Source organism: Stenotrophomonas sp. YJH_SMC_32 (assembly GCF_059369975.1).
Genome location: NZ_JCAFTE010000003.1, coordinates 1 through 56,145, shown reverse-complemented (window position 1 = coordinate 56,145; position 56,145 = coordinate 1). Strand labels below are relative to the sequence as shown.

Sequence of the window (56,145 nt, the reverse complement as noted above, 5' to 3'; positions counted from 1 at the left end):
CAGCATGCCGTACTGGCCCGGGTGCAGGCCGTAGCCCCAGGCATCGTTGCCGCGGCTGCGGCCTTCGCCGCCGACCACGCCGTTGTTGTCCAGATCCAGGCCGCTGGGCACACCGGTGTTGACCGGCGCCAGGTAGCGGTAGGCAAAGTGCAGCGGCTTGCCGCCGCCGGGCTGGGCGACTTCCAGGTAGCGCTTCTGGAACAGGTCGGCGGCGCGATGGGCATCGTCGAAATCGAATTCGTTCAGCAGTACCAGGTCCGGGCGCACCTGCTGCAGCACGGCGGCGATCTTGCGTGCGTGCTCGCTGTCGCCCTCCAGTTCCTTGATCAGGCCACCGGCATCATCGGAGTACAGCGAAGTGTTGTAGGTGGCCAGGCGCAGCGCAGTGGACGGCTTCTCAGTCATCGCGGGGGACGTGGCAAAGGCGGGGGCGGTGGCGCCGCAGAGCAGGGCCAGGGCGAGGATCAGGGGTTTGGCGTTCATCCCCCTATTCTGCACCCGGCCCGGTGTCAGCGGTTTGTCAGCGCCCGTCCAGTTCGTTGTCGAAATCGTGCCAGCGGCGGCCGTCGTAGGCCTCAAGGGGATGGAAGCGGCGCTTGTAGTCCATCTTCTGGTGCCCGCGGATCCAGTAGCCCAGGTACACGTGCGGCAACCCCTCGCGGCGCGCCCACTCGATCTGTTGGAGGATCGCGAAGGTACCCAGCCCGCGCGCGGCGTGGTCCGGGTCGAAGAACGTGTAGACCGCCGACAGGCCATGCTCGGTGACGTCGGTCACCGCCACCCCCAGCAACTGGCTGGGCTGGCCGTCGTGGCCGGGCAGGCGCATCTCCATGAAGCGGGTGTGCGACCAGCTGCCGATCAGGAACTGCTCGAACTCGTGCGGGCCATGGTCGTCCATGCCGCCATTGGCGTGGCGGTGGGTGAGGTAGCGGTGATACAGCGCGAACAGGTCGTCACGGGCGGTGGCGGCGGTGATCCGCACCTCCAGGTCGTCATTGCGGGCGGCACAGCGGCGCTGGCTGCGGTCCGGGGCGAAGCGGGCCACCGGGATGCGCACCGCCACGCAGGCCTGGCAGTGCGCGCAGTGCGGCCGGTAGACCAGATCACCGCTGCGGCGGAAGCCCCAGCTCAGTGCCAGCGGGTACAGGCCACCCAGCCGGCGATCGTGCGGATCCAGCACCAGGTCGCGCGCCACCCGGTCGGACCAGTACCCGCAGGGGTGCTCGCCGGTCTGGAAAAGCCGCAGTTCGTCGTCTCTATCGCCGTGTAGTGCCATGGGCACAGCATAGCCCCAGCCCGTCGCAGTGGCGGCGACTGTCCGGCGGATGAATGGAACCGGCCACGGCGTCAACCGATGTCGCGCCCGGGCGTTGTTGTCACTCGAGGGTGAAGTGATCACCCCGACGCAATTCCCATTCCCAGGAGTGACCCCATGATCCGTACCCCCCTGCTGCTGGCCCTGCTGCTCGGCACTTCCGCCTCCGGCATCGCGCTGGCGGCCGACACCCCGGCCACGTCGGCGCAGCGCCCGGCCAAGCTGGACACCAATGGCGACGGCGTGATCGACCGCAGCGAGGCGGCTGCCAACCCGCGCCTGGCCGCGAAGTTCGACGAGCTGGACAGGAACAAGGACGGCAAGCTCTCGCGCGATGAGATGCCGCGCTGGCAGCATGGCCGCCGTGGCCACGGCGGTGAGCGCTGGGCCAGGCTGGACCTCAACAAGGACGGCCGCATCAGCCGCGACGAGGCCAAGGCCGACCCGCGCCTGGCCGCGCGCTTCGACCAGCTCGACCTCAACAAGGACGGTTACCTGGACAAGGCTGACCGCGAGCTGCGCATGAAGCAGCATCGTGATGCCTGGTTTGCTGCCGCCGACACCAACAAGGATGGCCAGCTGAGCAAGGCCGAGTTCGACGCGGCCAAGGGCCCGATGCACGGTGGCCCGCGCCAAGGCGGTCCGCGCGACGGCGGTGCACCGAAGTCGCAGCGCTGATTCATCGCGCGCTGACCGACCACGACGCCGGCGTACTGCCGGCGTCGTGCGTTGAGGCCCTAGCGGCCGCTGGAATGGGCCATGGCATACAGCACGACGCCCAGCACCACGATGTTCATGGCGATGATCCCGGTACGCCCATACAGCGATTCATACACCCAGTTGGTGCCGGTGCGCCCACGCCGCGACGAATCGCGCGCGATCAGCGGCGCCATGATCTGCTGCAGCGGTCCCAGGCACTGGTAGTTCACCAGACCCATGCCGAGCACCAGCACCAGCAGATGCACCCACGTCGGGGTCTGCAGCAGTACCACCGCCAGCACTGCCAGGCAGCAGGCCATGGCTGTCCAGGTGTTCATGCGCACAAAGCGCCAGACCCGCGCGCGTTCGGCATCGGTCTTGGCATAGGACAGCAGGAATCGACCGCCCAGGTAGCTGCCGATCACGCCGCCGGCAACGCCACCAGCGAACGCGCCCCAAGTGCTTGCCGGAATCATGTGCAGGTAGCCCAGGGTGGCGGTGACCGAGCCCATGGCTGTACCCCCGGCCACGCTGGCCCCGCCCAGGCCCAGCTTGCTGCTGCCCACGCCGACGCCGGCGCTCAGCAGGATCGCGGCACTGGCGGTGCCGGGTGCGGCCACCAGCACCATCGACACCACGGCGGTGGCGAAGGCGGCGCTCGGCGCGCTGCTGCGCGCGAACTCACCGAAGCGCTGCAGCAGGCCGTCGCGCACCAGCGCGCGGGCGCGCGACAGGCGCTTGCGCACGGCGGCGTCGCTGAGCCCGAGCAGTTCGGCCACCTGCTGCGAGCGCTGGCCTTCGCGGTAGTACAGCAACAGGACTTCGCGGCTGTCGGCGGGCAGGGTGGAGATGATGTCCTCGGCGGCGATTTCTTCCTCCACCCGTTGCAGGCGATCGGCTGCGCCCGGGGACGGATCGGCGGCCATCCCCATCGCCACCTCGGCCGCCTCGCCGGTCAGTGGACGGCCACGCTGGGCGCGCAGCCAGTCGCGGGCCAGGTTGCGGGTGATCTGCCGCAGCCACGGCAGGAAGCTGGTCGCGCTGCGCAGCTGGTGCAGCTGCTGCCAGCCCTTCACAAAGGCCTCCTGGGCGATGTCCTCGCTGGCCTGGCGGTCCCGGGTGATGGCCAGCGCGATGGCGGTGACCGTGTTCTGGCAGGCCAGCACGATGCGGCCGTAGGCGTGCTGGCAACCGCTGGCGGCGGCGGGCAGTTCGCGTTCCAGGGTCTGGTCGATCGATGCGGTGAACGTCGTCATGGCGGCGGCTCTCCTGCGGGGATTGTGTCCCATGACGGAGCCGCGCGCGAAGTGTGACCAGCATCTGTGCGGTAGTGCCGGCCGCTGGCCGGCATCCTCATGACAAAAAGGGGACGGAGGGGATTAAGTCGTTTGTGCCACAAACGACTTAATCCCCTCCGTCCCCTTTTTCACCCGCGAGTCATTTCGAGGGCTGGATGCGGACCCGGACTGCTTCCTCTTCCGGCGCGGCCTGCGGGGCCGGTTGCGCCTGCTGCGGCTGGGCCTGCGGGGCGGGCACCGGGGCGCCGCGATGGCGCAGGCCGATCACCAGCGCCACGCCAGCGATCACCACCAGCAGCGCGATGCGGATGCGCCAGGCCCAGCTGCGGCCGCCGCTGCCCGGTTCCGGCGCGTCGCGGAAGGCGAATTCGGCGGTGGGGTGGTCGCGGCGGGTAGTGTCGAGCAGGCGCGCCTCGCGCAGGATTTCGCGCGCGCGTGGCTGGTCGTCGGCACGCACGATCCATACCGCCGGGTAGGCGTTGGCGTTGCCCAGGTCGGTATAACTGAACTGGCCGCGGCGACGGGTCTTGTACGAGCGCCCGTTGGTCACCTTGACGTCGATCCCATGCCCGCGCAGGAGCTCGGCCACGCCTTCGACGGTTTCCACGCGCTGGCTGCTGAAGATCTGGCGCATGGGTTACTCCTTGGCCGGCACGGCGGCGGCCGCAGCCTGGTCGGGAACCACGCGGATCAGGCCTTCCTGCGCAGTGCTGGCCACCAGCACGCCGTTGCGGGTGAAGAACTGGCCGCGGGCCAGGCCGCGCGAATCCTGCGCGCTGGGGCTGTCCAGCGAGTACAGCAGCCAGTCGTCGGCGCGGAACGGGCGGTGGAACCAGATTGCGTGGTCGAGCGAGGCCATCTGCACGTGCGGGTGGTAGTAGCTGATGCCGTGCGGGAAGGTCGCCGTGCCCAGCAGGTGGAAGTCGGAGGCATAGGCCAGCAGCGCCTGGTGCAGCTCCGGGGCATCGCCGACCGGCTCGCTCAGGCGCATCCACACCTGGTGGTAGGGCGGGCGCTTGGGCGGGTTCAACTCGTCGCGCGGGTAGACGTGGCGGAACTCGAACGGGCCGCCACGCGACAGCCAGCGCTGCACCTTGATCGGCAGCCGCTCCAGCACTTCGGCCGGCAGCGGCCGGTTCGGTTCGATGTCTTCCGGCTGCGGCACTTCAGGCATCTTGTGCTGGTGCTCGGCGCCGGTCTCGGCCTGCTGGAACGAGGCCGCGCAGAAGAAGATCACCTTGCCGTGCTGGATCGCGGTGACCCGTCGCACCGAGAAGCTGCCGCCGTCGCGGGTGCGGTCCACGTCGTAGACGATCGGGTGGTCGATGTTGCCGGCGCGCAGGAAGTAGGCGTGCAGCGAGTGCACGTGGCGGCCGTTGTCGACCGTGGCCTGCGCCGCAGCCAGGGCCTGGCCCAGCACCTGCCCACCGAACACGTACTTGGTGCCGATGTCGCGGCTCTGCCCGCGGAACAGGTTGTCCTCCAGCCGCTCCAGCGTGAGCAGGTCGATCAGCTCGGAGACGACGGGTTCGGGCGTGTCGTTCAAGGGGGCGGCCACAGCAGTGAAAGAGGGCCTGATTATACCGGTCAGGGGTCAGATCCCTTTCGCCCGGCGAAAGGGATCTGACCCTGGGCGGGGCAACCGCTACTTGCCCAGGCGCGCCGCCAGGGCCTGCAGGGCGTTCTGTGCGTCCGGGGCGAACCAGGCCTCGACGAAACGGTCCAGCTGGATCAGGTCCGGGTGCAGCGCTTCGTGCAGGTCGGCGCGAGCGATGGCGCGGGTCAGCAGCATCGGCTGCCGAGGCTGCTTGAGCAGGTTCTGCAGCCAGGCCACGGCGCGGGCCACCACCAGGTCACCCTCAGCCAGCTCGTCGACCAGGCCGATCTGCAGCGCCTGTTCGGCCGGCACCAGCGAGCCGGTGGTCAGCAGCACGCCGGCGCGGTGCACGCCCACCGCACGGCGCAGCAGGCGCTGGATGCCCTCCGGCGCGATCAGGCCCACCTGCACCTCGTTCAGGCCGATGGCATACGGCCGCGACGGATCGGCGCTGCGCGCCATTACCCGGTAGTCGCAGCACAGGGCCAGCACGCAGCCGCCGGCCGGCGCGTGGCCGGTGATCGCTGCGACCACCGGGATGCGGCTCTCGGCCAGTGTGCGCACGGCGCCAAAGAAAGCGTTCCAGGTGTCCAGCAGCTTGTGCTTGTCATCGCCATGCGAGAGCAGGTGCGGCACGTCCATTCCACCGGTGAAGATGCGCTCGCTGCCCGACAGCACGATGCCGTGCGCGTCTTCGGCCATGGCCAGTTCGATGGCATGGATCAACTGCCGGCACAGATCGGTGTCCAGTGCATTGACCGGCGGCCGCGCCAGGCGCAGTTCGCGGATGGGGCCGTGGTTGATCACCTCGATGAGCGTCGTCATGCTGCGGTCTCGTTGCGAAGAAGGAACCTGGGCGATGATAACCAAACCATTCGTTGGCGTACTGTGGGTGCTGTGTGCGGCCGCAGCATCGGCTTCGGCTGCGGAATCACGCTGCGTCACGGTGGAGCAGGGCTGGGCGCGGTTGCCACCGAATCTGGCGATGCCGATGACTGCCGGCTATGGCGTGATACACAACGGCTGCAGCAGGGCGGTGGTGATCACCGGTGCGACCAGCAGTAGTTTCGGCGACGTGTCGCTGCACGAGACCACGATCGTCGATGGCGTCAGCCGGATGCGCGCGATCGAGCGCCTGCCGCTGGCAGCCGGCGCGCGTGCCGAACTCAAGCCTGGTGGCCTGCACCTGATGCTGATGCAGGGGCGGGGCGCGCTGAAGGAAGGCCAGGCGCTGCCGCTGCAGTTGCAGCTGGAAGGTGGTGGTGAAGCGAGCGCGACGTTGACGGTGCGCAAGGCTGCGCCGTAACGCGTCGCCCGTTCCGCCGGGTATGGCCCGGCGCTACCGGTGATGATCCGGCGGTCATGCCTGGGTAGCGCCGGGCCATGCCCGGCGGGATGCTACGACCAGTCGTACGAGAACAGCACCGTGCGGCTCACCGGCTCATACAGCATCACGATCGCGTCGGCGCCGGTGGCGCACCAGTTGTAGCCGGCGACTTCGGCGACGGCGAAGAACTTGTGGCCATCGCGGCGGATGATCGCCAGTTCGGCATCATCTGGAGCATGCCGGTCGTTGGCGGCGTCGGTGAATTCCAGGGTGAAGGCGGCAGGAATATCGGCCGTTTCGATCCAGTTGCCACAGGAAATCTGTCCCCCCAGCGTATCCAGATAAGCGCGCTCGCTGGCCTCACCCTTGCCGTAGCGCGAGTAGCAGGCGAGGCGGCCATGCATGGCGTGGTAGTCGCGGGCCTTGGCGTAGCTGTCGCGCATCTGCGCAATGTGTTCCTGCGCGTCCTTGTCCTGTACTGCATCGCCGATGAAATAGCCCTCGTTGCCGAGGAAGCGCATCTGGTTGCCGGCGGTCAGCTCGAAGGAGATCCAGTTGGTGGCGGTGAAATCGTTGTGGTGTTCTTCGGTGGTTTCGCCGATGCAGCCGTCGTACGGCTCGATCGGGCACAGCATCGTCGCCACCTGGCCGGCCAGTTCCGGGCGCAGCACACCGAGGTCGATCTTCAGCAGCGGCAGCAGGTGCTGGCCGAGCCAGGCCTGGTCGGCGGGGAAGACGTCGGTGGGGAAGGGGACCATGCCGGGCAGCAGGTCGCTCAGTTCAGTCTGGTGGATCATGTCAGTCCTTTGAATTGGATCGGTAGTGCCGGCCGCTGGCCGGCATGCGCGAAGCGTCTGGAGGTTGCCGGCCAGCGGCCGGCACTACCTTCAGGTGGAAGCGTTGCGGATCGCCTCAGGCAGCGGCGCGCTCTTGCCGGTCTGGGTATCCATCCAGACCACCACCACGTTGCCATCCGAGTACAGCTTCGACGCGTCCTGCTGGTCGACGATGCGGTGGCCGATGGTCACGCTGCTGTTGCCCAGGCGCTCGACGAACAATTCGACCACGATGTCGTTGGGCCACACGATCGGCAGCCGGTAATTGACGTTGGTCGCGGCCACGACCGGGGCGATGCGGTCGGTCATCGACACGCCGTCCACGCCCAGCATCCAGCGCACGCGCGCTTCTTCCAGGTAGGAAATGTACTTGGCGTTGTTGACGTGGCCCATGCTGTCCATGTCACGCCAGCGCACGCTGATCGGGATGCGGGCCAGGATCTTGTGTTCGCTGCTCATCAGGCGTCCTTCTTCTTCGACGTGCTCTTGCTGGCCTTGCCGGTGCTCTTGGCGGCCACGGCCTTCTTCGCCACCTTGGCCGGCTTCTCGGGCTTCATCTTGCGCGGGGGGCGGGCGTCGGGCTTGTTGGCCACGGCGGCCGGCTGCTCGGGGCGCGCGCTGGTGGAGGGCAGCATGCGGGCCAGGAACTGGCCGGTGTACGACTGCGGGCAGGCCGCCACGTCTTCCGGCGTGCCGGTGACCAGGATGGTGCCGCCGCGGTGGCCACCCTCCGGACCCAGATCGACGATCCAGTCGGCGGTCTTGATCACGTCCAGGTTGTGCTCGATCACCACCACCGTGTTGCCTTCGTCGCGCAGCTTGTGCAGCACGCCCAGCAGCGCTTCGATGTCGTGGAAGTGCAGGCCGGTGGTCGGCTCGTCGAGGATGTACAGGGTGCGGCCGGTATCGCGGCGCGACAGCTCCTTGGACAGCTTCACGCGCTGCGCTTCACCACCGGACAGCGTGGTCGCGCTCTGGCCCAGCTTGATGTAGCTCAGGCCGACGTCGACCAGTGTTTCCAGCTTGCGTGCGATCGACGGCACCGGCTCGAACAGCTTCAGCGCATCCTCGACGGTCATTTCCAGCACGTCGTTGATGTTGAAACCCTTGTACAGGATCTCCAGCGTCTCGCGGTTGTAGCGCTTGCCATGGCAGACATCGCACGGCACGTACACGTCCGGCAGGAAGTGCATCTCGACCTTGATCAGGCCATCGCCCTGGCAGGCCTCGCAGCGGCCACCACGCACGTTGAAGCTGAAGCGGCCCGGCGAGTAGCCGCGTGCACGCGCTTCGGGCACCTGTGCGAACAGTTCGCGCAGGGGAGTGAACAGGCCGGTGTAGGTGGCCGGGTTCGAACGTGGGGTGCGGCCGATCGGCGACTGGTCGATGTCCACCACCTTGTCGAACAGGTCCAGACCATCGATCTCCTTGTACGGGGCGATCGGGTGCGAGGAACCGTTGATCTCGTTGGCGGCCAGCGAGAACAGGGTGTCGTTGATCAGGGTCGACTTGCCGGAGCCGGACACGCCGGTCACGCATGTCAGCAGGCCCGACGGAATCGCCAGGTCCACGCCCTTGAGGTTGTTGCCGCTGGCCCCGCGCAGGTGCAGGGTCATCTTCGGGTTCGGCTTGTGCCGGCGCGCCGGGATCTCGATCGCGCGCTTGCCCGACAGGTACTGGCCGGTCAGCGAGCGCGGTGCCTCCAGGATGTCCTGCAGGGTGCCCTGGCCGACGATCTCGCCGCCATGCACGCCTGCGCCCGGGCCGATGTCCAGAACGTAGTCGGCCAGGCGGATCGCGTCCTCGTCATGCTCGACCACGATCACCGTGTTGCCGAGGTCGCGCAGGCGGGTGAGGGTGCCCAGCAGGCGTTCGTTGTCGCGCTGGTGCAGGCCGATCGACGGTTCGTCGAGCACGTACATCACGCCGACCAGGCCGGCACCGATCTGGCTGGCCAGGCGGATGCGCTGCGCCTCGCCACCGGACAGGGTGTCGGCCTTGCGCTCCAGGGTCAGGTAATCCAGGCCCACGTCGACCAGGAAGCCGAGGCGTTCGCCGATTTCCTTGACGATCTTCGCCGCGATCTCGCCACGCCAGCCCGGCAGGCTCAGCTCGCTGAAGAACTTCAGCGCCTCGTCGATCGGAAGCACCACCAGCTCCGGCAGCGGGCGGTCGGCCACGAACACATTGCGTGCAGCCTTGTTCAGGCGCGCGCCATGGCATTCCGGGCAGGGTTGTTCGCTGATGTACTTGGACAGCTCTTCGCGCACCGCCGGCGATTCGGTTTCCTTGTAGCGGCGCTCGAGGTTGGGAATGATGCCCTCGAAGCGATGCTTGCGCTGGGTGCGGCCACCGGCTTCGGTGAAGTAGGTGAAGGTGATCGCTTCATCGCCGCTGCCGTACAGCACGGCCTGCTGCACCTTGTCCGGCAGCGAGTTCCAGGCCGCGTCGACATCGAACCGGTAGTGCTTGGCCAGCGAAGCGATCAGCTGGAAGTAGTAGGCGTTGCGGCGATCCCAGCCGCGCACCGCGCCGGCGGCCAGCGACAGCTCGGGGTGCACCACAACGCGCGAGGGATCGAAGAACTCGGCCATGCCCAGGCCATCGCAGCCGGGGCAGGCGCCCATCGGTGCGTTGAACGAGAACAGGCGCGGCTCCAGTTCCGGCAGCGAGTAATCGCAGACCGGGCAGGAGTATTTGGAGGAGAACAGGGTCGGCGCGGTTTCCGTGTTGTCCAGGCTCTGCACCGAGGCCATGCCATCGCCCAGCTTCAGCGCGGTCTCGAAGCTCTCGGCCAGGCGCTGCTTGATGTCCTCGCGCGGGCGGAAGCGGTCGATCACCGCCTCGATGGTGTGCTTCTGGCGCAGCGCCAGCGGCGGCACCGCGTCGATCTCATGCAGCTCGCCGTCCACGCGCACGCGCACGAAGCCCTGTGCGCGCAGCTGGTCGAACACCTGGGCATGCTCGCCCTTGCGGTCGCGGATGACCGGCGCCAGCAGCATGTAGCGCTGTTCCGGGTCCAGGGTCAGCACTTGGTCGACCATCTGGCTGACCGTCTGCGCTTCCAGCGGGTAGCCGTGGTCTGGGCAGCGCGGGGTGCCTACGCGGGCGTACAGCAGGCGCAGGTAGTCGTAGATCTCGGTGATCGTGCCGACCGTCGAACGCGGGTTGTGCGAGGTCGACTTCTGCTCGATCGAGATCGCCGGAGACAGGCCCTCGATGTGGTCCAGGTCCGGTTTTTCCATCACGCTCAGGAACTGGCGCGCATAGGCCGACAACGACTCGACATAGCGGCGCTGGCCTTCTGCATAGATGGTGTCGAACGCCAGCGAGGACTTGCCCGAGCCGGACAGGCCGGTGATCACGATCAGCTTGTCGCGGGGCAGGTCGAGGTCGAGGTTCTTCAGGTTGTGCGTCCGCGCGCCGCGGATGCGGATGAAATCCATCGCCATGGGGGATCCGGTTGTGGGGGCGTTGGCTGGGTGCCGGGCCAGCAGGGAACGGCAATCGGTCAGCCTACCGAGGTGACCAGATGGGGGCAATGGGCGACAATGCCAGCCCGGTGTCTCACCTTGTGAGACAGGCCGACAGGCAGGGGTCAGATCCCTTTTCACGGGGTGAAAAGGGATCTGACCCCGTTCCGACGCCGCCCCCTGCGGCGTTCAGGGGTTGACTTGACCCGCGCCCGACGATCTGCGTACAATCCCGCTCCTGTCCGCCCTCGATGGCGGCAGCTCAGACCACAATAACTACAGAGGAAGGCCTGGTCATGTACGCAGTACTGGTCACCGGCGGTAAGCAATACCGCGTGGCGCAGGGCGAAAAGCTCCGCATTGAAAAGCTCGAAGTCGAAGTCGGCAGCGAGATCAAGTTTGACAACATCCTGATGCTGGGTGACAGCGACGGCGTGAAGCTGGGCGATGCGCTGAAGGGCGCTGCCGTCACCGCCAAGGTCCTGTCCCAGGGTCGTGCTGACAAGGTCCGGATCATCAAGTTCCGTCGCCGCAAGCACCACATGAAGCGTCAGGGTCACCGTCAGTACTACACCGAAATCGAGATCACCGGCATCGCCGGCTAAGCATCAGGAGAAGCAGTCATGGCACATAAAAAGGGCGTAGGCTCCTCGCGCAACGGTCGCGACTCCAACCCGAAGTACCTGGGCGTCAAGATCTTCGGCGGCCAGGCCATCGAAGCCGGCAACATCATCGTGCGTCAGCGCGGCACCCAGTTCCACCCGGGTTCGGGCGTTGGCCTGGGCCGTGACCACACCCTGTTTGCCCTCGTGGACGGCAAGGTGGAGTTCTCGGTCAAGGGCGCCAAGAAGCGTCGCACCGTCAGCATCGTCTCGGCCGACGCCTGATCCAGGCATCGCCGGCACCCGTGCCCCGGCATGGGAGTGCTGCATGAAGAGCCCCGCTTCGGCGGGGCTTTTCGTTAGAGTTGAAGCAAGACCGGCTGGGCCGGGTTGCCGGCCCGCGGCCGGCATGACATTCAAGGCGGCGGCCAGCAGGCCGCGCCCATCGCAGGCATCGAAACAATGAAACTGGTAGACGAAGCAGAAATCGAAGTGTTCGCCGGCAACGGCGGCAACGGCTGCATTGGCTTCCGTCGCGAGAAGTTCATTCCGCTCGGCGGCCCGGACGGCGGCGACGGCGGTGCGGGCGGCAGCGTGTACATCCGCGCCGACGAAAACCTGAACACCCTGGTCGACTTCCGCCATGACCGCATCTTCAAGGCGCAGCGCGGCGAGAACGGCATGGGCCGCCAGGCCTATGGCAAGGGTGGCGAAGACCTGACCATCACCGTGCCGGTCGGCACCGTGATCATCAACGTTGCCACCGATGAGATCATCGGCGACCTGACCCGGCACGGCGATCGCCTGCTGGTGGCCAAGGGCGGTCGTGGCGGCCTGGGCAACATGCACTTCAAGAGCTCGACCAACCGCTCGCCGCGCCAGGCGTTGCCGGGCGAGCCGGGCGAGGAGCGCACGCTGAAGCTGGAGCTGAAGCTGCTGGCCGATGTCGGCCTGCTGGGCTTCCCCAACGCCGGCAAGAGCACCCTGATCCGCGCCGTTTCGGCGGCGACGCCGAAGGTGGCTGATTACCCGTTCACCACGCTGTACCCGAACCTGGGCGTGGTGAAGGTGGAGAACCACCGCAGCTTCGTGATCGCCGACATTCCGGGCCTGATCGAAGGTGCTGCGGACGGCGCCGGCCTGGGTGCGCAGTTCCTGCGCCACCTGCAGCGCACCCGCCTGCTGCTGCACCTGGTGGACATCTCGCCGATGGAAGGCGGCGTGGAGGGCATTTCGCCGGTGGAGCAGGTGCGTGCGATCGAGCGCGAGCTGGGGAAGCACGATCCGGAACTGCTGAAAAAGCCGCGCTGGCTGGTGCTGAACAAGGCTGACCTGATGTTCGAAGACGAGGCGCAGGCCGCGGCCGAGCAGATCGTCGCCGAGCTGGGCTGGAAGGAGCCGTGGTTCCTGGTCTCCGCACTGGGTCGCGAAGGCACCTTCCCGATCATGAGCCGGATCATGGCCTTCTTCGATCACCAGAAGGAAGAAGAGCAGGAAGCCCGCGACGCGCAATGATGGCGTTGTGGTTCCATGCGGAAAACCCGGCTTCGGCCGGGTTTTTTGTTGCCGGGGTCAGATCCCTTTTCCGCTGGAAAAGGGATCTGACCCCGGACGTGTCAAAAGTCCCGGATCGCGGGCAACAAAAAACCCGGCCGGGGCCGGGCTTTTGTCTGCAGCCCAACCCCGAAGGGCAGGGCGGCAACGCCGGATCAGGCGGCCTTGAGGGCCTTGATGCGGTCGTTCAGGCGGCTCTTGTGGCGAGCAGCCTTGTTCTTGTGGATCAGGCCACGCGCGCTGAAGCGATCCAGGATCGGCTGGGCAACGGCGAAGGCGGCTTCGGCGCCGGCGGCATCGTTGGCGTCCAGCGCCTTGATCACTTTCTTGACAGCGGTGCGCAGCATCGAGCGCTGAGCCACGTTGCGCGCGTTGCGCACGACGGTCTGCTTGGCGCGCTTCTTGGCGGACTTGATATTGGCCACGGTGGTGGTTTCCTGAAAAAATCGGTGTTATGGGAACAGCAAGCTAGCTAGTATGATGGCGTAAGAAATGCACGTCAAGTCGATTGTCAAGAGGGACGCTGAGTGAGTTCACCCAAGTTGTTGCGGGGCCTGCTGTCGTTCAGCAGCATGACCATGGTCTCGCGCGTTCTCGGACTTGTCCGGGACTTCGTGGTGACCACCACGTTCGGCACCAACGCCATCACTGATGCTTTCTGGGTCGCCTTCAGGGTACCCAATTTCCTGCGGCGTTTGTTCGCCGAGGGCTCGTTTGCCACCGCTTTCGTGCCGGTGTTCACGGAAGTGAAGGAAACCCGCAGCCACGCCGAACTGCGCGAACTGATGGCGCGCACCGCCGGCACCCTGGGCGGGGTGCTGATGCTGGTCACCGCACTGGCGCTGATCTTCGCGCCGCAGCTGGCCTCGGTCTTCTCCAGTGGCGTTGATACCGACCCGGTCAAGCAGGGCCTGCTGGTCGACCTGTTCCGCCTGACCTTCCCGTTCCTGCTGTTCGTCTCGCTGACCGCACTGGCCGGTGGTGCGCTGAACAGCTTCCAGCGCTTTGCCATGCCGGCGCTGACCCCGGTCATTCTCAACCTGTGCATGATCGCCGGCGCGCTGTGGCTGGCACCGCGGCTGGGCGGCACGCCGGAAAAGCAGATCCTGGCGCTGGGCTGGGCGGTGCTGGCCGCCGGCATCCTGCAGTTGCTGTTCCAGCTGCCCTCGCTGAAGGGCATCAACCTGCTGACCCTGCCGCGCTGGGGCTGGCGCCACCCGGGTGTGCGCAAGGTCATGACGCTGATGGTGCCGACCCTGTTTGGTTCCTCGGTGGCGCAGATCAACCTGCTGCTGGATACGGTGATCGCGGCCAAGCTGACCGACGGCTCGCAGTCGTGGCTGTCGCTGGCTGACCGCTTCCTGGAGCTGCCGCTGGGCGTGTTCGGCGTGGCGCTGGGCACGGTGATCCTGCCGGCGCTGGCCCGCCACCATGTCAGCACCGACCGCGAGGGCTTCTCGCGCTCGCTGGACTGGGGCCTGCGCATGACCCTGCTGATCTCGGTGCCGGCCATGCTGGGCCTGCTGCTGCTGGCCGAGCCGCTGATCGCGACCATCTTCCAGCACGGCCAGTTCAGCGCCTTCGACACCCGCATGACCGCGCTGTCGGTGTATGGCCTGAGCTTCGGCCTGCCGGCATTCGCCCTGCTGAAGGTGGTGCTGCCGGCCTTCTACGCCCGCCAGGACACCAAGACCCCGGTGCGCGCCGGCGTGGCGGCGCTGGTGGCCAACATGGTGTTCAACTTCGCCCTGCTGGCCGTGCTGTACCAGGTGATGGTGCCCGACGCGCTGAAGGCGCAGGGCGTGATGGCGGCCATCGGCAAGCAGCCGGGCCTGCACCTGGCACTGGGCATCGCCAGCGCGCTGTCCAGTTACCTGAACCTGGGCCTGCTCTGGTACTGGCTGGGCAAGACCGATGTCTACCAGCGCCGGCCGGGTTGGGGCGGCTATCTGCTGCGCCTGGTGCTGGCCTGTGCGGCCATGGTTGGCGTGCTGTTGGCCCTGCTGCACTGGCTGCCGGGTTTCTCCGCGATGCGTGTGTGGGAGCGGATCGGTGCCTTGGCGTTGCTGGTCGGCGGCGGCGGCGCGACCTATGCGGTGGCCATGCTGGCGATGGGCTTCCGCCCGCGCGACCTGCGCGGGCATTGATCGCGGCCCGTGGCGGCTATACTTCAGGGTTACACCATTGAAGCGGCGGCCCCGGTCGGGCCGGAACGAGAGTTGATGAGCAGGCTGTTCAGAAGCGTCGAGGGCGGGGAGCTGTTCCCCAACGGAAGCGTGGTCTGTATCGGTGCATTCGACGGCCTCCACCTGGGCCATCGTGCGCTGGTCCGCCACGCGGTCGCCCGCGCGCGCGCCTTGGGCGTGGCCGCAGTGGCCGTGGCATTCGAGCCGCTGCCGCGTGAATTCTTCGCCCAGGGCACGCCGCCGCCGCGGCTGACCCTGGCGCGCAGCAAGGTCGAGATCCTGCGCGAGCTCGGTGTCGATGCGGTCGGCCTGCTGCGCTTCGACGCGGCGATGGCGGCGATGCCGGCCGAGACCTTCGTGCGCCGGTTGCTGGTGCACCGGCTGGGCGCCCGCGAAGTCTGGATCGGGCCGGAGTTCTGCTTCGGCAACCGCCGCCGCGGTGATCTGGCACTGCTGCAGGAGATGGGCGCCGAACTGGGCTTCAGCGCCGGCGAGATTGAAGCGGTGGACCTGCATGGCGAGCGCATCTCCAGCACCCGCATCCGCCAGCTGCTGCAGGGGGGCGATTTCGCCCGCGCCAACGACCTGCTCGGTCGCCCGTATGCGATCAGCGGGCGCGTGGTGCGCGGTCGCCAGCTTGGCCGTACGCTGGGCTTCCCCACCGCCAACCTGCGCTTCCCGAAGACCCCGGCGCTGTCGGGCATCTACGCGACCTGGGTGCACGGCGTGTTCGACCAGCCGTGGCCGTCGGTGTCCAGCTTCGGCACTCGGCCGACGGTGGAGGGCGTGGAGCCGCTGCTGGAAGCCCACCTGTTCGATTTCCAGGGCGACCTGTACGGGCGCCACATCGACGTGGAGTTTGTCGCCAAGCTGCGCGACGAAGAGAAATTCAATGATCTGGCGGCACTGACCGACCAGATGCACCGCGACGCCGAACAGGCGCGCGCCCTCCTTTCCGAACATAGATTGCGAGCCACTGCGTGAGCCAGGACTACAAGACCACCCTGAACCTGCCAGCCACCGAATTCCCGATGCGCGGCGACCTGCCCAAGCGCGAGCCGGGCATTCTGGCGCAGTGGGAAGCGCAGGGGCTCTACCAGCAGCTGCGTGACAACGCCGCCGGCCGCCCGCTGTTCGTGCTGCACGACGGCCCGCCCTACGCCAACGGCCGCATCCACCTGGGCCATGCGGTCAACAAGATCCTGAAGGACATCATCGTCAAGTCGCGCTACCTGGCCGGCTTCGATGCGCCCTATGTGCCGGGCTGGGACTGCCATGGCCTGCCGATCGAGATCGCGGTCGAGAAGAAGTGGGGCAAGGTCGGCACCAAGCTCGATGCGGTTGAATTCCGGCAGAAGTGCCGCGAGTTCGCCGAAGAGCAGATCAACATCCAGCGCGTGGACTTCAAGCGCCTGGGCGTGACCGGCGATTGGGACAACCCGTACAAGACCCTGAGTTTCGACTTCGAAGCCAATGAGATCCGTGCGCTGGCCAAGGTCGTCGCCAACGGTCACCTGGTGCGTGGTGCCAAGCCGGTGTACTGGTGCTTCGACTGTGGCTCGGCACTGGCCGAGGCGGAGATCGAGTACCAGGAAAAGGAATCGCCGGCGATCGACGTGGCCTACGCCGCGCGCGATGCCCAGGCCATCGGCAAGGCGTTCGGTGTGAGCGTGCCGGCCGACGTCGAAGTGGCCGTGCCGATCTGGACCACCACCCCGTGGACGCTGCCGGCCTCGCTGGCGGTGTCGCTGGGCGCGGAAATCAAGTATGTGCTGGCCGAAGGCCCGGCCCACAACGGCAAGCGCCGTTGGCTGGTGCTGGCCGCCGCGCTGGCCGAGCGCTCGCTGCAGCGCTACGGCGTCGAGAGCGTCGTGCTGCACGGTGAAACCACCGGTGCGGCGCTGGAGAACCAGCTGCTGGCGCATCCGTTCTATCCGGAGCGCGACATCCCGCTGCTCAATGGCGACCACGTCTCCGACGAGGACGGTACCGGTGCGGTGCACACCGCCCCTGGTCACGGCCAGGAAGACTTCGTGGTCAGCCAGAAGTACGGCCTGCTGGACAAGTACAACGCCGGGCAGGTGACCCCGATCGACGGCCGTGGCGTGTACCTGGAATCGACCCCGCCGGCCGGTGAGGTGGTGCTGGCCGGCCAGCACCTGTGGAAGGCGCAGGAGGCCATCGTCGGCGTGCTGCGCGACAACGGTGCGCTGCTGGCCTTCCACCCGATCCGCCACAGCTATCCGCACTGCTGGCGCCACAAGACACCAGTGGTGTTCCGCGCCACTCCGCAGTGGTTCATCTCGATGGACAAGGCCAACCTGCGCAGCGATGCGCTGGCTGCGATCGACACTGTCGGCTGGTTCCCGACCTGGGGCAAGGCGCGCATCCAGAGCATGGTCGACGGTCGCCCGGACTGGACCATCTCGCGCCAGCGCACCTGGGGCGTACCGATCGCACTGTTCACCCATCGCCAGACCGGCGAGATCCACCCGCGCTCGGTGGAGCTGATGCAGCAGGTCGCCGACCGCGTCGAAGCCGAGGGCATCGATGTGTGGTACTCGCTGGACGCCGCCGAACTGCTCGGAGCCGAAGCGGCCGACTACGAGAAAGTCACCGACATCCTCGACGTCTGGTTCGATTCGGGCGTGACCCATGAAGGCGTGCTCGCCGCGCGTGGCTTCGGCAAGCCGGCCGACCTGTACCTGGAAGGCTCCGACCAGCACCGCGGCTGGTTCCAGTCCTCGCTGCTGACCGGCGTGGCGATCGACAAGCGCGCGCCGTACAAGCAGTGCCTCACCCACGGCTTCACCGTGGATGAGCACGGCCGCAAGATGTCCAAGTCGCTGGGCAACGGCATCGAGCCGCAGGACATCATGAACAAGCTGGGCGCGGACATCCTGCGCCTGTGGATCGCCTCGGCCGACTACAGCAACGAGATGTCGCTGTCGCAGGAAATCCTGAAGCGCAATGCTGACGCCTACCGCCGCCTGCGCAACACCGCACGCTTCCTGCTCGGCAACCTGGACGGTTTCGATCCGGCCCGGCACCTGCAACCGCTCGGGCAGATGGTCGCGCTGGACCGCTGGATCGTGCATCGCGCCTGGGAGCTGCAGGAGAAGATCAAGACGGCCTACGACGGCTACAACATGGCCGAGATCGTGCAGCTGCTGCTGAACTTCTGCAGCGTGGATCTGGGCTCGCTGTACCTGGACGTGACCAAGGACCGCCTGTACACCATGCCGACCGATTCGCACGGTCGCCGTTCGGCACAGAGCGCGATGTACCACATCGCCGAAGCGTTCACCCGCTGGGTGGCGCCGATCCTGACCTTCACCGCCGACGAGCTGTGGGGCTACCTGCCGGGCAAACGTGCCGGCCATGTGCTGTTCACCACCTGGTACGACGGCCTGGCGCCGCTGCCGGCCGGTGCCCAGCTCAACGCCGCCGATTTCGACCAGCTGCTGGCTGTGCGCGAGCAGGTGGCCAAGGTGCTCGAGCCGATGCGTGCAAACGGCGCGATCGGTGCCGCGCTGGAAGCGGAAATCACCATCGCCGCCAGCGAAGAGCAGGCCGCGAAGTGGCAGCCGCTGGCCGATGAACTGCGCTTCCTGTTCATCAGCGGCGACGTGCAGGTGCGGCCGGCGACCACCGACGAGGTGTTCGTCAGCGCCCAGCCGACCACCAAGACCAAGTGCGTGCGCTGCTGGCACCATCGCGCCGATGTCGGCAGCAACGCCGACCATCCGGAACTGTGCGGCCGCTGCGTGAGCAACATCACCGGTGCCGGTGAAGTGCGGAGCTGGTTCTGATGGCCGCGTCCCGTCCGCATCCGAACGCCCTGGTCTGGCTGCTGCTGTCGGCCGCCATCATCGGCCTGGACCAGTGGTCCAAGGCCTGGGTGCTGTCGAGCCTGCCGGAGTTCCAGCCGGTGGTGGTCATCGACGGCTTCTGGAACTGGTACCGCACCTACAACACCGGTGCGGCGTTCAGTTTCCTGAGTGACGCCGGTGGTTGGCAGAAGTACTTCTTCACCGCGCTGGCGATCGCCATCAGCGGCCTGATGGCCTGGTGGCTGCGCGGCACCGCCCGTGGCAACTGGAAGGCCGCGGTGCCGTATGCGCTGATCATCGGCGGTGCCATCGGCAACGTGATCGACCGCCAGGTGCACGGCCATGTGGTCGATTTCATCCAGTGGTACGTGGGCAGCTATACCTGGCCCTCGTTCAACATCGCCGATTCGGCCATCGTGGTGGGTGCCATCGGCATCGCCCTGTTTGGCCTGTTCGACGGCAAGTCCGCCAAAAAGGCGGATAATGCCAATCCGAAACCGTAAGCCGGCCGCTGCCGGGAGATTGAACTGATGGATGTGCTGCTCGCCAACCCGCGTGGTTTCTGTGCCGGTGTCGATCGTGCGATCGAGATCGTCAAGCGCGCGATCGAAACGCTGGGCGCGCCCATCTACGTCCGCCATGAAGTGGTGCACAACCGCTTCGTGGTCGACGACCTGAAGCAGCGCGGCGCGATCTTCGTCGAAGAGCTCGACGAGGTTCCGGACAACAACACGGTGATCTTCAGCGCGCATGGCGTCTCCCAGGCCGTGCGCCAGGAAGCCGAGCGCCGTGGCCTGAAGGTGTTCGATGCCACCTGCCCGCTGGTGACCAAGGTCCACTTCGAAGTCGCCCGCCACTGCCGTGCCGGCCGTGACGTGGTGCTGATCGGCCATGCCGGTCACCCGGAAGTGGAAGGCACCATGGGCCAGTGGAACCGCGAAGCCGGTACCGGCCAGATCTACCTGGTCGAGGATGTCGAGCAGGTTGCCACGCTGCACATCAACCAGCCGGACAACTTCGCCTACACCACCCAGACGACGCTGTCGGTGGACGATACGCGCGGCATCATCGATGCGCTGCGCGAGCGTTTCCCGGCGATGCAGGGCCCGAAGAACGACGACATCTGCTACGCCACGCAGAACCGCCAGGACGCCGTGCGCGACCTGGCCAAGCGCTGCGACCTGGTGCTGGTGGTCGGTTCGCCGAACAGCTCCAACTCGAACCGTCTGAGCGAACTGGCCCGCCGTGAAGGTGTGGAGTCGTACCTGATCGACGGTGCGCACGAGATCGACCCGGCGTGGGTGGTGGGCAAGCAGCACATCGGCGTGACCGCTGGCGCCTCGGCGCCGCAGGTACTGGTCGATGGCGTGCTGGCGCGCCTGGCCGAGCTGGGTGCAACCGGCGTGGGCGAGCTGGAAGGCGAACCGGAATCGATGGTGTTCGCGCTGCCGAAGGAACTGCGTCTGCGCCTGGTCGACTGACCGGGAAGCGCCTCATCCACGCATGGCGTGGATCTACTGAAACTGCTCTGGTGGGTGCGAACCTTGGTTCGCACGCTTTTTGTCATGCGCGGATGGCCGGCCCGCCCATGACCTTTGGCCATGGGGCAGGGCACTTTACAGGCCTAGCATCGGAGGATTCTCCGCTGTTGGATGCTGCCCGATGAAGACCCGTGCCTTGGCGATGTCGTTGCTGTTCGCGCTGGCAACCACGCCCGCGCTCGCTCAGATTTCGCCGCCTGCCGACGCCGCGGCTCCCGGCCTGCTGCGCATCGATGTGGATGCGCGCGATCTCGCTCGCCGCATCTTCAAGGTGACCGCCACCGTACCGGTCAAACCCGGTCCGATGACCCTGCTGTACCCGCAGTGGATTCCCGGCAACCATTCGCCCACCGGCCCGATCGACAAGCTGGCCGGCCTGCGCGTGACCGCCAACGGCAAGCCGTTGGCCTGGCAGCGCGACCAGTACAACGTCTATGCGTTCAAGGTAGACGTGCCCGAGGGCGTCAGCGAGATCGTCGCCCACTTCGACTTCCTGTCCTCGCAGGGCGGCAGCCAAGGCCGGGTGGTGATGACCCCGGAGATGCTCAACCTGCAGTGGAATGCCAACTCGCTGTATCCGGCCGGCGTCGATACACGCGACCTGCAGGCGCAGGCCAGCGTGATCCTACCCAAGGGCTGGTCGTTTGCCACTGCGCTGGAAACCGCGCGCCGCGACGGCGATACCGTGGTGTTCAAGCCGATCTCCTATGACCACCTGGTCGATTCGCCGTTGTTTGCCGGCGAGCACTACCAGCGCATCGATCTCGATCCGGGCGCGAAGGTGCCGGTGCACCTCAATGTGTTTGCCGACGAGGCCAAGTCGCTGAAGCCGAGCGAGGCACAGATCACCCTGCACCGCGCACTGGTGCGGCAGGCCGACAAGCTCTACGGTGCGCGCCACTACAACCACTATGAATTCCTGCTGGCGTTGACCGACCGTCTTGGTGGCATCGGCCTGGAGCATCACCGTTCCAGCGAGAACAGTGCCGACCCGGGTTACTTCACCGAGTGGGACGACAACGCCTGGATGCGCGATCTGCTACCGCACGAGTACACCCATTCCTGGAACGGCAAGTACCGGCGTGGCGCTGACCTGGCAACCGCCAACTTCAACACGCCGATGGGCGACAGCCTGCTGTGGGTCTACGAAGGTCAGACCCAGTTCTGGGGACAGGTGCTGGCGGCACGCTCGGGGCTGTGGTCGACGGCGCAGGCGCGCGACATGCTGGCCAATGTGGCCGCGACCTATGATCGCGGCCGCCCGGGCCTGGCCTGGCGCCCGTTGCAGGACACCACCAACGACCCGACCATCGCCCAGCGCCGGACGTTGCCGTACCGCAACTACCAGATGAGCGAAGACTATTACTCCGGTGGCCAGATGCTGTGGCTGGAAGTGGAGGGCAAGCTGCGCGAACTGAGCGGCAACCGCCGCAGCCTGGATGACTTCGCGCGCGCCTTCTTCGGGGTTGGCAACGGTGACTGGGACGTCAACCCCTACACCTTCGACGACGTGGTGGCGACCTTGAACGGCATCGTGCCGTACGACTGGGCGACGTTCCTGCGCGGGCGCCTGGACGGCCACGGTTCGTTGACCGGGGGGCTGGAACTGGCGGGCTGGAAGCTGGTCTACCGCGATACTCCGAACGACGCCTACAAGGCGCAGGAAAAGCGTGCCAAGGCCGCACTGCTGGCCTATTCGCTGGGCGCGACCGTGCTCGACAGCGGCGTGGTCGGCGACGTGATCTGGGACAGCCCGGCGTTCAACGCCGGTCTTGCACCCGGCATGAAGGTGATTGCGGTTGGCGGGCGCGAGTACAGCAGCCAGCGCTTGAAGGATGCGGTGGCGACGGCGGCCAAGGACAAGGCGCCGATCGTCCTGCTGGTGAAGCAGTTCGACCGCATCGAGACGATGAACATCGACTACCACGGTGGCCTGCAGTATCCGGTGCTGGAGCGTATCGCCGGCAAGCCTGACCGCCTGGCGGACCTGTGGAAGGCGCGATGAAACCGCGCGCCCGCGATGGCGTGATCCTGTTGATGGCGATCCTCGCCATCGTCGGCGCGTTCTTTCACGGTGACGGGCGCTGGCTGCATTGGCTGGCGAAGCCGGCGACCACGCTGCTGATCGCTGCCATCGCCTGGCGGGTGCGTGATCCTGCGCAGCCGTCCTACCGGCGCGCGGTGCTGGCCGGCATGCTGTTGTCGTGCCTGGGTGACATCGCGCTGATGTTGCCGATGGACGCGTTCGTACCGGGGCTGGTGGCGTTCCTGCTGGCGCACCTCTGCTACATCGTCGCCTTCCGTGAGGGCCTGCGTGCCGGGCGTGGCCTGCTCGCCGCCAGCATCCTGCTCGGTGCGTTCGCTGTACTCAATGTGCTTGGGCTGTGGCCGCACCTGCCTGCACCGATGCGTATGCCGGTGCTGGCGTACGTGGTGGTGCTGGCCTCGATGGCGATGTTGGCCTTGGCACGGCAATGGCGCAGCCCGCAGCCTGCCGTGGAAGCCCGAAGTGCGCCCTGGGCTGCCGTCGGTGCGCTGCTGTTCGTGGCCAGCGATTCGCTGCTGGCCTGGGACCGCTTCGCCGGCGGCCTGCCACTGGCCAGCCTGCTGGTGCTGTCCACCTATTACGGCGCGCAGTACGCCATCGCCCGTTCGGTGAAATAGAAAAAGGGGACGGAGGGGATTAAGTCGCAGACCGCACCAAGGCACATGCGACTTAATCCCCTCCGTCCCCTTTTTGCGTTGACTATCGTCGGTTCGCGTGGCCGGAACGCCCCTGTGCGTCGAACGAGAGTCGTGCGGACTGGCGATCGCCGGCGACCTCGTCCGGCAGCCACACCAGCCTGCCCCCCTTGCGCACGATCACATAGACGTGGCCGACGTCACCCGGCGTGGCCATCAGCGCGTTGCGCTGCGCCTGCAGCGCCTGGGCCACGCGTGGCACTGCCTCGAAATCGATGTTGGCCAGCGCCGTGCTGCTGCGGCGCAGGGTGATGGTGGGCGCGAAGCGCTGCGGATCGACCGGGTCACCCTTGCGCCACTGGCCGTGCTCGAAGTGGTAGCTGTCCACGTGCGTAGGTTGCTGCGGATCGACCAGATCCAGATTGATGCGGCCATCATCGTAGAAGTGGATGCTGTGGAACACCATCAACCGGTGCCCGGCCAGGGCTGGCATCTGTTCCAGTGCCTGGCGGGCGGCCAGCAGGTAGTCCGCATCGAACAAGCGGTTGCTGCGTTCGGGCATCGGCATCGACCGCGGTTCGGGAATCGGTGCGAGCGAAGCAGGCCGCTCGCGCGGTGGAGGCGTGGTGATCGGCGTGGTTGCGCGGTCATCCTGCACCGAATGGCCCATCGTTTCGGCAAGGGTCTGCAGTGCCCCGCCGGCAACGGCGACGCCGGCCAGCAACAGCAGCACCATCGAAAATACCAGTCGCGTCGAGGGGGGCTGCTTCATACACCCTCCAGGCGAACGTTGCCGCGATCTTCCGGGTCGTACAGCAGCGTGACCTGCTCGCGTGGAAGGTTGGCCAGCTCGATCAACGGGATGAAGCGGCGCACGTTCACCTGCTGTATGCCACCTTCGCGGTCGGTGTACTCCAGCTGGAACTCCACCTGCGGCTGCTCGTTGAGGTAGGTGCCGGTCTGGCGCAGCTTCAGCACCTTCGCATCCACGCCGATGCCGCGGTACTTCAGCGCGTCGCCGCGTGCATCGGCCTGCAGCAGGCGCCCCAGGACGCGCAGGCCCAGGGCGTAGCCGCACAACACCAGCGGGCACACCAGCAGTGGGTGGCCGAAGGACATGAACGTCCAGCCCAGGCCCTCACTCTGCAGCCGATAGGCGAGCACGTAGGCGCTGGCAACCACGACGATGCCGATGACCGCGCCGGCGCCGCGGCGCCAGAGGCTGGCGACATCAAGTTCGGGCTGGGCGCCCTCCAGCACCACATTGGGGAACGCACCCGGCGTCCGGCTCAGGCGAACCTCGATGCGCTGGCCGGCCACGAAACGCTGCAGCTGCGGTTTGCTGTCCACCACCAGCATCTGTTCATGGATCGGCGTGCCGGACAGGTTCTGGAAGCCAAGCTTCAGTCTCCACTGCGCGAAGCCGCGCACGTGCACGCCGGTCTGCTCGGCCTGTTCGATCAACGCATCACGCGGCTCACCGTCGGCCAGGATGGTGCGCACCCGATGCAGCGCGCGCGGCGGGCCCAGCAGCAGGTAGTGCAGGAAGGCGAGCAGCAACGCGAGCCACAGGGCCAGCGACAGGGCGAGCAGCAGCAGGGCCAGCCATGGCGCGCTGCGGTCGGCCAGTGGCACCGGCCACGACGTGCCGAAGTAGAGGATGCAGGGGAAGGGCAACGCGAAGAACAGCAGGAACGCGCCCCAGAACCAGAGATAGGCCTTCATGGGGTGGTGGGGGACCGATGGAACAGGGCGCGTAGGGTACTACGCTCAGCGGATCTGCAGGGTCAGCAGGAAGTAGCGGCCAAGTGGATCGTCCAGCCCCGGCATCTGGCCGCCATTGCCGACCAGGTAGTTCACCGGTTGCGTGTCGAGCACGTTGTGCACGTCCAGCGCGGCGACCAAGCGCGGCCCCAGCCGCCTTGCCAGGTGCAGGTTCCAGCGCAGCTGCCGCGGATTCATGCAATGGTTCTGCTCGCGCTGTTCCTCCGGGCATTCCGCACCGGGCAGCCAGGCACGCGTGCGCCCTACCTGGTTGCCGCGCAGGGCGATGTCCCAGTTGCTGTTCTGCCACTGCACATTGAGCACGGCGGCCATCGCTGGCGTGACATGGCCACGCAGGTCCACCGTCGCTTCATGGCCACGCTCGCGGCGCAGTTCCTGCTGCTTCAGCGCATCGAGCGAGAACAGCCACTGGCCGGTGCTGCCGGTGTCGATGTGGTACTCCCCGCGCAGAACAAGGTTGCGCGACGTGGTGCGGCCGATGTTGTCGAAGGATAGGCGCAGGTTGTGCAGGTTGCCGTCCTCGTCCAACTCCCACGTGCTTGAATTCCACACTGCGTCGGCCGGTTGCAGGGCCAGGATCTCGTTGCGCAGTTCGACGATGTTGTGGGTCAGCGACAGTGAAAACGCATCGGTCGGTGTCCAGGTCGCACCCAGGGAATGGCTGCGCGACCGCTCCGCTTTCAGCGCATCGTTCTCCACCACGTCCACGGTTACGCTGCAGCGTCCGTTGCCGTTGCTCTGCGCGCAGTTGGGCAGTGCGCTGGAGGCGGGTAGTTCGATCGCGCCGAAATAGCCCGGCGGCCGCCGTTGCTCGAACAGGCTGGGGGCCCGGTAGCCGCGCCCGGTGGCAAGCAGGAATGACCACTGCGGTGTCGGGCTCCAGCGTACGCCCACGCGGGGCGAGAAAGCCTGGTAATCGCCATCGCGGTCCCAGCGTGCTGCCAGGTCCATGCGCAGCGTGCGCGCCAATGGCAGGCCGAGTTCGGCGTAGGCACCGCCACTGCGGCGTGACAGGTGGCGTTGTTCCTGTGGCAGGCCCAGCGCCAGGTCGCCCTGGCTCAGCAGCGCGTCGGGATGCGACGTCCAGCGTTCCTGGCGCAGGTCGATGCCGGTGGCCACTTGTGCAGCACCGCCGGCCAATGGCATCAACTCGCGCTGCATGCCCCACCAGCCCTGCCACTGCTCGGTGCGCCCGCGGTTGCGGATCGACGGGAACAACTGCGCGGCGGTCTCTGCCGGCAACGAGGTGAAGCCGGGCAGGAAATCCAGCGTCTCGGCAGCGCGCAGCAGTGGTTGGGCGCGCACGGTGCCGGACGTCGTCAGGGTGACATCGCTGCGCTGTGCGCTGATGCCGGCATCCCAGCTGCGGCGGCCCTGGTCGCGGCCCATGCCGAAGGTGACGTCGGCATCGGTGGCACGTACATGCGGACGCACGTTGCCGGCTTCGCGCAGCACGCTGTTGAAGGTGAACCCATAAAGCCCGATGGCTACGGCGGTCGGGCCGAGGTCGAAGCGTTGCCGGTTGTGGCTGGCCCGCGCCTCGGCGTAGGCGTAGCGACCTTCGCCGCGCTCATGCCGATAGCGCAGGTAGGCCGAGGCGGTGTCCGAGGCCGGTTGCAGCGAACGCGGGCGTGCGCTGTCAAACCAGCAGGCACCATCGCGCCGTTTCAATGGCCCTTCGCAGCGCTTTGCCGGCCAGTAGCGTCCATCGCGGAACGCGCCGATCAGGTACTGCGAGGTTTCCGCATGCCATTCGCGGCGATCGCCGGCCACGTGGTCGATGCGATGCAGGTCGACGCCAGCGAACCAGCGGTCCCCTCCGCCGCGCACGCCACCGGTGGCCGCCTGCAGGCGATACTGGCCGGCGTCGCCGCGCCCGCTCAGGCCGGTCTGCAGCATGGCTTCAGGGCCATCGGCCTGGTCACGCAGGATGATGTTGACCACGCCGGACATCGCGTCAGCACCATAGATGGCCGACGCACCGCCACGCACCAGTTCGATGCGCTCGACGAAGCTGAGCGGGATGCCCCCCAGGTCGGTGAGCCCGCCCTGTTCCAGCGACACCATCGGATAGCGTGGCAGGCGCCGGCCATTGACCAGGAACAAGGTCGCACGCGGACCCATGCCGTCCAGGCTGGTGGTGGTGGCCGCACCCACCGGCAGGTACTGCGAATCGCCACTGCGCGAGGTGCTCATCGCCGGGTGGCCGTTCATGCCCGGCAAGTGCCGCAGCAGGTCGAACAGGCTGCCGTAACCGCTGCGCAGGATGTCATCGCGGTCGATGATGGTCACCGGCAGCGTGGTCTGCACGGAGGTGCGCGGCAGCCGGCTGCCGGTGACATGGATCGGCGCCAGCTCCACCTGCGGTGGCGTCTCGGGCACCCCGCCCGGCGACGGTACCGCGGGCATCGCACGCGTCGCGACCGGCGGGGGCGATGGCGGTGCTGGCCGGGTGCGGCGGACGACGAATCCACCGGCAGGCGTGCGCAGGATGGTCACCGGCATGCCGGCGACCAGTTCCTTCAGGGCCGTGGCCGCATCGCGTTGGCCATGGGTGCCGGCCGTGCGCAGGCCATCCAGTTCACGCGCATCGAACAGCAGGGCGATGCCACTCTGGCGCGCCCATTGCTGCAGGGCCGGTGCGAGTGGGCCTGAACCCACATGGACCTCCAGGGTGCCGGCCTGTTCGGCTGCATCGGCAGAGGGCAGCGCGGCGATGCTCAGCGCGAAGCAGAACAGGGTGCAGAGCAGCCCCTCCCGCAGCGCGCCCGGTACTGCCTTCACTGCAGGCCTCCTCAGTACGTGCGGCGCAGTTCCAGCGCGCCATCCGGTCGCGTCTGGCCAGCTACCGACCAGCCCAGTTCCAGCGCCGACAGCAGTTCCTGCGCATCGCCGGCACGGAAGGTGCCACTCACGGCCAGGCTGGCGATCTCGGGATCGGCGATCACCAGCGGCGTGCGACCGTAGCGGTTCATGCGCTCGACCACGATCGACAGCGGCGTGGCATCGAACACCAGCTGTCCCTGCAGCCAGCCTTCGGCAGCGGCATTGGACGACAGCGCCGGGCCGGGCTGGAAGCGGCCCGAGGGCAGCACCTGCAGCTGCTGGCCGGGTGCCAGGGTGTGCTGGGTTCCCCCATTGCTGACTTCCACCGCACCTTCCAGCAGTGCGACTTCGACCAGGCCGTCGTTCAGGCGCTCCACCTGGAAGGTGGTGCCGATGTCGCGGATGGTGCTGTCGCCGGCGCGCAGCTGCAGCGCCTTGCTCGACGGTGCGACCTGCAGCTGCACGCGGCCCCGTTCCAGCACCAGGTTGCGATGGCGCCAACCGAATCGGGCATGCAGCGTGGTGCCCGCATCCAGCGTGGCCACGCTGCCATCGGCCAGCGTCTGCTGCCGGGGCTGGTGGGAATCGTTGGCATAGCGCAGCGGCGTGGGGTTGCCGTCGATGGCGACCATCCAGCCGATCCCGATGGCCAGGCAGACGCCTGCGGCGGCGGCCACTGCCGGCAGCCAGCGACGCTGTGCCGGCCGTGCCGCACGTGCTGCGGCGGTGCGCAGCCACGGGTCAGCGGCCAGTTCTTCGCCCCGCTGGAACAGGGTCTCGGCCTGGATCCAGGCGCTGACATGGGCCGGGTCCTCGGCCAGCCAGTCCTCGAACCTCTCTCGCTCGCCCGGCGTGCAGTCCGGAGCCTCCAGCCGCGCCACCCAGGCGCTGGCGCGTTCAAACAGCAGGGTGTCTTCCCTGGGGCTGGCGTGACTCATCCGTTGTCCCTGTCGTTGTGCAGCGGATCCGATCCGAGTTCCTGGCGCAGGCCCTGCAGGGCGCGGGCGATATGTTTTTCCACGGTCTTGGCGGTGATTCCACAGTGCCGCGCGATCTGCGTATAGCTCATGCCGGTGATCCGGTTGAGCAGGTACACCTCGCGCGCGCGCTCGGGCAGCTTGAACAGGGCCTGCCGCAGCAGGGACAGCATCTGCCCGGACTCGGCCTGGCGCAATGGATCGGGCGACGTGCTGGAGGGCTCGTCGCCGCCATCGTGTTCGGCAAGGGACAGGTGTGGCCGCGACTGCGACGAGCGGCCACGGTCTGCCAGGCGGTTGCGGGCGATACGATACAGCAGCAACCGCAGCTCGTCGGCACTGTGTGCGCGATAGCGGATCAGCCGCTCCATGCAGTCCTGCGCGATGTCCTCGGCATCCTCCGGCCCAACGCCGCGCGTGCGCAGGAAAGCGCACAACGGCGCGCGTTCTTCCCGTACGAACGCAATGAACGCGTCCGTCGGCACGGACAGGTCCGGCGCGCGATGGATCAGAGGAGAGGGGGTGGACAGGGCTGGCCTCGGGCGTCGGTGGCGGGTGCGTCTTCGAGTTTTACGCGACGATGACCGGATGGGGAAGAGTGTGCATGGCCCCTGATTTCATTGTGAATGCATTCATGTTTCGGAGGCTGGTGCGCTGGGGGAGTTTGCGCCGCCCGGACGTTGAACTCCTGACCCGTGTGTTGCGGGTGGAGAGAGAACGCATGAAACATTCGAAGTTGAGCCTGGCCCTGGCCGGGCTGATGGGCGTCACCGCCATGGCGGCGGTTGATGACGTCATGGCAATGAATTATCACGTGCGGGACGATCGCGTCTTCCTCAGCGGCGGCGTCACCGTTGCTGACGTGGTGGCGCTGCCCGCGCTGCTGGCCAAGGCACAGGCTGAAGGCCGTCCGATCCGCGAAGTCGTGCTGCGCACATCCAATGGTGGCGCGCTGATCGCCGGCGAGTGGCTGCAGGCGGTGATCCGCACCCAGGGCCTGGACACCATCGTGTCCGGCCACTGCATCTCGTCCTGCTCGATCATGCAGTCCGGTGGCGTCAACCGTTACCTCGGCGGCGATCTGCCACTGGTCGACTCGGTGCAGATCCACGCCGCCAGCAGTGGCGGCAAGATCACCTATGCGCCGTCAGCGCGCATGACCCAGATCTACACAGGCAACTACGGCGGCGGGATGGATGCGGGCCTGTTGCACAAGGCGCTGTATGAAGTGGTTCAACCCAACGGCCTGCTGGTATTCCGCGACCCGGCGCGCACCACGGGTACGTCGGTCACCTTCGATCCGGATGGCAGCGGCAGCAAGCTGGAGTCGTTCCCGGGCCAGGACATCCGCGGCAACAACATCATCAACACGGCAGGCTATCGCGATCCGGGCGACACCCTGCATGTCACCAGCAACGTCAGCGGCGACATCAACCCGGGCTACCTGCGCACCGCACGCCAGCTGCAGGCCTTCGTCGACGACGATTTCGCGCGCTGGAACACCGACTGGGCCAGCACCTACATCAACTACGCGGTGAGCCTGTACAACGTCTCCACGGGGGGGGCGAACGGTATCGGCGCGCAGTCGTTGCAGCAGCTGCTCGCCGATCCCGACGTCCAGAATGAACTGCGCGGTCAGCTGCGGCTGGCCGATCTGGATGCCTCAACCCTGGCCAGTTCGGCGGGCGTGATCCGTGTCAGCAATGGCGCTACCTGGCGCACCGCCGAAACCACTGGCGCCGATTTCATTCTGGTGGACAACGGCACCATCGCACTGGAGGGTGGTGCGCTGCGCACCCCCGAGCTGCGCGTGATGCCGGGCAGCATCGTGGTCGGCCATGGTGATATCGCATCGGTCGGCACCGACAGCGATGCGCTGCTGGATGGCACCGGCCCGTCCTACCGCGAAGATGGCTTCAACCGCCTGCGCGTGTTCGGCACGCTGATGCCGCGTGGTGGTGATCTGGTGACCCACGGCTACGTCAACATCATGCCCGGCGGGCAGGTGCTGTTCGATGTTACCGAAACCGGTGGTACCGGCAGTGGCCGCCTGCGCGTCGGCAGCTTCTACGATGGCGGCTCCGAGGAGGGCGCGCTGGTGATCGCGCAGGGCGCACATCTGGCGCTGAACGTGGCCCAGGGCTTCTATGCCGGCACCTACCGTCGCGACCTGGTGGAAGGACCGATCTACCAGGGGGGCTTCCAGGATGCCGTGCGGCTGGGCGATGCCGGCTACAGCGCCAGCATCACGGCCGGTGAAGTGTTCCGCCCGCGCCACAATTCGCTGCTCAGCTTCAACGTCAACCAGACCGCCGACGGCCTGTGGCTGACCGCCAACCCGGGCTTCGATCAGCTGGGCCTGTTCGCCAACGGCACCTCCGGCGACGGCCTGGGGCGCGCGCTGGCCGCTGCAGCGGACCGCCAGGACAGCGGCCTGAAGTCGTTGCTCGGCGCGCTGCAGTTCAGCGACCGCGATGTGATCGCACAGCAGGCTGGCGCCCTGCGCGGTGATGCGCATGCCAGCCTGCGCCTGGCCGACAATGCACTGATCGGCAGCATCGGCAACGTGGTGCAGCAGCACCAGGCAGCGATGCGCAGTGGCGGCGATGCCGATGGCCTGGCCTCGCAGGCGGCGCAGTCGGTCTCGGCGCAGCCAGGCATGCGCCATGGCAGCCTGTTCAACCAGCTGGCCATGCATCTGGTTGAACCGGCCGGCGAGGCTGCTGGCGACAGCCGCGTGGCGGGGCGCAGCCATGGCCTGTGGGCGCGCGGTTTCGCCAGCCATGGCCGCATCGACGCCGACGGTGGTGTGGCCGGCCTGAGCCACACTGTCGGCGGCATCGTGATCGGTGCCGATACCCGCGTGGCCGATGACCGCGTGACCCTCGGCGTGAGCGTGGCCGCCGCCGACATGTCGACCAAGGCCAGCGACGGCTCCGGCTTCAGTGGCGACGTACGCGCGCTGGATGTGGGCGGCTACCTGGATGCGACCTATTCGCGGGGCTACCTGTCGGCTGCCGTGCGCTACACCGACCTGCGGCATGACACCCGCCGCAGTGTCGGCGGCATTGATGGGCTGCAGCAGCCTCTGCGCGCGAAGTACAGCAACGATGCCATCTCGGCACGGGTGGAGCATGCGTTCTCCTTCACCACTGGAAAGGGTCTGGTGATCCAGCCCCTGCTGCCGGTGGTGGACTACGCACGGACCTCGGCCACCCGTTTCAATGAAGGGCAGGGCGCCGGTGCGCTGGTGGGCCGCAGCGGCAGCCTGGAGAGCATTCGTGTGGGTGCCGGCCTGCAGCTGTTCAAGACCTTCGAAGGCAACAACGGTGAGCGCATTACCCCGCGTGCCCGCGTGGTCTGGCAGAAGGAGCTGGGCGATTCGCAGGCGCGCTACAGCACCGGCTTTGCTGCGGCCCCGGACCTGGTGTTTGGTGCCAGCAGCCAGGCCGTGGGCGAGCAGGTGCTGGCCTGGAACGTCGGCGTGACCAGTCGCGCCAGCGAGCGCCTGTCGATCATGGCCGACTACGTGGGTGAGCGCCGCGACGGGCAGATCCAGAACGGCGTGATGCTGGGCCTGGGCTACCAGTTCTAAGGGGTACTCGGTCCCGGCGATATCCGTATCGCCGGGACCATCCCATCAGGGCAGGTGCTGCGGTATGGTCGGCAGGGAATTCCAGCCAGGCCTGTCCATGCAGATCGCCGTTTTCAGTGCCCGCCCCTACGATCGTCGCTTCCTCGACGAGGCCAACCAGCGCGATGCGGCCGGGCAGGGCTTTGCATTCGTGTACTTCGATGCCGCGCTGGACGTGCATACCGCCGCACTGGCGCAGGACTGCGCCGCGGCATGCGTGTTCGTCAACGACCGCCTCGACGCGCCGGTTCTGCACGCGTTGCATGCGCTGGGCGTACGCGCCATCCTGCTGCGCTGCGCCGGCTTCAACAATGTGGACCTGGCCACCGCGAAAGCGCTGGACCTGTTCGTCGCACGGGTGCCGGCCTATTCCCCCGAAGCCGTGGCCGAGCACGCGCTGGCGCTGGTGATGACGCTCAACCGGCAGACCCATCGCGCCTACAATCGCGTGCGCGAGGGCAACTTCATGCTCGATGGCCTGCTCGGCCGCACCCTGCATGGGCGCACGGTCGGCATCGTCGGCACCGGCAAGATCGGCCTGGCCACCGCGCGCATCTTCCACGGCATGGGCTGCACCGTGCTGGGGCATGACCCGTATCCATCGCCGGCCTTCGCCGGCGTGGGCGACATGGTTGGGCTGGATGAACTGCTGGCGCGCGCCGACATCGTGTCGCTGCATTGCCCGCTGACACCCGATACCCAGCACCTGATCAACGACGCCTCGCTGGCGCGGATGAAGACCGGCGCGATGCTGGTCAACACGTCACGCGGCGCGCTTGTGGACACCCACGCGGTGATCCGCGCGCTGAAGTTGCGGCGGCTCGGCCACCTGGCCATCGACGTCTACGAGCAGGAAAGCGCGCTGTTCTTCCAGGACCTTTCCGGCGAGATCATCGACGACGAGGCCTTCCAGCGCCTGATGACCTTCCCCAACGTGCTGGTGACCGGCCACCAGGGCTTCTTCACCGTGGAGGCGCTGCAGGAGATCTCGGCAATCACGCTGGGGAACCTGCGGGATTTCGCCGAGGGGCGGGTGTGTGCGAACCGGGTGGAGACATCGCTGAGATGATTGGAAGTCATGAGGGGTGTGCGTTTTCATACCTATCATTGAGGGGCGCAGATGAAACGCTTAGTCACCTTGAAAGTTGGGCTGCTGTTTCCATTGCTGATGGCGGGCGGCTGTGCAGCGGAGGAGTCCCGAGGCGAGAAGGGGTGGGAAGGGCTAGAACGATGCGTGACAACAATCGAGACTTACGTTCAAGAGACGAGGGGATGGAAACGGGAGATGTATCGGATTGCGGAGGAGTCTTCCGGCACCGCAGATATTGGCTTCTCGGTCCAGCACGTCCATGACAGGGTTCTGCTGCCAGAAGGTGGACTGAAGTCATTTCATGTTGATCTCGACCAGCGATGTTCCAGGGTCATCCGTGAAAGCCACTATCAGTAGCTGGTAGCGGCTTGTTGGCCCATGAAGAGGGTAGATGCGCGGCCATTGACCGCATGTTGCTTGTAGTCCTACAATGCCCAGCTAGGCCGGAATAGCTCAGTTGGTAGAGCGGCGCATTCGTAATGCGTAGGTCGCAGGTTCGACTCCTGTTTCCGGCACCAGTTGCAATGAAAAGCCCCGGCCTTGGTTGGGGCTTTTTGTTTGCGCCCGCCGGTGATCCTTGGATGGCCACCTCACTGAAGGCTGCAAGCCTTCATCAACGCCTCGTCATCCCTGCATCCCGCGCCAGCCACCATGCCAGCTGCCGGAGATAACCACCCGCGGCTCCAGCCGATGCACCGATCATCAGGCGTGCAAGCACTCTGATCCCGCGCGCGGCCCGCTCCCGCACCCAAGGCAGTACCGCCACCACCTGCGCACCCAGCAACAGCATCAGCACGTCCAGCCCCAGCGCATCCACCACCGGCAACAACGGCAGCAGATCCGGATTGCAGGCCAGCACGATCACCAGTGCAGCACCCAGCACGGCCATCAGGCGGCGCCCGGCGGGCAGGGTGGTCCAGTGCAGCAGTCGGCTGATCAGGCGCACGGCATTCCTCGTGTCATCTGCGGGAATCCTCATCAGGCCCGATCGGCCGCACCGGCTGCCGCAGCACGGTTTTCAACCGCGCTGCGTCGGTCCTGCGCGGGTCGCTCAGGTAGATCTCATGATGGGGGCCGGCAAAGGTGTATCCCAGTGCGGGCATCACTTCGTCATGCAGCTGCGCCAGGACGGGTCCCTCGTCGTCGTAGGCGCCCACGTGCAAGGTCTGCAGGCTGGGGCCCTCGGCAAGGAGTTCATGGCGAAGGCTGGGCGGCGCCTCTCCCAGCTTCGCGCGCGCCTTGCTGATCGCGGCCTGCCACTGTGCAGGGCCGATGCCCTCGGGCGTGCGGATCATTACGGTCCAGGCCCACTCATCCTTGCGCCGCGCGAGGAAGCTGGCCGGGTCCTCGGCACTCCACAGCGCCTCCAGCGGTGGCACCACGTAGTCGCGCCCTTCGGCCTTCAGCGCGAACTTCAGTGCATAGCTCACCGAATACAGCCACTGCACGGCCTGCAGGTAGGCGGGGGCCGTGTTCGGGTCGCCGCGACCATCGACCATCACGTAGGGAATGGGCGGTACATCCACGCGTACGAACCTGCCGGCGGGCGGTTGATAGAGCGCCCGGTCGCGCTTCTTGAAGTCGATCTTGTCCACGGGCCTTCCTCCTGCGCCGAGCATCCCACGCCAGGCACCCGCCAGCACGCCTGAACAGGTTCATGTGACTTTGCCGAACGAGGGCGGACTGCCGGCCAGCACCTGATGCCAGGATGCCGCCCGCGGGCGTCCTGCCCGCCGCGCGTGCGCGGTGCGACAACGTGTCGCAGCCAGAATCGGGCCTTTCCTGCGCTCGATCAATGTCAATGCCTTTCTTAAATGGTGGGTGACGGCCTAAAATTGAAAGGCTGACTCGACCCCACCTCCCTGCCTGTCTTCCGGACCGGTGGGACCGGCTTTGGCTGGAACAGGCAGGGACGGGGAACGGCATTCCCTCGCAATTGGATCGACCGATGATTCCGTTGAAAACCCTTGGGCGCTGGTTGCGCCCGGGCCTGCTGCTGTCGTTGCTGGTGATGCTCACCGGCTGCGATGCCGTGGCCATCCTCAGTCCGAAGGGCCAGATCGGCCAGGATGAGAAGACCCTGCTGATCACGGCCACCGTGCTCATGCTGCTGGTCGTCATCCCGGTCATCATCATGACCCTGACGTTCGCGTGGAAGTATCGCGCCTCCAACACCAAGGCCCGTTACGAGCCGAAGTGGTCCCACTCGACGGCGATCGAGGTGGTGGTGTGGTCCATTCCCTGCATGATCGTGCTGGTGCTGGCGGTCCTGACCTGGCGTTCGTCGCACGCACTGGACCCGTACCGTCCGCTGGATTCGGACGTCAAGCCGGTCACCATCGAGGCGATCTCGCTGGACTGGAAGTGGCTGTTCATCTATCCGGAAGAGAAGGTGGCGGTCGTCAACGAAATCAAGTTCCCGGTCAACACGCCGCTGAACTTCAAGATCACGTCCGATTCGGTGATGAATGCCTTCTTCATCCCGCACCTGGGCAGCATGATCTACTCGATGGCTGCGATGGAGACCAAGCTCCACCTGATCGCCAACGAGACCGGTGAATTCCCGGGCATGTCCTCGCACTACAGCGGCGCGGGCTTCGCCAAGATGCACTTCACCGCCTACTCGGTCACCGATGCCGAGTACCGCCAGTGGCTGGACCAGGTCCGCGCCGGCGAGCAGACCCTGGACAAGGCCTCGTTCAAGGCCCTGGGTGAAGCGCGCAACGCCGAGTGGTATCCGGTCACTTACTTCGGCAAGACCGAAGAAGGCCTGTTCGACTGGGTCATCGCCAAGCACATGGGCGACAACAAGCATTACGGCATGAAGCACTCGCATGCCGGTGCCGCCGCTGCCGATGCCGCCACCCATGAAGCGCACGAGGGCCATGCCCCGAGTGACGCGCATGATTCCAAGGAATCGGGTGAAAACCTGGATGCCACCGAACACGAACACGCAGGCCATGCCGGCCACGCGGGTTCGGGAGAATGAACATGTTGGGAAAACTCTCTCTTGAGTCGATCCCCCACGATCCGATCGTGCTGACCACCCTGGTCGGCGCGGTTCTTGGTGGCCTGGGCGTCGTCGCCCTGATCACCAAGTTCAAGCTGTGGGGCTATCTGTGGAAGGAGTGGTTCACTTCGGTGGATCACAAGAAGATCGGCGTGATGTACCTCATCGTCGCCTTCGTCATGCTGCTGCGCGGTTTCTCCGACGCCATCATGATGCGTACCCAGCAGGCCATCGCCGTCGGCGGGTCCGAGGGCTATCTGCCGCCGCACCACTACGACCAGATCTTCACCGCCCACGGCGTGATCATGATCTTCTTCGTGGCGATGCCGCTGATCACCGGCCTGATGAACCTGGCCGTGCCGCTGCAGATCGGTGCGCGTGACGTTGCGTTCCCGTTCGTCAACTCGCTCAGCTTCTGGCTGTTCGTGGCGGGCGCGGTGCTGATCATGCTGTCGCTGTGGATCGGTGAGTTCGCTGCCACCGGCTGGCTGGCGTTCCCGCCGTTGTCGGGCATCGAATACAGTCCAAGCGTCGGCATGGACTATTACATCTGGGGTCTACAGGTGGCGGGTTTGGGTACCACGCTCAGTGGTATCAACTTCTTCATCACCATCCTCAAGATGCGCACCCCCAGCATGAAGCTGATGCAGATGCCGGTGTTCACCTGGACCGCCCTGGTGACCAACGTGCTGATCGTCGCGGCCTTCCCGGTGCTGACCATCACCCTGGTGCTGCTGACCCTGGACCGTTACCTGGGTACGCACTTCTTCACCAATGACGGTGGCGGCAACGCCATGCTGTACATCAACCTGATCTGGATCTGGGGTCACCCGGAGGTGTACATCCTGGTCCTGCCGGCGTTCGGTGTGTTCTCCGAAGTCATCGCGACCTTCTCGCGCAAGGCGCTGTTCGGCTACAAGGGCATGGTCTACGCCACCGCCTGCATCGGCGTGCTGTCGTTCATCGTGTGGCTGCACCACTTCTTCACCATGGGCTCGGGTGCCAACGTCAATGCCTTCTTTGGCATCACGACGATGATCATCTCGATCCCGACCGGCGTGAAGATCTTCAACTGGCTGTTCACCATGTTCCGCGGCCGTGTGCACTTCACCACCCCGGTGCTGTGGACCATCGGCTTCATGGTCACCTTCGTCATCGGCGGCATGACCGGCGTGATGCTGGCGATCCCGGCCATCGACTTCGTGCTGCACAACAGCCTGTTCCTGATCGCCCACTTCCACAACGTCATCATCGGCGGCGTGGTGTTCGGCATGTTCGCCGGCATCACCTACTGGTGGCCGAAGATGTTCGGCTTCCGCCTCAATGAGTTCTGGGGCAAGTGCGCGTTCTGGTGCTGGTTCATCGGCTTCTACGTGACCTTCATGCCGATGTACGTGCTGGGCTTCATGGGCATGACCCGTCGCCTGCAGAGCACGGTGAACCCGGCCTACGAGCCGCTGCTGCTGGTTGCCGCCTGCGGCGCGTTCATCGTCGGCGCCGGCATCCTGTGCCAGATCATCCAGGTGGCCGTGTCGATCCGCGACCGCAAGAAGACCGTCGACCTGACCGGCGACCCGTGGGATGCCCGTACGCTGGAGTGGGAAACCTCCTCGCCGCCGGCCTTCTACAACTTCGCGACGCTGCCGGAAGTCACCGAGCTGGACGATTTCTGGGAGCGCAAGCAGCGGGGTGAAGCCTGGCCGAAGCCGGCCAAGTACACCGACATCCACATGCCGCGCAACACCGGCACGGGCGTTGTCATCGGTGCCTTCAGCCTGGTGTTCGGCTTCGCGATGATCTGGCACATCTGGTGGCTGGCCATCGTCGGCTTCGTCGGCATGATCGCCACGTTCATCTACCGCACCTTCGACCAGGACGTGGACTACTGGGTCCCGGCCGCCGAGGTGGAACGCATCGAGAACGAACACCGCAAGCACCTGGAAGCCCAGGGCCTGGTGAAGTCGGAGCTGAAGGCATGAGCACCAATACCTCGACCCTGAGCCACGGGCACGCCGCGCATGCGGCGGCCCATGGCCATGACGACCACGAGCACCACGATACCGGCGGCAACACCGTCTTCGGTTTCTGGGTGTACCTGATGAGCGACTGCCTCATCTTCGCCTCGCTGTTCGCCACCTACGTGGTGCTGGCGGGCGGTACCGATGGTGGTCCCACCGCGAAGGACCTGTTCGAGCTGCCGTTCGTGGCGTGGGAAACCGCGCTGCTGCTGACCTCGTCGCTGACCTTCGGCCTGGGCATGATTGCCATGCACCGCAAGCAGATGGGCCAGATGTACCTGTGGCTGGGCATCACCTGGCTGCTGGGCTTCGGCTTCATGTGCATGGAAGTGTGGGAGTTCCAGCACCTGATCCATCAGGGCTACGGTCCGGACCGCAGTGCCTTCCTGTCGGCGTTCTTCGCCCTGGTCGGTACCCACGGCCTGCACGTCAGCGCCGGCCTGCTGTGGCTGCTGGTGATGTTCGTGCAGCTGAAGAAGTACGGCCTGACCCCGACCAACAAGACCCGCATGGCGTGCCTGAGCCTGTTCTGGCACTTCCTGGACCTGATCTGGATCGGCGTGTTCTCCGTCGTCTACCTCAATGGAGCGCTGTAATGGCACATGACAACCATGCACACGACCACGGCACCGGCGGCGAAAGCCACGGCAGCGTGAAGTCGTACCTGATCGGCTTCGTGCTGGCGGTGGTGCTGACCGTCATCCCGTTCTGGATGGTGATGTCGGGCGATTTCTCGCGCACCGTCAACGGTGTGGTGATCGCAGTCACCGCGGTGCTGCAGATGCTGGTCCACCTGGTGTTCTTCCTGCACCTGGATCGCTCTTCGGAAAGTCGCTGGAACGTCAACGCTGCGGCCTTCACCGTCGTGGTGATCGGCATCATCGTGATCGGCACCCTGTGGGTCATGCACAACATGAACGTGCACATGATGCACTGACGTCGTCGCGACGTTGCCACGCAGAAAGGCCGCCCTCGGGCGGCCTTTCTGTTGGCGGATGGATGGGGGCGGATCCCTGTCCGCAGGGCAGGGCTCTGACCCCGGGGCCCGGGTAGATCCACGCCATGCGTGGATGGAGTTGCGTGGATGGGGTCAGAGCCCATGCCTGCGGCAAGGGCTCTGACCCCGAAACCGGGGCCTCACCCCACCCGGCGCAGGAACTCTTCGGCCTCCATCGGCCGGCCCAGATGGTAGCCCTGCAGCTGGTCGCAGCCGAGCTCGCTCAGGTACTCGCGCTGCGCCTGGGTCTCCACGCCTTCGGCCACCACCTGCAGTTGCAGGGTGCGGCCCAGCGCGATGATCGACGAGACGATGGCGGCGTCCTCGTCATTGCGCTCCAGGTCGTGCACGAACGCACGGTCGATCTTCAGTTCGGTGGCTGGCATCCGCTTGAGGTAGAGCAGGCTGGAATAGCCGGTACCGAAATCATCGATGGCGATGTGCACGCCCATTGCGGTCAGGTCGCTGAGGATCGCCAAGCTGGCATCGACGTCCTTCATCGCCGTGGTTTCGGTGATCTCCAGGGTCAGCCGTGCCGGTTCGATCCGGTGCCGCTCCAGCACCTCGCGCACGCTGCCCAGCAGTGCCGGCGAGGCAAACTGCAACGGCGAGAGATTCACTGCCATGGTCCATTCCGCATGCCCGGCATCGTGCCATGCCCCCAGTTGCGCGCAGGCCCGGTCCAGTACCCAGTCACCGATCGGCAGGATAAGGCCGCTGCGTTCGGCGATCGGAATGAAGACATCCGGTGCCAGCAGCCCCAGCTCCGGGTGCTGCCAGCGCAGCAGCGCTTCGGCGCCGGTGGCCGGTGCGCCCGCGGCCGGAAATTTGGGCTGGTAATGCAGGATCAGTTCGTTGCGGGCGATGGCCTTGCGCAGGTCCTGCAGCAGGCGCAGCTGGCGATTGGCACTGAGCTGCATCGAGGGGGTGAAGAAGGTATAGCCGTTCCGCCCGGTCTCCTTGGTGTGGTACATCGCCGCATCGGCGTGCGCCATCAGCTCGCGCTCGTTGCTGGCGTCATCCGGATACAGGGCGATGCCCAGGCTGGCGCTGACCTGCAGTTCGGCCGCATCCAGCGTGAACGGCTCACCGGCGGCGGCAATGATGCGCTCGGCCACCACTACCGCATCGTCGGGAATATCGATGGCCAGCACGATCACGAACTCGTCGCCGCCGAGGCGGGCGAACGTGTCCTGCGGGCGCAGCAGGCCGCCGATGCGCTGCGCCACCGCCACCAGCAGGCGGTCGCCAAGCTGGTGGCCATAGGCATCATTGACCGCCTTGAAACCATCCAGGTCGCAGAACATCACCGCCACCGCATGATTGCGGCGCCGCGCCTTCTCGATGGCCTGCTCGATGCGGTCCTGCAGCAGCATGCGGTTGGGCAGCTGGGTCAAGGGATCATGCAATGCCGCCTGGATCAGCTTGTCGTTGGCGTGCGCCAGCGAATCGGCCAGCAGCCCGGTGCGCACGCGCATCTGCCGGTCGAACAGCGAGGCCACAAGGGCGATGCCCAGCGTGGCCACGGTGGTGACGATCACCAGCACGGCCAGCCAGCGCGTGTCGATGCCGCCACTGCCGACGGCGCCACAGAGGCTGCCTTCGGGGAAGCGCGCCGCCGCCATGCCGGTGTAATGCATGCCGACGATGGCCAGGCCCATCACCAGCGATGCGAGCACGCGCAGGAGCAGGGTGTGGCGCTGCTCGGCGCGCAGGCGGAAGGCGATCCACAGGGCGGCGCCAGCGGCACCGATGGCCACCGCGATGGAGGCGGCAAACCAGCCCGGGTGGTAGTCGATGCCGGGCTGCATGCGCATCGCAGCCATGCCCAGGTAGTGCATGGCTGCGATGCCCAGGCCCATCAGCACGGCCCCGGCCAACAGCCGGCGCCACGGCAGGGTGGGGCGCGACACCAGCCACAGCGCATAGGCGGAGGCGCCGATCGAGACCGCCAGCGAGTACAGGGTGATGCCGAGGTCGTAGCCCACCGGGATCGGCAGGTCGAAGGCGAGCATGCCGATGAAGTGCATCGACCAGATGCCCAGGCCCATCGCCGCCGCGCCTCCGGCCAGCCACCAGCGCGCCACGCGGCCCTCGGCGGTGGCCAGGCGCCCGGCCATGTCCAGCGCCGTGTACGAAGCAAGAATGGCCACCAGCAGGGAGATGATGACCAGGCTCTGACTGTAACTGCCAGTCATGTTGAATCCAGTGGGGGAGGAAGGGGGCGCCCGCAAGGCGCACGCCCGCGACCCCTATCGGCGCGGGTGGGCAGGACTTGAGCGGTCGCAGCAGCTGCGACCGGGCTCGGCTATCCTGCCACGCCTGTTCCCGTTGCTGGAAATCACCCGATGGCCAAAGCCCGCACCGCCTACGTCTGCAATGAATGCGGCGCCGAATTCAGCAAATGGCAGGGCCAGTGCACGGAGTGCAACGCCTGGAACTCGCTGTCTGAAATCGTGCTGGAGAGCGCGGCGGCGGCCAAGGCACCGGCATCGCGGCGGGCGGGTTGGGCCGGCAAGATCGATCCGCCGAAGATCACCGCGCTGAAGGACGTGGAGCAGACCGAGCATCGCCGGGTCTCCACTGGCATCGGCGAGTTCGACCGCGTGCTGGGTGGTGGCCTGGTCGAAGGTGCGGTGGTGCTGGTGGGCGGCGACCCGGGTATCGGCAAGTCGACGCTGCTGCTGCAGGCGGTGGCGAAGATGGCGGCCGAACTGCCGGTGCTGTACGTCACCGGTGAAGAGTCGCTGGCCCAGGTGGCCGGCCGCGCGCACCGCCTGGAGCTGCCACTGGACGGGGTCAACGCGCTGGCCGAGACCGGGGTCGAGTCGATCCTGCAGCATGCCTCCAGGGCTGGGCCGCGGCTGATCGTGGCCGATTCGGTGCAGACCCTGTGGACCGAGAGCCTGACCGCTGCGCCGGGTTCGGTCAGCCAGGTGCGCGAGAGTGCGGCGCGGCTGGTGCGGTTCGCCAAGGAGACCGGCACTGCCGTGTTCCTGGTCGGCCACGTGACCAAGGAGGGTGGCATCGCCGGCCCGCGCGTGCTGGAACACATGGTCGACGCGGTGCTGTACTTCGAGGGCGAGAGCGGCAGCCGCTTCCGCCTGTTGCGCGCGTTCAAGAACCGCTTCGGTGCGGTCAACGAGCTGGGTGTGTTCGCGATGGGCGACAAGGGCCTGAAGGAGGTCTCCAACCCCTCGGCGATCTTCCTCTCCGGCGGCAGCACCCACCAGCCGGGCAGCTGCGTGATGGTCACCCGCGAGGGCACACGGCCGCTGCTGGTGGAGGTACAGGCGCTGGTCGATGCATCGCCGCTGTCGAACCCGCGCCGTGTCGCGGTCGGCCTGGAGCAGAACCGCCTGGCGATGCTGCTGGCGGTGCTGCATCGCCATGGCGGCGTACTGGTCGGCGACCAGGACGTGTTCGTCAATGTGGTCGGTGGCATCCGCGTGCAGGAGACTGCCGCCGATCTGCCGGTGCTGCTGGCGGTGTTGTCGTCGCTGCAGGATCGGCCGCTGGCGGAGAAGACCATCGCCTTCGGTGAAGTGGGCCTGTCCGGCGAGATCCGCCCGGTGCCCAATGGCGAAGACCGCCTGCGCGAGGCCGCCACCCATGGTTTCAAGCGCGCCATCGTGCCCAAGGCCAATGCGCCCAAGGGCGGTTCGGTGAAAGGCATGGAGGTGATCGCGGTGGAACGCCTGTCCGAGGCCATCGACGCGGCGTGAGGCCGGCTCTACAAACGTCAATCACGGCAACGGTCAGCTTCCTTGTGCTAGTTTTTCCCGCTCGACGAAGACGCCCTCTGGCGTCTTTCCGTGCCCAGGAGTAAACGATTACATGCAGGACACCGCACTCACCGCCCCCAACGCCGAGATCCGTCGCGCCGGGGTCGATCTCAATGGATTGATGACGGTGCTGGGCAAGCACCTGTATTCCACCCCGGTGGTGGCGCTGCGTGAGCTGGTGCAGAACGCGCATGACTCGATCATCCGCCGCCGCATCGAGCAGCCCGGTGTTGACGTGCCTTCGCGCATTTCGGTGCAGGTTGATGCCGGTGCCGGCGTGCTGCGCATCACCGATACTGGGGCCGGCCTGACCCGCCAGGAGATCCACGATTACCTGGCCACCGTCGGCGTCGGCTACACCCGTGGCCTGCGCCAGGGCGGTGAGGACGATGAAGGGCTGATCGGCATGTTCGGCCTCGGCTTCCTGTCGGCCTTCGTGCTGGCGCGCCGGGTCAGTGTGCGCACCACTTCGTACCAGGCGCCGGATCTGGGCCATCTGTACGTGTCCAGCAACGCCGAGCAATACACCGTCAGCGAAGTGCCTGCACGCGCGGTCGGCACCGAGGTGGAGCTGGAGCTGCATCCGGACTTCCTGCCGCTGGCCAACGAGGCGCGCCTGCATGAGGTGCTGGGCCGCTACTGCGCGTTGCTGTCCGAGCCGATCTTCATCGGTGCTGCGGGCGAGGCGCTCAATCCCGAGCCGCCGCCGTGGCGCGGCCAGGGGGATGTCGCCGTGCATCCGGTGCAGGCGCGTCGGCAGGCGCTGCAGTTCGCCGCGCGGTTCGAGCACGATTTCGAACCGATCGTCACCGTGCCGCTGCGCGCCGATGGCAACAGCGATGCCACTGGCCTGCTGTGGGTGCAGGATGGCGCCACCTATGGCACCAGCGACAACCGCAACCTGTCGGTGTTCGTGCGTGGGATGCTGCTGGATGACGACGCGCGCGACCTGTTGCCGCCGTGGGCCGGATTCATCGGCGGAGTGATCGAATCCTCGCGGTTGACGCCCACCGCCAGCCGCGAAGACCTGCAGCGCGATGACCAGTACCGCGCGGTGCAGCATGCACTGCTGGAGGCGCTGATCGACGGCCTGGCCGACGTTGCGAAGCAGCAACCGGAAGCCTGGCGGCGCGTGCTGACCCGCCACAACGAGGCCCTGCTGGGTGCGGCACTGTGCGATGAGCGCCTGTTCGAACTGCTGATGGAGCATGTGCGGGTACCGACCTCGCAGGGCGACCTGCCGGCCAGTGCGCTGCCGGCGCGCGGTGCCGTGCATGTCATCCTCGACAACGGCGGCGGCTTTGAAGAGATGCTGTTCCGTGCGATGGGCGTACCGGTCGCGCATGGCCATCGCTACGCGGTGGTGCCGTTCCTGCGGCGCTGGGCCCAGGCCAAGGGCCTGCGCCTGGTCGAGCTCGGCACCGAGCAGGGCAACCGCGCACTGTTCCGCAGTGATGACAGCCTCGACGAGGCGCAGCTGGCGTGGCTGCGCGAACAGCTGGGCGACGGCGAGCAGCTGCTGCCCGCACGTTTCAGCCCGGAGGCGCTGCCGGTGGTGGTGGTGCCCGACCGCGAGGCCGAGCTGAAGCAGCGGCTGGAAGACGACGAGAACGACAAGCGCGTCTCGATGGCCGCGCTGCGCCTGGCGCGCCAGTTCACCGCGCGCATCGAATCGCGCGCACCGTCGCGGCTGTATCTCAATCTCGACAACCCGGCGGTGCAGGCACTGCTGCGCGCCCAGCGCGAGGGCCACCCACAGGCCGAGGCTGCGGCGCGCCTGCTGCGCTCGCTGAAAGTCATCGTCGCCGCGCAGGGCCGCCCGCTGGCACGCGCGACCGCTACGCCGGGCCCGGATCTCAATGGTGCCTTCACCGATATCGCCGGCGCCCTGCAGCAGATGCTGCGCTGAGCACCGCACCTTCTCATCCAGCCTTCGCTAGACAGGAGCAATTACCCCCATGGACATCTGGAACTGGGTCGAAAAGCTGCAGGGTGACCTGCGCCAGGCCGGCCAGGCGCAGAACGCGCACCTGCTGAACCGTCTCGCCGACGAGGTCAGTGAACTGCAGATCGACCGCGTCGATGCCCTGCTGCCCGAAGCACGCGCCTTGGGCAAGGCGCTGGACAACCCTTGGGTTGACGTCTATGTCGGCCACTGGGCGCTGCGCAACCGCGTCGGCAACCGCGTGGAAGGCGAGAGCGCACTCGGCGAAGCCGTAGCGCTGTTCGAGCGCGCGCACCGCGAGGACACCCTGGAATGCCCGCAGTCGATCTGCGTGACCCAGGACCTGGCCGCCTGCTACGGCAACATCGATGGCCCGGGCTGGGTGCCCGAGCGCATCGAGGTCTGCGACGAAACCCTTGGCCGCATCGATCCGAGCTGGGCCTGTTTCCAGTGCCTGAGCTGCGAGAAGGCCGATGCGCTGCTCGATGATGGCCGTGGCCAGGAGGCGCTGGATTACCTGCAGGTGCAGGCCGATGCCGTGGAAGCCTGTGGCAAGGAAGTGTTCGACAGCTTCCCCGAGATGCAGATCAAGATCCTGCTCGCTGTCGGCCGCGCCGACGAGGCACTGGCGCTGATCGAGAAGCGCGAGGCCGAAGTGGCAGCCTCCGGGGAGTACGAACCGGCCAACTGCACGGTGCCGCGTCGCTTGTCCAAGGCCTGGGCGCTGGCCCAGCTGGGCCGCGACGAAGAGGCGCTGCAGCAGCTGGTGCCGTGGAGCGAGCTGACCCCGAACTACTGGCGGCTGTGGGCAAACACCGCCGCAGCACTGTGCCAGCGTGATCCCGCGCGCAATACGTGGGATCTGGGCACGCGCTTCAACACCATCATCGAGCACTTCGCACGGGTCGGTTCGCACCGCCTGCTGATCGAAGTCGCGGCGCTGAGCCTGGAGCTGGCGCTGCAGCGTGGCGCGCGCTGGGTCGCACTGCGGCAGCTGGAACTGGCCCGCACCCATCTGGCGCAGCTGCGCCAGGATCGGGGTGCTGCGGCGCTGGTGGCAGGCCTGGCCGCGCGCATCGAGGCATTGCCGGACGTCGCGCCGCTGCCGGTGCCGGCGGGCGAGCTGCTGGCATGGCTGGACGCGCAGGGCGAACAGAACCAGTCGCGCGATCCCGAGCGCGAAGCGCAGTGGTTGCTGCAGGCGCATGCCGAGCTGCCCGATGACGAGTCGCTTGCCGAGATGGCTGCCTCCGCGCTGAATGCCTGCGGCGCGCAGGCCGAGGCGCGGTCGCTGCTGTGGCGGTTCGTACGCGGCCATACCCAGCACGATGGCCCCGCGGCCTACACGCTGATGCGCTGGCTGGCCGAACAGGGCGACGACGACGGACTGCGCCAGCTGGCCGATCTCTATCGCGGCAGCGTGCCGGTGTTCGCGCACTGGTGCGAGGTGCAGCGTGCACGCCGCGTGTCCGACTGGCCGGCGCTGGAGCAGGCGGCCCGATCGCTTCTGGAGCTGTCTCCGGGCTCGCACGGCGCGCGCGGCACGCTGGCGCGCATGTACATGGAAACCGGCCGTTTCAGCGAGGCCCAGGCCTGTTATGCACAGCTGGTGGAGCTGCTGGACGAGCCCAATGCCGCGCATTGGGACCACATGAGCGCAGCCAGCGCCGCGCGCGACTGGGACGCCGTGCGCCGCTCGGCGGCGGCGCTTGGCATGGAATTGTCCAGCCAGGACGGCGTGGTAGAGGAGCCGTGGGGCTGGGTGATCATCCGCAGCGAGGAGAACGGCGAACCGATGGAGTACTACGCCCGTCGCAGCGGTCCGGTGACCGCGCGCATCGTCGAGAACGCGCCGTCCAACCGCGCCCAGCAGGTGGGTGACTGGGTGGTGTTCGATGCCGCGCTGGTGCATCCGGCCCCGGAGGAGGAGGAAGCACGCGAGCATTTCATCCCGACCTATGCGCAGGTGCATGTACTGGAGCGCGGCGGTTTCGCCCGCAGCTGGATGATCGATGGCGCGCACCCGGGCGAAGAGGCCTGGAATGCCTTCGTCGAGGCGGCCGAGGCACAGGGCTGGAAGGTGTGGTCACACAGCCGGCCGGACTACACCGTCACCGACCCCGATGTGGAAGAGGGTACGCTGCCCGGCCTGCTGTTCACCGTGGCCCAGCCGCAGGACCACGCACCGCTGGCACTGCACCGCTTCCTTCAGCAGCACACCGCGACGTGGCCGCATCCGCATTGCTGGCTGCGCCTGGCTGAAGCCTGTGACCAGGATCGCCAGCCGCATCTGGACGTGATCGAGCGTTACGGATTGTAGGCCGGATATCGGGTAGTGCCGGCCGCTGGCCGGCAGCACCGGGAGATCCTGTAGTGCCGGCCAGCGGCCGGCACTACCTCAGGGAAAAATACATGCGAAAGACAGGGATGTTGATGATCGCCGGGCTGCTGCTGGCCCCCACCGTGCAGGCGTCACCCGCCTGCCAGGAACCAGAGGCGGTGGCCCGCGCCTTCTACCAGGCAACGACGGGCAACGGTGATCTGCTGGAGCCACCCCCGGCCCTGGTCAGCCCTGCCTTCGGCAAGGCACTGCGTGGAGAGCGCGCCTGCCAGCAGCGCGAAGAGGGCATCTGCACCATCGATTCGGATCCGTGGCTGGATGCGCAGGACGGTGACATCGAAACCCCGGTGCGCTACAGCTGGAAGGAGGCTTCGGCCTCCGCCGGCCAGGTCGAGATGCGCTATTCGGTGTGGAAGAAGGCCTACCTGACCCGCCTGCCGATGGTGCGCCACGGGCAGGGATGCTGGCAGGTTGATGACATCGTCACCAACAGTGGTCGTTCGGTGCGGAAGATCCTGGCCCAGCCTTGACGGTAGCGCCGGTGGGTGCCGACCGTTGGTCGGCACACCGCCTATCGCGAATGCCCGAACACCAGTTCGATCACGAACTGGCTGCCGAAGAAGGCCAGCAGCAGCAACAGCATCGCCGCCAGCGTCCAGTGCACCGCCTTCATGCCGCGCCAGCCGTAGCGCCGGCGGCCGATCAGCAGCACGCCGAACACGATCCACGACAGCACGCTCAGCACGGTCTTGTGCACCAGCTTCTGCGCCAGCAGGTCGTCGACGAACAGCACCCCGGTGACCAGGGTCAGGGTCAGCAGCGCGAAGCCGACGGTGATCACCCGGAACAGCAGTGATTCCAGGTCGGCCAGCGGCGGCAGCGCGCGCAGCCAAGGCCGGAACTCGCGGCGGCGCAGGGCGCGTTCCTGCAGCCACAGCATGATCGCCAGCAGCGCGGCGATGCTCAGCGTGGCGTAGGCCAGCAGGGCCAGCCAGGCGTGGCTGGCCAGGCGCCAGCCCAGCACCTTGCTCGGTTCGTGGCCGTAACCGTGGTAGGCCAGCAGCAGCACGGCGGCCAGCGGGAACACCACCACGCCCAACGCCGACATCCGCCCGCGCGCGCCGACCAGCGAAGTCAGCCAGGCCATGCCCAGGCCGACCAGCGACAGTGCGGCGAAGAAGTGCATGTCCGGCCCGCCGTTGGTGCGCATCGCCACCATCACGTGGTAGCCGCCGTGCAGCAGCATGGCGGGCAGGGCCGGCCACAGCCAGATGGGGGAGCCGGTCGTCTCATCGCGGCCAAGCGCGCGCACCAGCAGGGCACTGGCAGCCAGGTAGAGCAGGACGGCGATGAGAACGATTGTCATCGTTGCAGTTTCGCATACCCCCGTGATGCTGGCGACGGCCCCGTGGCCGCAGTCCGGGGAGACAGCCAGACCCGTTATACTGTCTGCCTTATTGTCCCCCGCTTTCAGACAGGTTGCGCCGCATGTTCGAGTCCCTGACCCAGCGCCTTTCCGGCACCATCGAGCGCCTGCGTGGCCGCGGCCGCCTGACCGAGGAGAACATCCGCGAGGCGACCCGCGAAGTGCGCATCGCGCTGCTCGAGGCCGACGTTGCGCTGCCGGTGGTGCAGGCGCTGATCGAGCGCATCAAGGTGCGCGCGGTCGGCCAGGAAGTGCTGAAGTCGCTGACCCCGGGCCAGGCGCTGATCAAGGTCGTGCGCGACGAGCTGACTGCGGTGATGGGCGCTGAAGCCAGCGACCTGAACCTCAATGTGCCCGCTCCGGCCATCATCCTGATGGCGGGCCTGCAGGGCGCCGGCAAGACCACCACCGTGGGCAAGCTGGCCAAGCACCTGAAGGAAAAGCGCAAGAAGAAGGTGATGGTGGTCTCGGCCGACGTCTACCGTCCGGCCGCGATCGAGCAGCTGAAAACCCTGGCCGAGCAGGTGGGCGTGCTGTTCTTCCCGTCCAGTGCCGACCAGAAGCCGGAAGCCATCGTCCGCGCAGCCATCGACGATGCACGCAAGTCGTTCGTCGACGTGCTGCTGGTCGATACCGCCGGCCGCCTGGCCATCGACGAAGCGATGATGGCCGAGATCAAGGCCCTGCACGCTGCGGTGAATCCGGCCGAAACGCTGTTCGTGGTCGACGCCATGACCGGCCAGGACGCGGCCAACACCGCCAAGGCCTTCGGCGATGCCCTGCCGCTGACCGGCGTGGTACTGACCAAGACCGACGGTGACGCCCGCGGCGGCGCCGCGCTGAGCGTGCGCTACATCACCGGCAAGCCGATCAAGTTCGTCGGTGTCAGTGAAAAGCCGGAAGGCCTGGACGTGTTCCACCCGGACCGTATCGCCAGCCGCATCCTTGACATGGGCGACGTGCTGTCGCTGGTCGAGCAGGTCGAGCAGCAGGTCGACAAGGACAAGGCCGCCAAGCTGGCCGAGAAGGTCGCCAAGGGCAAGAAATTCGACCTGAACGACATGCGTGACCAGCTCGAGCAGATGCAGAACATGGGCGGCATCGGCGGCCTGATGGACAAGCTGCCGGGCCTGGGCAACATCCCCGACCATCTGAAGCAGCAGGTCAGCCAGGGCAAGGAAGTGCCGCGCATGATCGCCATCATCGGCTCGATGACCAAGAAGGAACGGCGCAATCCGAACCTGCTCAACGGCTCGCGCCGCGCGCGCATCGCCAAGGGCTCGGGCGTGACGCCGGCCGACGTCAACAAGCTGATGAAGCAGTACATGCAGATGGAAAAGATGATGAGCAAGATGGCCGGCGGTGGCATGAAGGGCATGTTGCGCAGCATGAAGGGGATGATGGGCGCCATGGGCGGCCGCGGCATGCCGTTCCGTTGATGACGGCCCCATCCGCAATCTGATGTAGCGCCCGGGCCGACGCTCGGGCGACGCCGCGCAGGCGGCGCAACGGGCCGCCGGGCAAGCTCGACGCCAGCCCCGTCCAGCGCGCACCATGGGGGCCTGTCCGAAACGATAGGCTTCCCACGCAGATGTCCGCTGTCACTTCCCGCGCCGAGGCGTTCTGCCGGCGCTTTGGCGTTTCCGTTCCGATCCTGCTGGCACCGATGGCTGGTGCCTGCCCGGTACCGTTGTCGGCTGCGCTGGCCAACGCCGGCAGCATGGGCGCAATGGGCGCGGTGCTGTCGTCGTCGGCCGATATCGGTCGCTGGATGGATGACTTCCGCGCAGCCTCCAGCGGTCCGGCGCAGGTGAACCTGTGGGTGCCGGACCCTGTACCGGCCCGTGACGTTGCCGCCGAGGCCGCCAGCCGCGCCTTCCTGGCGCAATGGGGCCCGGAGGTGCCGGCCAGCGCCGCCGAGGCCACGCCGGCCGACTTCGAGGAACAGTTTGCCGCACTGCTGGCGGCGCGTCCTGCGGTGGCCTCGACCATCATGGGCGTGCTGTTGCCGCGCCACGTGCAGCAGTTGAAGGATGCAGGCATTGCCTGGATCGCGTGCGCGACCACCTTGTCCGAGGCGCGCGCGGCACAGGACGCCGGTGCCGATGCGGTGGTGGCGCAGGGCGCGGAGGCCGGCGGCCATCGTGGTTCCTTCGATCCGGCGATGGCCGAGCGCCAGCTGGTCGGCCTGTTCGCGCTGCTGCCGCGCCTGGCCGATCACCTGCAGATTCCGGTGATTGCCGCCGGCGGCATCGCCGATGGCCGTGGTATCGCTGCCGCACTCGCCTTGGGCGCCAGTGCGGTGCAGATCGGCACCGCCTTCCTGCGCACGCCGGAAGCGGCGATCGCTTCGGCGTGGGCCGATGGGCTGGCCGCCAGCGAACCGGAAGACACCTGGCCGACCCGCGCCTTCAGTGGTCGCCTGGGCCGTGGCCTGGCGACGCCCTATGTGCGCGCCGCTGCCGCAGAAGGCGCCCCCGCGCCGCGTCCATACCCGGTGCAGCGCGGCCTGACCGCCCCGATGCGCAGGCAGGCGGCACAGGAAAATCGTCTGGCGGCGATGCAGGCCTGGGCCGGGCAGTCGGCGTGGATGGCGCCGGCGCAGCCGGCCGCCGACGTGCTGCGCGGCATGTGGGAACAGGCGCAGGCACTGCTGCCATGATGGTGAGCTGCAACGGCCGGGCGGCGCAGGTGGAAGACCTGCTGCCGGCGCTGGTGAATTACGGCCACTTCACCTCGCTGCAGGTGCGTGGTGGTGCAGTGCAGGGGCTGGACCTGCATCTGGCGCGGCTGTCACAGGCTACGCGCGAACTGTTCGGCAGCGAACTGGACACGGTGCAGGTACAGGCATGGATGGCGCAGGCATTGCAGCAGGCATTGCAGCAGTCAGGGCAGGCCGATGCCTCGCTGCGGGTGACGGTGTACTCGCGCCGCTTCGATTTCCGCAATCCGCTGGCGGCGGTGCCGGTGGACGTGCTGGTGGCGGTTTCAGCGCCGGTGACGCTGACCGTCGCCAAGCGCGTGCGCAGCGTGGCCTGGCAGCGTGAACTACCGCAGATCAAGCATGTGGGCACCTTCGGCCTGTTCGCCGAGCGTCGCGCGGCGATGGCGGAAGGATTCGACGATGCGCTGTTTGTCACCGCCGATGGCGACGTGAGTGAAGGCAGCACCTGGAACCTGGCCGTGCACGATGGTGAACGGCTGCTCTGGCCGCAGGCGCCGGCCCTGCGCGGGACTGCCGAGGCACTGCTGAAGCAGCATTGGCCGGGGCCTCAGGCCACTCAGCCGCTGCGGCTGGCCGATCTGGCCGGCGTGAAGGCGGCTTTTGCCTGCAACGCCAGCGGCCTGTGGGCGCTGGAGGCCATTGACGGGCATGTCCTGCCCGGCTCCCAGGCGCTGGCTGAACAGGGCAGGGCGGTGCTGGCGGCGGTGGCTTGGGACAAATTGGGGTCAGATCCCTTTTGCGCCGCAAAAGGGATCTGACCCCGTGAGTTCATCCCCGGGGTTGGCCCGGCCGCGATCTGCCGCTATAATCGCCCGCTTACCTCGCCATCCTGGCGACTGGGCAATAGGAAAAACACCATGGTCAAGATTCGACTGACCCGCGGCGGCGCCAAGAAGCGTCCGTTCTACCACATCATCGTCACGGACGTGCGCAGCGCGCGCGACGGCCGCAACATCGAGCGCGTCGGCTTCTACAACCCGGTCGCCCAGGGCGCCGAGAAGCGCATCGAGCTGGACCTGGCCCGCGTTGACCATTGGGTCAAGAACGGCGCCCAGCCGACCGACAAGGTCCGCAACCTGATCAAGGAAGCGACCAAGTCCCAGGCCGCTGCGGCCTGATCCTGACGGGCCACGCTTCGGCGTGGCCCTCTTGGTTGAAGCAGATGAAAGATATCGAGCGCCGCATCCTGCTGGGCAGGGTTGTCGGCGCTTTTGGTGTGCGCGGCGAGATCAAGCTCGAGTCCTGGACCGAGCCACGTTCCGCCATTTTCCGTTACCAGCCGTGGATCGTGCGCAGCCCATCCGGCGTGGAAACCACGGTTGAAGGTGTGCGCGGCCGCGACAGCGGCAAGCACCTGGTGGCCCGTTTCCCCGGGGTCGAGGATCGCGATGTGGTCGAAGCGATGCGCGGCACCGAGATCTACGTGGCCCGCAGTGCCTTGCCGCCGCCGAAGCCCGATGAGTATTACTGGGTGGACCTGGAAGGCCTGGATGTGAAGACCACCGAGGGCGTCGCCCTGGGCCAGGTCTCGCACCTGTTCAGCACCGGCGCCAATGACGTGGTTGTGGTCCGGGGTGACCGCGAGCGGATGATTCCGTTCGTGCAGCCGGACTTCGTCAAATCGGTCGATTTCGAGGCCAACCTGATCGTGGTCGACTGGGATCCCGAGTTCTGAGTGTGAGCATGCGTTTCGACGTCATCACCCTGTTTCCCGAGTTCCTCGCCCAGTCCGCTGGACTGGGCGTGGTCGGGCGCGCGCAGGAGAAGGGACTGTTCAGCCTGCATGGCTGGAACCCCCGTGATTACGCCGAAGGCAACTACCGCCGGGTGGACGACCGTCCGTTCGGTGGTGGCCCGGGCATGGTGATGCTGATCGAGCCGCTGCAGGCCTGCCTGCAGGCGATCCGAGAGGCCGATCCCACCCCGGCGCGGGTGATCTATCTCAGTCCGCAGGGCGCGCCGTTGACCCAGGCCAAGGTGCGGGAACTGGCGGCGCTGCCGCGCATGGTCCTGCTCTGTGGCCGCTACGAGGGCATCGACGAGCGTTTCCTGGAGGCCAATGTCGACGAGGAAATCTCCCTCGGCGACTACGTGCTGTCCGGGGGCGAGCTGGGCGCGGCGGTGATCATCGACGCCGTGGCCCGCCTGCAGGACGGTGCCCTGAACGATGCGGAGTCGGCGGCGCAGGACAGCTTCGAGGGCGACCTCGGCCTGCTCGACTGCCCGCATTACAGCCAGCCGGCCCAGCACCCGCTGGGGGACGTGCCGGAGGTGCTGCGCTCGGGCAACCACGCGGCCATCGCCGCCTGGCGCCGCCAGCAGTCGCTGCTCCGGACCGCCCAGCGGCGCCCGGACCTGCTGGATGAACAGGCACTGGGCAAGGCCGACCGCAAACTGCTGGAGCAGGGCCGCCAGGCCCGGAACCAGAAGGCCAGCCCCTAGCGCAGGGCTGGCTTTATCGGCTATCATGGCCAATTCCCGCCAGCCCCGGTTGGCGTGCGCAGTACCCAAAACAAACGTGCAGCACAGTCCGGTGACTGCATGAGCCCACGTTGTCGATACGACACGCCCACCCGAACAAGAATCGGTGTAACCCATGAGCAAGCTGAACAAGTCCATCGTCGCGGAATTCGAATCCGCCCAGATCACCCGCGAACTGCCGAAGTTCAGCCAGGGCGACACCGTTGTCGTCAACGTGAAGGTGAAGGAAGGCAGCCGCGAGCGCGTGCAGGCCTACGAAGGCGTCGTCATCGCCACCAAGAATGCCGGCCTGAACTCCTCGTTCACCGTGCGCAAGATCTCGCACGGCTACGGCGTCGAGCGCGTTTTCCAGACCCACAGCGCCATCATCGACTCGGTCGAAGTGAAGCGTCGTGGTAAGGTCCGCGCCGGCAAGCTGTACTACCTGCGTGGCCTGGAAGGCAAGGCTGCCCGCATCAAGGAAGACCTGGCTGCCGCTGCTGCCGCCAAGGCTGCCCGTCTGGCCGACAAGGCCTGATAAACAACTTCGGTTGTTGCCGCGACGGCCACCTTCGGGTGGCCGTTTGCGTTTCCGGCATCGCATCGGCCACGATCAGCTGATGAGCGACATCAACCCGCGCTATCCCGCCGTGATCCAGTCGGCACTGCGCTTTCTCGACGGCAAGGGGCTGGCGCGCGTGCAGTCGGCGCCGCTGCTGCATCGCCTGCTATGGCGCGTGGGCATTGCCCTGCCGCCACCGATCCTGGCTGGTTTTGGTACCAATGCGCTGGTGCAGGGCCTGTTGTTTGGGCTGTTCTGGACCGCGCTGATGTGGCTGATGCTGTGGCAGGGCAGCGAGCGCCCGCTGGCGCTGTTGCTGGTGGCCGGCCTGTCGGCTGGCGTGCTGTTCGGTATCGTGATGGCAGCGCTGATGCGCTCGCTGCGCCGCCACCGCAAGCTGCCGGACTGGCGACGGTTCCGCGCACGGCAGGCGGGCTGAGCCGATGGCGCACTGCGCCGTGACCACACGGCGGGCCCGCGCTAGGCTGCAGCTTCATCCCGATGCCCGTGCCGTGCGATGCCTGCCAAGCGAACCGCACCTTCCACTGCGCCCACGCTGCTGTCCGGTGGCAACCCGCAGATCGCCAAGGGCGAGGGCGATGCGCCGGTGCAGGCATACATCGCCGCCATGCCGGACTGGAAACGTGCGATCGGCGCGCGACTGGATGCATTGATCGAGCAGGCCGTACCTGGGGTGCACAAGGCGGTGAAGTGGAACTCGCCGATGTATGCGGTTGCGCCGGGCGAAGGGTGGTTTCTCAGCTTCCATTGCTTCACCCGCTACATCAAGGTGGCGTTCTTCCGCGGCGCGGCACTGGCGCCAGTGCCGCCCGAGCCGTCCAGGAGCGCCGATACGCGTTACCTGCACATCCCGCAGGACGGCCTGCTGGATGAGGCACAGTTCCTCGACTGGGTGCGCCAGGCCGCCGCGTTGCCCGGCGAGCGCATGTGACCCCGACCTTCTCATTCCTTTCCCGACGAGAGCTCCTGATGGCCACGCATGCCCCCAACCCGGCCGATGCCGGAACACCGGCCACCGAGTTGATCGATGCACGCATCGCCGAGTTGGCAGACTGGCGCGGTGAAACACTGGCACGCGTGCGTGCGTTGATCCATGAAGCGCTGCCCGACGTGCAGGAAACCTGGAAATGGCGGGGTACACCGGTGTGGGAGCACAACGGCATCCTGTGCACCGGCGAGACCTACAAGCAGGCAGTGAAGCTGACCTTCGCCAACGGTGCGGCGCTGGCCGATCCAAAGGGGCTGTTCAACGCAAGCCTGGACGGCAACACGCGGCGTGCGATCGACATCCATGAAGGCGCGATGCCGGATGCCGCTGCGTTCAAGGCGCTGCTGCGCGCGGCGGCGACGCTCAACGCGGCGAAGAAGAAGCGGTAGAGCCGGCCGCTGGCCGGCTGCTTTGCGATGCTTGCGGAGGGGTTTGAAGTTGCCGGCCAGCGGCCGGCACTACCGTGGTAATTCCCGGCGGCGAAGAAGCGGTAGAACCGGCCGCTGGCTGGCTGTTCTGCGATGCTTGCGGAGGGGTTTGAAGTTGCCGGCCAGCGGCCGGCACTACCGTGGTAATCCCCGGTGGCGGAGAAGCGGTAGAGCCGGCCGCTGG

52 protein-coding genes and 1 tRNA gene (1 of these 53 only partly in view) are annotated in these 56,145 nt (G+C 66.9%); 34 read left to right on the top strand and 19 right to left on the bottom strand.

The genetic code is table 11. The features are described 5' to 3' along the window. Together AC5P7S_RS06235 and AC5P7S_RS06230 are read right to left on the bottom strand one after the other, a co-directional pair. Positions 1-483, bottom strand: the 5' portion of a protein-coding gene (locus tag AC5P7S_RS06235) for an endonuclease/exonuclease/phosphatase family protein (protein WP_095377763.1). 723 nt of this gene lie to the left of the window's left edge; 483 of the gene's 1,206 nt are visible here — the first part of the coding sequence; it begins with the start codon at positions 481-483; the stop codon falls past the left edge of the window. A gap of 37 nt (positions 484-520) precedes the next feature. Then, positions 521-1,276, bottom strand: coding sequence for an arginyltransferase (locus tag AC5P7S_RS06230; RefSeq protein WP_053500802.1), 756 nt, complete (start codon positions 1,274-1,276; stop codon positions 521-523). A gap of 156 nt (positions 1,277-1,432) precedes the next feature. On the opposite strand from AC5P7S_RS06230, the gene AC5P7S_RS06225 reads away from it, so the two are divergent. Beyond that, entirely contained in the window at positions 1,433-1,993 is a 561-nt protein-coding gene (locus tag AC5P7S_RS06225) for an EF-hand domain-containing protein (RefSeq protein WP_065185993.1), read from the top strand. A gap of 59 nt (positions 1,994-2,052) precedes the next feature. Here AC5P7S_RS06225 and AC5P7S_RS06220 read toward each other — a convergent pair whose 3' ends face one another. The 4 genes from AC5P7S_RS06220 to AC5P7S_RS06205 all read right to left on the bottom strand — a co-directional run bounded on the left by AC5P7S_RS06220 (position 2,053) and on the right by AC5P7S_RS06205 (position 5,734). Beyond that, entirely contained in the window at positions 2,053-3,270 is a 1,218-nt protein-coding gene (locus AC5P7S_RS06220) for an RNA polymerase sigma factor (RefSeq protein ID WP_095377764.1), read from the bottom strand. Positions 3,271-3,451: 181 nt separating this feature from the next. Beyond that, positions 3,452-3,946 (bottom strand): pathogenicity-like protein, encoded by a 495-nt coding sequence (locus AC5P7S_RS06215; protein WP_095377765.1) that lies wholly within the window; start codon positions 3,944-3,946, stop codon positions 3,452-3,454. Between the two features lie 3 nt (positions 3,947-3,949). Beyond that, positions 3,950-4,870: an acyl-CoA thioesterase II gene (gene tesB, locus AC5P7S_RS06210; RefSeq protein ID WP_409461101.1), complete on the bottom strand. Its 921-nt coding sequence runs from the start codon at positions 4,868-4,870 to the stop codon at positions 3,950-3,952. Between the two features lie 87 nt (positions 4,871-4,957). Continuing rightward, on the bottom strand, positions 4,958-5,734 hold the full coding sequence (locus AC5P7S_RS06205) for an enoyl-CoA hydratase/isomerase family protein (RefSeq protein ID WP_005415699.1): 777 nt from the start codon (positions 5,732-5,734) through the stop codon (positions 4,958-4,960). Between the two features lie 34 nt (positions 5,735-5,768). Between AC5P7S_RS06205 and AC5P7S_RS06200 the strand changes: the two genes are divergently transcribed. Next, positions 5,769-6,215, top strand: a complete 447-nt coding sequence (locus AC5P7S_RS06200; protein ID WP_095377767.1) for a copper chaperone PCu(A)C — start codon at positions 5,769-5,771, stop codon at positions 6,213-6,215. Between the two features lie 92 nt (positions 6,216-6,307). Here AC5P7S_RS06200 and AC5P7S_RS06195 read toward each other — a convergent pair whose 3' ends face one another. From AC5P7S_RS06195 to uvrA, 3 genes are all read right to left on the bottom strand, one after another. Next, on the bottom strand, positions 6,308-7,033 hold the full coding sequence (locus AC5P7S_RS06195; RefSeq protein ID WP_005415701.1) for a hypothetical protein: 726 nt from the start codon (positions 7,031-7,033) through the stop codon (positions 6,308-6,310). Between the two features lie 90 nt (positions 7,034-7,123). Further along, positions 7,124-7,531, bottom strand: coding sequence for an acyl-CoA thioesterase (locus AC5P7S_RS06190; RefSeq protein WP_065178106.1), 408 nt, complete (start codon positions 7,529-7,531; stop codon positions 7,124-7,126). Beyond that, on the bottom strand, positions 7,531-10,524 hold the full coding sequence (uvrA, locus tag AC5P7S_RS06185) for an excinuclease ABC subunit UvrA (protein ID WP_095377768.1): 2,994 nt from the start codon (positions 10,522-10,524) through the stop codon (positions 7,531-7,533). The genes AC5P7S_RS06190 and uvrA overlap by 1 nt, the downstream gene beginning before the upstream one ends. Positions 10,525-10,841: 317 nt before the next feature. Between uvrA and rplU the strand changes: the two genes are divergently transcribed. The 3 genes from rplU (at position 10,842) to cgtA (ending at position 12,662) form a co-directional block, all read left to right on the top strand. After that, complete coding sequence (gene rplU / locus AC5P7S_RS06180) at positions 10,842-11,150, top strand: 50S ribosomal protein L21 (RefSeq protein WP_005408557.1); 309 nt, start codon at positions 10,842-10,844, stop codon at positions 11,148-11,150. Positions 11,151-11,168: 18 nt separating this feature from the next. Further along, on the top strand, positions 11,169-11,432 hold the full coding sequence (gene rpmA / locus AC5P7S_RS06175; protein ID WP_005415704.1) for a 50S ribosomal protein L27: 264 nt from the start codon (positions 11,169-11,171) through the stop codon (positions 11,430-11,432). Positions 11,433-11,609: 177 nt separating this feature from the next. Continuing rightward, on the top strand, positions 11,610-12,662 hold the full coding sequence (gene cgtA / locus AC5P7S_RS06170) for an Obg family GTPase CgtA (protein ID WP_095377814.1): 1,053 nt from the start codon (positions 11,610-11,612) through the stop codon (positions 12,660-12,662). A 194-nt stretch (positions 12,663-12,856) separates the two neighbouring features. Here cgtA and rpsT read toward each other — a convergent pair whose 3' ends face one another. Beyond that, a complete protein-coding gene (gene rpsT / locus AC5P7S_RS06165; protein ID WP_005408560.1) occupies positions 12,857-13,126 on the bottom strand; it encodes a 30S ribosomal protein S20 in 270 nt (89 codons plus the stop codon). Positions 13,127-13,243: 117 nt separating this feature from the next. Here rpsT and murJ point away from each other — a divergent pair, with 117 nt between their 5' ends. The 7 genes from murJ (at position 13,244) to AC5P7S_RS06130 (ending at position 22,925) form a co-directional block, all read left to right on the top strand. Beyond that, positions 13,244-14,848 carry a murein biosynthesis integral membrane protein MurJ gene (murJ, locus tag AC5P7S_RS06160; protein WP_095377769.1) on the top strand — a complete coding sequence of 535 codons (1,605 nt, stop codon included), beginning with the start codon at positions 13,244-13,246 and terminating at the stop codon, positions 14,846-14,848. Positions 14,849-14,923: 75 nt separating this feature from the next. Beyond that, entirely contained in the window at positions 14,924-15,871 is a 948-nt protein-coding gene (locus AC5P7S_RS06155) for a bifunctional riboflavin kinase/FAD synthetase (RefSeq protein WP_005415707.1), read from the top strand. Next, positions 15,868-18,699: an isoleucine--tRNA ligase gene (gene ileS / locus AC5P7S_RS06150; RefSeq protein WP_495213611.1), complete on the top strand. Its 2,832-nt coding sequence runs from the start codon at positions 15,868-15,870 to the stop codon at positions 18,697-18,699. Before AC5P7S_RS06155 ends, ileS begins: the two co-directional genes overlap by 4 nt. After that, a complete protein-coding gene (lspA, locus tag AC5P7S_RS06145) occupies positions 18,699-19,223 on the top strand; it encodes a signal peptidase II (RefSeq protein WP_005415709.1) in 525 nt (174 codons plus the stop codon). Before ileS ends, lspA begins: the two co-directional genes overlap by 1 nt. A gap of 27 nt (positions 19,224-19,250) precedes the next feature. Next, positions 19,251-20,201 carry a 4-hydroxy-3-methylbut-2-enyl diphosphate reductase gene (gene ispH / locus AC5P7S_RS06140; RefSeq protein ID WP_005415710.1) on the top strand — a complete coding sequence of 317 codons (951 nt, stop codon included), beginning with the start codon at positions 19,251-19,253 and terminating at the stop codon, positions 20,199-20,201. A gap of 181 nt (positions 20,202-20,382) precedes the next feature. Beyond that, positions 20,383-22,266 carry a M61 family metallopeptidase gene (locus AC5P7S_RS06135; RefSeq protein ID WP_095377771.1) on the top strand — a complete coding sequence of 628 codons (1,884 nt, stop codon included), beginning with the start codon at positions 20,383-20,385 and terminating at the stop codon, positions 22,264-22,266. Continuing rightward, positions 22,263-22,925 carry a lysoplasmalogenase gene (locus AC5P7S_RS06130; protein WP_005415712.1) on the top strand — a complete coding sequence of 221 codons (663 nt, stop codon included), beginning with the start codon at positions 22,263-22,265 and terminating at the stop codon, positions 22,923-22,925. Before AC5P7S_RS06135 ends, AC5P7S_RS06130 begins: the two co-directional genes overlap by 4 nt. An 82-nt stretch (positions 22,926-23,007) precedes the next feature. Here AC5P7S_RS06130 and AC5P7S_RS06125 read toward each other — a convergent pair whose 3' ends face one another. From AC5P7S_RS06125 to AC5P7S_RS06105, 5 genes are read right to left on the bottom strand one after another with little or no spacing between them, the layout of a single operon-like run. Then, a complete protein-coding gene (locus tag AC5P7S_RS06125; RefSeq protein WP_005415713.1) occupies positions 23,008-23,715 on the bottom strand; it encodes a hypothetical protein in 708 nt (235 codons plus the stop codon). Beyond that, complete coding sequence (locus AC5P7S_RS06120) at positions 23,712-24,668, bottom strand: hypothetical protein (RefSeq protein WP_095377772.1); 957 nt, start codon at positions 24,666-24,668, stop codon at positions 23,712-23,714. The genes AC5P7S_RS06125 and AC5P7S_RS06120 overlap by 4 nt, the downstream gene beginning before the upstream one ends. Before the next feature lie 45 nt (positions 24,669-24,713). Continuing rightward, entirely contained in the window at positions 24,714-27,512 is a 2,799-nt protein-coding gene (locus tag AC5P7S_RS06115; RefSeq protein WP_095377773.1) for a TonB-dependent receptor plug domain-containing protein, read from the bottom strand. An 11-nt stretch (positions 27,513-27,523) separates the two neighbouring features. Continuing rightward, complete coding sequence (locus tag AC5P7S_RS06110; protein ID WP_065178096.1) at positions 27,524-28,492, bottom strand: FecR family protein; 969 nt, start codon at positions 28,490-28,492, stop codon at positions 27,524-27,526. Continuing rightward, on the bottom strand, positions 28,489-29,016 hold the full coding sequence (locus AC5P7S_RS06105; protein ID WP_080352916.1) for an RNA polymerase sigma factor: 528 nt from the start codon (positions 29,014-29,016) through the stop codon (positions 28,489-28,491). The genes AC5P7S_RS06110 and AC5P7S_RS06105 overlap by 4 nt, the downstream gene beginning before the upstream one ends. A gap of 236 nt (positions 29,017-29,252) precedes the next feature. Between AC5P7S_RS06105 and AC5P7S_RS06100 the strand changes: the two genes are divergently transcribed. The 4 genes from AC5P7S_RS06100 to AC5P7S_RS06085 all read left to right on the top strand — a co-directional run bounded on the left by AC5P7S_RS06100 (position 29,253) and on the right by AC5P7S_RS06085 (position 33,773). Beyond that, entirely contained in the window at positions 29,253-32,126 is a 2,874-nt protein-coding gene (locus AC5P7S_RS06100; protein ID WP_095377774.1) for an autotransporter outer membrane beta-barrel domain-containing protein, read from the top strand. Positions 32,127-32,223: 97 nt separating this feature from the next. Next, positions 32,224-33,234 carry a 2-hydroxyacid dehydrogenase gene (locus tag AC5P7S_RS06095; protein ID WP_095377815.1) on the top strand — a complete coding sequence of 337 codons (1,011 nt, stop codon included), beginning with the start codon at positions 32,224-32,226 and terminating at the stop codon, positions 33,232-33,234. Between the two features lie 51 nt (positions 33,235-33,285). Beyond that, positions 33,286-33,612, top strand: a complete 327-nt coding sequence (locus AC5P7S_RS06090) for a hypothetical protein (protein ID WP_095377775.1) — start codon at positions 33,286-33,288, stop codon at positions 33,610-33,612. Between the two features lie 85 nt (positions 33,613-33,697). Beyond that, a tRNA-Thr gene (locus tag AC5P7S_RS06085) sits at positions 33,698-33,773 on the top strand. 95 nt (positions 33,774-33,868) lie between these two features. Here AC5P7S_RS06085 and AC5P7S_RS06080 read toward each other — a convergent pair. Together AC5P7S_RS06080 and AC5P7S_RS06075 are read right to left on the bottom strand one after the other, a co-directional pair. Beyond that, positions 33,869-34,201 (bottom strand): hypothetical protein, encoded by a 333-nt coding sequence (locus AC5P7S_RS06080; RefSeq protein WP_095377776.1) that lies wholly within the window; start codon positions 34,199-34,201, stop codon positions 33,869-33,871. 13 nt (positions 34,202-34,214) lie between these two features. Beyond that, a complete protein-coding gene (locus AC5P7S_RS06075; RefSeq protein WP_095377777.1) occupies positions 34,215-34,850 on the bottom strand; it encodes a GyrI-like domain-containing protein in 636 nt (211 codons plus the stop codon). A 353-nt stretch (positions 34,851-35,203) separates the two neighbouring features. On the opposite strand from AC5P7S_RS06075, the gene cyoA reads away from it, so the two are divergent. The 4 genes from cyoA to cyoD are packed head-to-tail and all read left to right on the top strand — an operon-like array spanning position 35,204 to position 39,220. Next, positions 35,204-36,244: a ubiquinol oxidase subunit II gene (cyoA, locus tag AC5P7S_RS06070; RefSeq protein WP_005415723.1), complete on the top strand. Its 1,041-nt coding sequence runs from the start codon at positions 35,204-35,206 to the stop codon at positions 36,242-36,244. A 2-nt stretch (positions 36,245-36,246) separates the two neighbouring features. Then, positions 36,247-38,244 (top strand): cytochrome o ubiquinol oxidase subunit I, encoded by a 1,998-nt coding sequence (gene cyoB, locus AC5P7S_RS06065; RefSeq protein WP_095377778.1) that lies wholly within the window; start codon positions 36,247-36,249, stop codon positions 38,242-38,244. Beyond that, positions 38,241-38,879, top strand: coding sequence for a cytochrome o ubiquinol oxidase subunit III (gene cyoC, locus AC5P7S_RS06060; protein ID WP_005408583.1), 639 nt, complete (start codon positions 38,241-38,243; stop codon positions 38,877-38,879). Before cyoB ends, cyoC begins: the two co-directional genes overlap by 4 nt. Beyond that, positions 38,879-39,220, top strand: coding sequence for a cytochrome o ubiquinol oxidase subunit IV (gene cyoD / locus AC5P7S_RS06055; protein WP_005415725.1), 342 nt, complete (start codon positions 38,879-38,881; stop codon positions 39,218-39,220). Before cyoC ends, cyoD begins: the two co-directional genes overlap by 1 nt. Before the next feature lie 200 nt (positions 39,221-39,420). On the opposite strand, the gene AC5P7S_RS06050 is transcribed toward cyoD, so the two are convergent. Continuing rightward, positions 39,421-41,478, bottom strand: a complete 2,058-nt coding sequence (locus AC5P7S_RS06050) for a putative bifunctional diguanylate cyclase/phosphodiesterase (RefSeq protein WP_095377779.1) — start codon at positions 41,476-41,478, stop codon at positions 39,421-39,423. A 150-nt stretch (positions 41,479-41,628) separates the two neighbouring features. Between AC5P7S_RS06050 and radA the strand changes: the two genes are divergently transcribed. The 4 genes from radA (at position 41,629) to AC5P7S_RS06030 (ending at position 47,881) form a co-directional block, all read left to right on the top strand. Then, positions 41,629-43,005, top strand: a complete 1,377-nt coding sequence (gene radA, locus AC5P7S_RS06045) for a DNA repair protein RadA (RefSeq protein WP_005408586.1) — start codon at positions 41,629-41,631, stop codon at positions 43,003-43,005. A gap of 112 nt (positions 43,006-43,117) precedes the next feature. Further along, entirely contained in the window at positions 43,118-44,974 is a 1,857-nt protein-coding gene (locus AC5P7S_RS06040; protein WP_053498505.1) for an ATP-binding protein, read from the top strand. A gap of 49 nt (positions 44,975-45,023) precedes the next feature. Next, positions 45,024-47,330, top strand: coding sequence for a tetratricopeptide repeat protein (locus tag AC5P7S_RS06035; RefSeq protein WP_095377780.1), 2,307 nt, complete (start codon positions 45,024-45,026; stop codon positions 47,328-47,330). Positions 47,331-47,422: 92 nt separating this feature from the next. Further along, on the top strand, positions 47,423-47,881 hold the full coding sequence (locus AC5P7S_RS06030; protein ID WP_095377781.1) for a YqhG/Tai3 family protein: 459 nt from the start codon (positions 47,423-47,425) through the stop codon (positions 47,879-47,881). 41 nt (positions 47,882-47,922) lie between these two features. Here AC5P7S_RS06030 and AC5P7S_RS06025 read toward each other — a convergent pair whose 3' ends face one another. Continuing rightward, the gene (locus AC5P7S_RS06025; RefSeq protein ID WP_005415730.1) at positions 47,923-48,717 is read right to left on the bottom strand and encodes a cytochrome C assembly family protein; all 795 of its coding nucleotides are present in this window, start codon (positions 48,715-48,717) and stop codon (positions 47,923-47,925) included. Positions 48,718-48,839: 122 nt separating this feature from the next. Between AC5P7S_RS06025 and ffh the strand changes: the two genes are divergently transcribed. From ffh to AC5P7S_RS05975, 10 genes are all read left to right on the top strand, one after another. Further along, the gene (gene ffh / locus AC5P7S_RS06020; RefSeq protein WP_014036403.1) at positions 48,840-50,216 is read left to right on the top strand and encodes a signal recognition particle protein; all 1,377 of its coding nucleotides are present in this window, start codon (positions 48,840-48,842) and stop codon (positions 50,214-50,216) included. 152 nt (positions 50,217-50,368) lie between these two features. Next, positions 50,369-51,439: an NAD(P)H-dependent flavin oxidoreductase gene (locus AC5P7S_RS06015; protein ID WP_095377782.1), complete on the top strand. Its 1,071-nt coding sequence runs from the start codon at positions 50,369-50,371 to the stop codon at positions 51,437-51,439. Beyond that, a complete protein-coding gene (locus AC5P7S_RS06010; protein ID WP_095377783.1) occupies positions 51,436-52,260 on the top strand; it encodes an aminotransferase class IV family protein in 825 nt (274 codons plus the stop codon). Before AC5P7S_RS06015 ends, AC5P7S_RS06010 begins: the two co-directional genes overlap by 4 nt. 99 nt (positions 52,261-52,359) lie before the next feature. Further along, on the top strand, positions 52,360-52,620 hold the full coding sequence (gene rpsP / locus AC5P7S_RS06005) for a 30S ribosomal protein S16 (RefSeq protein ID WP_005415733.1): 261 nt from the start codon (positions 52,360-52,362) through the stop codon (positions 52,618-52,620). A gap of 44 nt (positions 52,621-52,664) precedes the next feature. Continuing rightward, the gene (gene rimM / locus AC5P7S_RS06000; protein ID WP_005415734.1) at positions 52,665-53,177 is read left to right on the top strand and encodes a ribosome maturation factor RimM; all 513 of its coding nucleotides are present in this window, start codon (positions 52,665-52,667) and stop codon (positions 53,175-53,177) included. An 8-nt stretch (positions 53,178-53,185) separates the two neighbouring features. Then, positions 53,186-53,944 (top strand): tRNA (guanosine(37)-N1)-methyltransferase TrmD, encoded by a 759-nt coding sequence (gene trmD / locus AC5P7S_RS05995; protein ID WP_005415735.1) that lies wholly within the window; start codon positions 53,186-53,188, stop codon positions 53,942-53,944. Between the two features lie 154 nt (positions 53,945-54,098). Next, the gene (gene rplS, locus AC5P7S_RS05990) at positions 54,099-54,500 is read left to right on the top strand and encodes a 50S ribosomal protein L19 (protein ID WP_005415736.1); all 402 of its coding nucleotides are present in this window, start codon (positions 54,099-54,101) and stop codon (positions 54,498-54,500) included. An 82-nt stretch (positions 54,501-54,582) separates the two neighbouring features. Next, the gene (locus tag AC5P7S_RS05985) at positions 54,583-54,963 is read left to right on the top strand and encodes a DUF6404 family protein (protein WP_095377784.1); all 381 of its coding nucleotides are present in this window, start codon (positions 54,583-54,585) and stop codon (positions 54,961-54,963) included. Between the two features lie 78 nt (positions 54,964-55,041). Next, positions 55,042-55,476 carry a DUF1801 domain-containing protein gene (locus AC5P7S_RS05980; RefSeq protein ID WP_065196535.1) on the top strand — a complete coding sequence of 145 codons (435 nt, stop codon included), beginning with the start codon at positions 55,042-55,044 and terminating at the stop codon, positions 55,474-55,476. A gap of 38 nt (positions 55,477-55,514) precedes the next feature. Then, positions 55,515-55,922, top strand: coding sequence for a DUF1801 domain-containing protein (locus tag AC5P7S_RS05975; RefSeq protein ID WP_065178085.1), 408 nt, complete (start codon positions 55,515-55,517; stop codon positions 55,920-55,922). Positions 55,923-56,145 lie beyond the last annotated feature (223 nt).

Excerpts from the sequence above, each read along its gene's own strand:
- trmD (WP_005415735.1), top strand. The coding sequence starts at position 53,186 with ATGCGTTTCGACGTCATCACCCTGTTTCCCGAGTTCCTCGCCCAGTCC.
- AC5P7S_RS06190 (WP_065178106.1), bottom strand. The coding sequence starts at position 7,531 with ATGAGCAGCGAACACAAGATCCTGGCCCGCATCCCGATCAGCGTGCGC.
- rplU (WP_005408557.1), top strand. The coding sequence starts at position 10,842 with ATGTACGCAGTACTGGTCACCGGCGGTAAGCAATACCGCGTGGCGCAG.
- ispH (WP_005415710.1), top strand. The coding sequence starts at position 19,251 with ATGGATGTGCTGCTCGCCAACCCGCGTGGTTTCTGTGCCGGTGTCGAT.
- AC5P7S_RS06100 (WP_095377774.1), top strand. The coding sequence starts at position 29,253 with ATGAAACATTCGAAGTTGAGCCTGGCCCTGGCCGGGCTGATGGGCGTC.
- AC5P7S_RS06090 (WP_095377775.1), top strand. The coding sequence starts at position 33,286 with ATGAAACGCTTAGTCACCTTGAAAGTTGGGCTGCTGTTTCCATTGCTG.
- AC5P7S_RS06015 (WP_095377782.1), top strand. The coding sequence starts at position 50,369 with ATGTCCGCTGTCACTTCCCGCGCCGAGGCGTTCTGCCGGCGCTTTGGC.
- AC5P7S_RS06130 (WP_005415712.1), top strand. The coding sequence starts at position 22,263 with ATGAAACCGCGCGCCCGCGATGGCGTGATCCTGTTGATGGCGATCCTC.
- AC5P7S_RS06155 (WP_005415707.1), top strand. The coding sequence starts at position 14,924 with ATGAGCAGGCTGTTCAGAAGCGTCGAGGGCGGGGAGCTGTTCCCCAAC.
- AC5P7S_RS06200 (WP_095377767.1), top strand. The coding sequence starts at position 5,769 with ATGATAACCAAACCATTCGTTGGCGTACTGTGGGTGCTGTGTGCGGCC.
- AC5P7S_RS06230 (WP_053500802.1), bottom strand. The coding sequence starts at position 1,276 with ATGGCACTACACGGCGATAGAGACGACGAACTGCGGCTTTTCCAGACC.
- AC5P7S_RS06205 (WP_005415699.1), bottom strand. The coding sequence starts at position 5,734 with ATGACGACGCTCATCGAGGTGATCAACCACGGCCCCATCCGCGAACTG.
- AC5P7S_RS06215 (WP_095377765.1), bottom strand. The coding sequence starts at position 3,946 with ATGCGCCAGATCTTCAGCAGCCAGCGCGTGGAAACCGTCGAAGGCGTG.
- rimM (WP_005415734.1), top strand. The coding sequence starts at position 52,665 with ATGAAAGATATCGAGCGCCGCATCCTGCTGGGCAGGGTTGTCGGCGCT.
- AC5P7S_RS06040 (WP_053498505.1), top strand. The coding sequence starts at position 43,118 with ATGCAGGACACCGCACTCACCGCCCCCAACGCCGAGATCCGTCGCGCC.
- AC5P7S_RS06125 (WP_005415713.1), bottom strand. The coding sequence starts at position 23,715 with ATGAAGCAGCCCCCCTCGACGCGACTGGTATTTTCGATGGTGCTGCTG.
- rpmA (WP_005415704.1), top strand. The coding sequence starts at position 11,169 with ATGGCACATAAAAAGGGCGTAGGCTCCTCGCGCAACGGTCGCGACTCC.
- cyoB (WP_095377778.1), top strand. The coding sequence starts at position 36,247 with ATGTTGGGAAAACTCTCTCTTGAGTCGATCCCCCACGATCCGATCGTG.
- ffh (WP_014036403.1), top strand. The coding sequence starts at position 48,840 with ATGTTCGAGTCCCTGACCCAGCGCCTTTCCGGCACCATCGAGCGCCTG.
- AC5P7S_RS06120 (WP_095377772.1), bottom strand. The coding sequence starts at position 24,668 with ATGAAGGCCTATCTCTGGTTCTGGGGCGCGTTCCTGCTGTTCTTCGCG.
- AC5P7S_RS06010 (WP_095377783.1), top strand. The coding sequence starts at position 51,436 with ATGATGGTGAGCTGCAACGGCCGGGCGGCGCAGGTGGAAGACCTGCTG.
- AC5P7S_RS06110 (WP_065178096.1), bottom strand. The coding sequence starts at position 28,492 with ATGAGTCACGCCAGCCCCAGGGAAGACACCCTGCTGTTTGAACGCGCC.
- cgtA (WP_095377814.1), top strand. The coding sequence starts at position 11,610 with ATGAAACTGGTAGACGAAGCAGAAATCGAAGTGTTCGCCGGCAACGGC.
- AC5P7S_RS05980 (WP_065196535.1), top strand. The coding sequence starts at position 55,042 with ATGCCTGCCAAGCGAACCGCACCTTCCACTGCGCCCACGCTGCTGTCC.
- AC5P7S_RS06220 (WP_095377764.1), bottom strand. The coding sequence starts at position 3,270 with ATGACGACGTTCACCGCATCGATCGACCAGACCCTGGAACGCGAACTG.
- AC5P7S_RS06095 (WP_095377815.1), top strand. The coding sequence starts at position 32,224 with ATGCAGATCGCCGTTTTCAGTGCCCGCCCCTACGATCGTCGCTTCCTC.
- AC5P7S_RS06030 (WP_095377781.1), top strand. The coding sequence starts at position 47,423 with ATGCGAAAGACAGGGATGTTGATGATCGCCGGGCTGCTGCTGGCCCCC.
- cyoC (WP_005408583.1), top strand. The coding sequence starts at position 38,241 with ATGAGCACCAATACCTCGACCCTGAGCCACGGGCACGCCGCGCATGCG.
- cyoD (WP_005415725.1), top strand. The coding sequence starts at position 38,879 with ATGGCACATGACAACCATGCACACGACCACGGCACCGGCGGCGAAAGC.
- uvrA (WP_095377768.1), bottom strand. The coding sequence starts at position 10,524 with ATGGCGATGGATTTCATCCGCATCCGCGGCGCGCGGACGCACAACCTG.
- rplS (WP_005415736.1), top strand. The coding sequence starts at position 54,099 with ATGAGCAAGCTGAACAAGTCCATCGTCGCGGAATTCGAATCCGCCCAG.
- AC5P7S_RS05975 (WP_065178085.1), top strand. The coding sequence starts at position 55,515 with ATGGCCACGCATGCCCCCAACCCGGCCGATGCCGGAACACCGGCCACC.
- AC5P7S_RS06025 (WP_005415730.1), bottom strand. The coding sequence starts at position 48,717 with ATGACAATCGTTCTCATCGCCGTCCTGCTCTACCTGGCTGCCAGTGCC.
- AC5P7S_RS05985 (WP_095377784.1), top strand. The coding sequence starts at position 54,583 with ATGAGCGACATCAACCCGCGCTATCCCGCCGTGATCCAGTCGGCACTG.
- AC5P7S_RS06135 (WP_095377771.1), top strand. The coding sequence starts at position 20,383 with ATGAAGACCCGTGCCTTGGCGATGTCGTTGCTGTTCGCGCTGGCAACC.
- AC5P7S_RS06050 (WP_095377779.1), bottom strand. The coding sequence starts at position 41,478 with ATGACTGGCAGTTACAGTCAGAGCCTGGTCATCATCTCCCTGCTGGTG.
- AC5P7S_RS06195 (WP_005415701.1), bottom strand. The coding sequence starts at position 7,033 with ATGATCCACCAGACTGAACTGAGCGACCTGCTGCCCGGCATGGTCCCC.
- rpsP (WP_005415733.1), top strand. The coding sequence starts at position 52,360 with ATGGTCAAGATTCGACTGACCCGCGGCGGCGCCAAGAAGCGTCCGTTC.
- radA (WP_005408586.1), top strand. The coding sequence starts at position 41,629 with ATGGCCAAAGCCCGCACCGCCTACGTCTGCAATGAATGCGGCGCCGAA.
- AC5P7S_RS06035 (WP_095377780.1), top strand. The coding sequence starts at position 45,024 with ATGGACATCTGGAACTGGGTCGAAAAGCTGCAGGGTGACCTGCGCCAG.
- cyoA (WP_005415723.1), top strand. The coding sequence starts at position 35,204 with ATGATTCCGTTGAAAACCCTTGGGCGCTGGTTGCGCCCGGGCCTGCTG.
- AC5P7S_RS06225 (WP_065185993.1), top strand. The coding sequence starts at position 1,433 with ATGATCCGTACCCCCCTGCTGCTGGCCCTGCTGCTCGGCACTTCCGCC.
- lspA (WP_005415709.1), top strand. The coding sequence starts at position 18,699 with ATGGCCGCGTCCCGTCCGCATCCGAACGCCCTGGTCTGGCTGCTGCTG.